At 48.2% G+C, this 57671-nt stretch carries 48 protein-coding genes and 1 pseudogene (2 of these 49 running past the window's edge); 31 read left to right on the forward strand and 18 right to left on the reverse strand.

The window, feature by feature from the left end:
• Positions 1-38, forward strand: the 3' end of a protein-coding gene (locus tag BTA35_RS11290; RefSeq protein ID WP_078319926.1) for a RecQ family ATP-dependent DNA helicase. 1957 nt of this gene lie to the left of the window's left edge; 38 of the gene's 1995 nt are visible here — the last part of the coding sequence; the start codon falls outside the window, past its left edge; it ends in the stop codon at positions 36-38.
• On the opposite strand, the gene hrpB is transcribed toward BTA35_RS11290, so the two are convergent.
• Entirely contained in the window at positions 35-2761 is a 2727-nt protein-coding gene (hrpB, locus tag BTA35_RS11295; protein ID WP_078319927.1) for an ATP-dependent helicase HrpB, read from the reverse strand. The two genes, BTA35_RS11290 and hrpB, sit on opposite strands and share 4 nt — an antisense overlap.
• Here hrpB and BTA35_RS17920 point away from each other — a divergent pair.
• From BTA35_RS17920 to BTA35_RS11335, 10 genes are all read left to right on the forward strand, one after another.
• The gene (locus BTA35_RS17920; protein WP_160055150.1) at positions 2760-2897 is read left to right on the forward strand and encodes a hypothetical protein; all 138 of its coding nucleotides are present in this window, start codon (positions 2760-2762) and stop codon (positions 2895-2897) included. The genes hrpB and BTA35_RS17920 overlap by 2 nt on opposite strands.
• A 106-nt stretch (positions 2898-3003) precedes the next feature.
• Positions 3004-3195, forward strand: coding sequence for a hypothetical protein (locus BTA35_RS11300; RefSeq protein ID WP_078319928.1), 192 nt, complete (start codon positions 3004-3006; stop codon positions 3193-3195).
• A gap of 6 nt (positions 3196-3201) precedes the next feature.
• Positions 3202-3837: a hypothetical protein gene (locus tag BTA35_RS11305; RefSeq protein ID WP_078319929.1), complete on the forward strand. Its 636-nt coding sequence runs from the start codon at positions 3202-3204 to the stop codon at positions 3835-3837.
• A 408-nt stretch (positions 3838-4245) separates the two neighbouring features.
• Complete coding sequence (locus tag BTA35_RS17925; protein WP_160055147.1) at positions 4246-4413, forward strand: hypothetical protein; 168 nt, start codon at positions 4246-4248, stop codon at positions 4411-4413.
• An 11-nt stretch (positions 4414-4424) separates the two neighbouring features.
• The gene (locus tag BTA35_RS11310) at positions 4425-4934 is read left to right on the forward strand and encodes a hypothetical protein (RefSeq protein WP_078319930.1); all 510 of its coding nucleotides are present in this window, start codon (positions 4425-4427) and stop codon (positions 4932-4934) included.
• 18 nt (positions 4935-4952) lie between these two features.
• A complete protein-coding gene (locus tag BTA35_RS11315) occupies positions 4953-5207 on the forward strand; it encodes a DUF2442 domain-containing protein (protein ID WP_078319931.1) in 255 nt (84 codons plus the stop codon).
• Between the two features lie 313 nt (positions 5208-5520).
• On the forward strand, positions 5521-6228 hold the full coding sequence (locus tag BTA35_RS11320; RefSeq protein WP_078319932.1) for a phospholipase D family protein: 708 nt from the start codon (positions 5521-5523) through the stop codon (positions 6226-6228).
• 20 nt (positions 6229-6248) lie between these two features.
• Positions 6249-6842, forward strand: coding sequence for a hypothetical protein (locus BTA35_RS11325; RefSeq protein WP_078319933.1), 594 nt, complete (start codon positions 6249-6251; stop codon positions 6840-6842).
• Positions 6829-7905 carry a DUF262 domain-containing protein gene (locus BTA35_RS11330; protein WP_078319934.1) on the forward strand — a complete coding sequence of 359 codons (1077 nt, stop codon included), beginning with the start codon at positions 6829-6831 and terminating at the stop codon, positions 7903-7905. The genes BTA35_RS11325 and BTA35_RS11330 overlap by 14 nt, the downstream gene beginning before the upstream one ends.
• A gap of 213 nt (positions 7906-8118) precedes the next feature.
• Complete coding sequence (locus BTA35_RS11335) at positions 8119-9060, forward strand: class I SAM-dependent methyltransferase (protein WP_078319935.1); 942 nt, start codon at positions 8119-8121, stop codon at positions 9058-9060.
• Positions 9061-9148: 88 nt separating this feature from the next.
• Here the strand turns inward: BTA35_RS11335 and BTA35_RS11340 are convergent, their stop codons facing one another.
• The gene (locus BTA35_RS11340) at positions 9149-10450 is read right to left on the reverse strand and encodes an alpha/beta fold hydrolase (RefSeq protein WP_078319936.1); all 1302 of its coding nucleotides are present in this window, start codon (positions 10448-10450) and stop codon (positions 9149-9151) included.
• A 268-nt stretch (positions 10451-10718) separates the two neighbouring features.
• Here BTA35_RS11340 and BTA35_RS11345 point away from each other — a divergent pair, with 268 nt between their 5' ends.
• Positions 10719-12167: a coniferyl aldehyde dehydrogenase gene (locus tag BTA35_RS11345; protein ID WP_078319937.1), complete on the forward strand. Its 1449-nt coding sequence runs from the start codon at positions 10719-10721 to the stop codon at positions 12165-12167.
• Positions 12168-12264: 97 nt separating this feature from the next.
• Here the strand turns inward: BTA35_RS11345 and BTA35_RS11350 are convergent, their stop codons facing one another.
• Entirely contained in the window at positions 12265-13164 is a 900-nt protein-coding gene (locus BTA35_RS11350) for a LysR family transcriptional regulator (protein WP_078319938.1), read from the reverse strand.
• 170 nt (positions 13165-13334) lie between these two features.
• On the opposite strand from BTA35_RS11350, the gene hutH reads away from it, so the two are divergent.
• From hutH to BTA35_RS11375, 5 genes are all read left to right on the forward strand, one after another.
• Positions 13335-14846, forward strand: a complete 1512-nt coding sequence (gene hutH, locus BTA35_RS11355) for a histidine ammonia-lyase (RefSeq protein ID WP_078319939.1) — start codon at positions 13335-13337, stop codon at positions 14844-14846.
• A gap of 28 nt (positions 14847-14874) precedes the next feature.
• The gene (gene hutU / locus BTA35_RS11360; RefSeq protein WP_078319940.1) at positions 14875-16887 is read left to right on the forward strand and encodes a urocanate hydratase; all 2013 of its coding nucleotides are present in this window, start codon (positions 14875-14877) and stop codon (positions 16885-16887) included.
• Positions 16888-17009: 122 nt separating this feature from the next.
• On the forward strand, positions 17010-18299 hold the full coding sequence (gene hutI / locus BTA35_RS11365) for an imidazolonepropionase (protein WP_238377571.1): 1290 nt from the start codon (positions 17010-17012) through the stop codon (positions 18297-18299).
• Positions 18296-19297, forward strand: a complete 1002-nt coding sequence (hutG, locus tag BTA35_RS11370) for a formimidoylglutamase (RefSeq protein ID WP_078319941.1) — start codon at positions 18296-18298, stop codon at positions 19295-19297. The genes hutI and hutG overlap by 4 nt, the downstream gene beginning before the upstream one ends.
• Before the next feature lie 329 nt (positions 19298-19626).
• Positions 19627-21672: a transglycosylase SLT domain-containing protein gene (locus tag BTA35_RS11375; protein ID WP_078319942.1), complete on the forward strand. Its 2046-nt coding sequence runs from the start codon at positions 19627-19629 to the stop codon at positions 21670-21672.
• A 167-nt stretch (positions 21673-21839) separates the two neighbouring features.
• On the opposite strand, the gene BTA35_RS11380 is transcribed toward BTA35_RS11375, so the two are convergent.
• Complete coding sequence (locus BTA35_RS11380) at positions 21840-22124, reverse strand: ArsR/SmtB family transcription factor (RefSeq protein ID WP_078319943.1); 285 nt, start codon at positions 22122-22124, stop codon at positions 21840-21842.
• A gap of 447 nt (positions 22125-22571) precedes the next feature.
• Between BTA35_RS11380 and BTA35_RS11385 the strand changes: the two genes are divergently transcribed.
• The gene (locus BTA35_RS11385) at positions 22572-24503 is read left to right on the forward strand and encodes a propionyl-CoA synthetase (protein ID WP_274378427.1); all 1932 of its coding nucleotides are present in this window, start codon (positions 22572-22574) and stop codon (positions 24501-24503) included.
• A gap of 126 nt (positions 24504-24629) precedes the next feature.
• Complete coding sequence (gorA, locus tag BTA35_RS11390) at positions 24630-25991, forward strand: glutathione-disulfide reductase (protein WP_078319945.1); 1362 nt, start codon at positions 24630-24632, stop codon at positions 25989-25991.
• A gap of 122 nt (positions 25992-26113) precedes the next feature.
• Here the strand turns inward: gorA and BTA35_RS11395 are convergent, their stop codons facing one another.
• A complete protein-coding gene (locus BTA35_RS11395) occupies positions 26114-26428 on the reverse strand; it encodes an SCP2 sterol-binding domain-containing protein (protein WP_078319946.1) in 315 nt (104 codons plus the stop codon).
• A gap of 179 nt (positions 26429-26607) precedes the next feature.
• On the opposite strand from BTA35_RS11395, the gene sohB reads away from it, so the two are divergent.
• Positions 26608-27672: a protease SohB gene (gene sohB / locus BTA35_RS11400; RefSeq protein WP_078319947.1), complete on the forward strand. Its 1065-nt coding sequence runs from the start codon at positions 26608-26610 to the stop codon at positions 27670-27672.
• Between the two features lie 81 nt (positions 27673-27753).
• Here sohB and BTA35_RS11405 read toward each other — a convergent pair whose 3' ends face one another.
• Both BTA35_RS11405 and BTA35_RS11410 read right to left on the reverse strand, forming a co-directional pair.
• Positions 27754-28137, reverse strand: coding sequence for a rhodanese-like domain-containing protein (locus BTA35_RS11405; protein WP_078319948.1), 384 nt, complete (start codon positions 28135-28137; stop codon positions 27754-27756).
• A gap of 120 nt (positions 28138-28257) precedes the next feature.
• On the reverse strand, positions 28258-29280 hold the full coding sequence (locus BTA35_RS11410; RefSeq protein ID WP_160055144.1) for a ParB/RepB/Spo0J family partition protein: 1023 nt from the start codon (positions 29278-29280) through the stop codon (positions 28258-28260).
• A gap of 144 nt (positions 29281-29424) precedes the next feature.
• Here BTA35_RS11410 and rimO point away from each other — a divergent pair, with 144 nt between their 5' ends.
• Positions 29425-30747, forward strand: a complete 1323-nt coding sequence (gene rimO / locus BTA35_RS11415; protein ID WP_078319950.1) for a 30S ribosomal protein S12 methylthiotransferase RimO — start codon at positions 29425-29427, stop codon at positions 30745-30747.
• Positions 30748-30833: 86 nt separating this feature from the next.
• On the opposite strand, the gene BTA35_RS17930 is transcribed toward rimO, so the two are convergent.
• Together BTA35_RS17930 and rarD are read right to left on the reverse strand one after the other, a co-directional pair.
• Positions 30834-31007, reverse strand: coding sequence for a hypothetical protein (locus BTA35_RS17930; protein ID WP_160055141.1), 174 nt, complete (start codon positions 31005-31007; stop codon positions 30834-30836).
• A gap of 101 nt (positions 31008-31108) precedes the next feature.
• Positions 31109-32011: an EamA family transporter RarD gene (gene rarD, locus BTA35_RS11420; protein ID WP_078319951.1), complete on the reverse strand. Its 903-nt coding sequence runs from the start codon at positions 32009-32011 to the stop codon at positions 31109-31111.
• Positions 32012-32308: 297 nt separating this feature from the next.
• Here rarD and BTA35_RS11425 point away from each other — a divergent pair, with 297 nt between their 5' ends.
• The 3 genes from BTA35_RS11425 (at position 32309) to BTA35_RS18720 (ending at position 35213) form a co-directional block, all read left to right on the forward strand.
• The gene (locus tag BTA35_RS11425) at positions 32309-33052 is read left to right on the forward strand and encodes a DUF599 domain-containing protein (RefSeq protein WP_238377572.1); all 744 of its coding nucleotides are present in this window, start codon (positions 32309-32311) and stop codon (positions 33050-33052) included.
• 298 nt (positions 33053-33350) lie between these two features.
• Complete coding sequence (locus BTA35_RS11430) at positions 33351-33878, forward strand: PAS domain-containing protein (protein ID WP_078319952.1); 528 nt, start codon at positions 33351-33353, stop codon at positions 33876-33878.
• A gap of 18 nt (positions 33879-33896) precedes the next feature.
• The gene (locus BTA35_RS18720; RefSeq protein ID WP_078319953.1) at positions 33897-35213 is read left to right on the forward strand and encodes a methyl-accepting chemotaxis protein; all 1317 of its coding nucleotides are present in this window, start codon (positions 33897-33899) and stop codon (positions 35211-35213) included.
• 5 nt (positions 35214-35218) lie between these two features.
• Here the strand turns inward: BTA35_RS18720 and BTA35_RS11440 are convergent, their stop codons facing one another.
• Together BTA35_RS11440 and BTA35_RS11445 are read right to left on the reverse strand one after the other, a co-directional pair.
• Positions 35219-36709: a sensor domain-containing diguanylate cyclase gene (locus BTA35_RS11440; RefSeq protein ID WP_078319954.1), complete on the reverse strand. Its 1491-nt coding sequence runs from the start codon at positions 36707-36709 to the stop codon at positions 35219-35221.
• A gap of 153 nt (positions 36710-36862) precedes the next feature.
• Positions 36863-37792 carry a histone deacetylase family protein gene (locus BTA35_RS11445; protein WP_078319955.1) on the reverse strand — a complete coding sequence of 310 codons (930 nt, stop codon included), beginning with the start codon at positions 37790-37792 and terminating at the stop codon, positions 36863-36865.
• Positions 37793-37899: 107 nt separating this feature from the next.
• Between BTA35_RS11445 and BTA35_RS11450 the strand changes: the two genes are divergently transcribed.
• On the forward strand, positions 37900-40662 hold the full coding sequence (locus BTA35_RS11450; protein ID WP_078319956.1) for a bifunctional acetate--CoA ligase family protein/GNAT family N-acetyltransferase: 2763 nt from the start codon (positions 37900-37902) through the stop codon (positions 40660-40662).
• Between the two features lie 84 nt (positions 40663-40746).
• Here BTA35_RS11450 and pdxH read toward each other — a convergent pair whose 3' ends face one another.
• Both pdxH and BTA35_RS11460 read right to left on the reverse strand, forming a co-directional pair.
• The gene (pdxH, locus tag BTA35_RS11455) at positions 40747-41391 is read right to left on the reverse strand and encodes a pyridoxamine 5'-phosphate oxidase (RefSeq protein WP_078319957.1); all 645 of its coding nucleotides are present in this window, start codon (positions 41389-41391) and stop codon (positions 40747-40749) included.
• A 108-nt stretch (positions 41392-41499) separates the two neighbouring features.
• Complete coding sequence (locus tag BTA35_RS11460; protein WP_078319958.1) at positions 41500-42105, reverse strand: MarC family protein; 606 nt, start codon at positions 42103-42105, stop codon at positions 41500-41502.
• Between the two features lie 303 nt (positions 42106-42408).
• Here BTA35_RS11460 and BTA35_RS11465 point away from each other — a divergent pair, with 303 nt between their 5' ends.
• Positions 42409-43182 (forward strand): motility protein A, encoded by a 774-nt coding sequence (locus tag BTA35_RS11465; protein WP_078319959.1) that lies wholly within the window; start codon positions 42409-42411, stop codon positions 43180-43182.
• A gap of 41 nt (positions 43183-43223) precedes the next feature.
• Complete coding sequence (locus BTA35_RS11470) at positions 43224-44027, forward strand: flagellar motor protein MotB (RefSeq protein WP_078319960.1); 804 nt, start codon at positions 43224-43226, stop codon at positions 44025-44027.
• Between the two features lie 116 nt (positions 44028-44143).
• Here the strand turns inward: BTA35_RS11470 and BTA35_RS11475 are convergent, their stop codons facing one another.
• The 4 genes and pseudogenes from BTA35_RS11475 to metH form a co-directional block, all read right to left on the reverse strand.
• Positions 44144-44632: a DUF934 domain-containing protein gene (locus BTA35_RS11475; protein WP_078319961.1), complete on the reverse strand. Its 489-nt coding sequence runs from the start codon at positions 44630-44632 to the stop codon at positions 44144-44146.
• Complete coding sequence (locus BTA35_RS11480) at positions 44625-46271, reverse strand: nitrite/sulfite reductase (protein ID WP_078319962.1); 1647 nt, start codon at positions 46269-46271, stop codon at positions 44625-44627. Before BTA35_RS11480 ends, BTA35_RS11475 begins: the two co-directional genes overlap by 8 nt.
• A 298-nt stretch (positions 46272-46569) precedes the next feature.
• A complete protein-coding gene (locus tag BTA35_RS11485) occupies positions 46570-47907 on the reverse strand; it encodes an MATE family efflux transporter (RefSeq protein ID WP_238377573.1) in 1338 nt (445 codons plus the stop codon).
• Between the two features lie 21 nt (positions 47908-47928).
• A pseudogene (gene metH / locus BTA35_RS11490) lies at positions 47929-51628 on the reverse strand (methionine synthase).
• A 476-nt stretch (positions 51629-52104) separates the two neighbouring features.
• Between metH and nfuA the strand changes: the two are divergent.
• From nfuA to BTA35_RS11510, 4 genes are all read left to right on the forward strand, one after another.
• Complete coding sequence (nfuA, locus tag BTA35_RS11495; protein WP_078319963.1) at positions 52105-52695, forward strand: Fe-S biogenesis protein NfuA; 591 nt, start codon at positions 52105-52107, stop codon at positions 52693-52695.
• A 168-nt stretch (positions 52696-52863) separates the two neighbouring features.
• A complete protein-coding gene (locus tag BTA35_RS11500) occupies positions 52864-53823 on the forward strand; it encodes a TAXI family TRAP transporter solute-binding subunit (protein ID WP_078319964.1) in 960 nt (319 codons plus the stop codon).
• Positions 53824-54273: 450 nt separating this feature from the next.
• Positions 54274-55245, forward strand: coding sequence for a porin (locus tag BTA35_RS11505; RefSeq protein ID WP_078319965.1), 972 nt, complete (start codon positions 54274-54276; stop codon positions 55243-55245).
• Between the two features lie 518 nt (positions 55246-55763).
• On the forward strand, positions 55764-57110 hold the full coding sequence (locus BTA35_RS11510; RefSeq protein WP_238377574.1) for an OmpP1/FadL family transporter: 1347 nt from the start codon (positions 55764-55766) through the stop codon (positions 57108-57110).
• Positions 57111-57167: 57 nt separating this feature from the next.
• Here the strand turns inward: BTA35_RS11510 and BTA35_RS11515 are convergent, their stop codons facing one another.
• Positions 57168-57671, reverse strand: the 3' end of a protein-coding gene (locus BTA35_RS11515) for a DNA-binding protein (protein WP_160055138.1). It continues 552 nt past the right edge of the window; the window shows 504 of its 1056 coding nt (coding positions 553-1056); its start codon lies beyond the right edge, outside the window — the gene reads right to left on this strand; it ends in the stop codon at positions 57168-57170.

Consider the following 57671-nt stretch of genomic DNA (forward strand, 5'->3'; position numbering starts at 1 on the left):
GGTATCGGGATATTGAAATGCTGGTTAACAACTATTAGGTCAAGGCCCGTTTGGTTTTATGGGTGGCCTCTGCTGTTAACGGGTCTTCCGGCCAGGGATGCTTAGGGTATCGGCCTCGCATCTCTTTACGTACTTCCGGATACACCTCCCGCCAGAAGGTAGCCAGGTTCGAGGTCACCGCCAATGGCCGACCTGCCGGTGAGAGGAGGTGTATGCTCACCGGTACACCTGCGATCGCCGGGACATTTTCGGTACCGAACATCTCCTGTAGTTTGGTGCTTACGGTGGGTGGGTTCTGGTTGTAATCAATCGTTACCCAACGGCCAGAGGCGACTTGCAGTGCGGGCGGCACCAGCGTGTCCAGCGCCTGCTGTTGTGGCCAGCTGAGCAGGCTTTTCAGCATGTCACTGACCGACAGCTGCTGCCACTGGCGCTGATGATTGACGCCGCTCAGAAACGGCACCAGCCAATCTTCTGCAGAATCCAACAGCCCCTGATCGGACAGGTCCGGCCAGGGTTCATCCTTCTGATCCGTACCGTTCAAGCGCAGAAACTCAATGCGCTGGCGCAGTCGGATATCCGCTTCCTGCCAGGGCAGGGCATCGATGCCTTGCTGCTGAAGACGCAGAATACCCGCCTGATTCAGGGCGGCCTGATCCGGTTTATCACCCAGTTTCTCATCCAGCACCAGCTGACCCAGGCGGGTTTGTACGCTGTTAATCAGCCGATCCCCCTGCCAGTGACAAAACGGCTGCTGCACGATCTGATCGGATAAGTGAGTAGTTACTGTTTTTTTATCCAGTATTAGCCATAGAGTTAGGGTTTCCCGGCTGTCCTGACTGAAAGAGCGGGCGTGCAGGGCGATCACAAACTCCGGTTGCTGATGGCTGTTCAGCAGCGCCTGACGGCCATTGCTCAGTTTGTAGATTCCGGCATCACCTTTGCCTTGTGCAGGGCTATTAGTGGCGTTTTGCTTTAAACCCACCTGTTTTTTACCCACCCTATCCGGATAAGCATGACACAGTCCTTCAATCATCAGATCGGTAAAGTCGGCGTTCTGCAGCTGGGCTATCAGGCTGGCGGCGGGCTTCCGGGCGGTGCTTAACAGGGGGAGTAAGTCTTCACTGTTTTTATATACAGTATTTGTGCTTGTGTCAGAACGTGGATGCTGGGTGACCAGCTGCTGGCTCTCTTTCAACAGACGAGCCGCCCCCTGTTCGATCCGTTTACACAGGGCTTTATTGGCCGGATCGCGGGACTGGATCAGCTGCTCGCAGGCGGCTAGCAGCTCGTTCTCCGGCAGGTGTGCGCCCTCCTGCAGCAGGCTGAAGATAAAGGCACTGGCCGCCAGCTGATCGGCGTTAAGGTTGTTGGCGCTCTGATTCGCCGCTTTTAACAGGCTGAGCCAGCCGCGCCCCAAGTGTGCAGACAGCACCAGTTCACGGGAGGCTTGACCGAATTCCGTCAGCTGCAGACTGCCGCCACCCTGAGCCGCTTCCACCAGTTTCAGCTGTTGCAGGCGGGTCAGGGCGCTTTGCCAGCGCGCCTTGGGTGGCGGTGTTACCCAATCAAACTCCTGGGGATCATCCGACCCCCACTGAATCAGCTGCAGAGCCAGCTCCGACAGATCCTGCCGGTTGATCTCAGGTTCTGGCTGGGCAGACAGCGCCCCCTGCTGATCTTCACTCCAGCAGCGGAACGCCGTACCCTCCTGAGTACGACCGGCACGACCGGCCCGCTGTTTGGCTTCGGCACGGGTGACAGATCGGGTGTGCAGACGCACCACACCGGCTTCTTTATCAAAACGCGCCTCACGGGCAAGGCCGGAATCGATGACTAAGGTGATGCCGTCGATGGTGAGACTGGTTTCAGCGATGGCGGTGGCGAGAATACAGCGGCGCATACCCTTTTGCGCCGGAGCGATGGCCGCCTGCTGTTCCGCCAGTTTCTGCTGGCCGTGCAGCTGGCGCAGATCAATACCGGCTTGCTGACAGGGGGCAGAGAGGGCTTCGGTCACCCGGTTGATCTCGCCGACACCGGGCAGAAAGCAGAGGATATCGCCGGCGTGTTCTCTGTCCCCAGAACCGATGATCTCCAGGCAAGTATCAATCGCCGATTGCACCCGCTCGGAGACCGGCACGCTGGTGCGGTTATAGCGGTATTCCAGCGGAAAGGTGCGACCCTCACAGAAGAGAATCGGCACCTGTAAAGCGGCTTCCAGCGCCTCCTGAGCCAGGGTAGCCGACATCACCAGCAGCCCCGCCGGATTATCATCCCGATAGAGCAGGTTCATCTGACGGCACAGCGCCAGAATCAGATCGCTGTCTACGGTGCGCTCGTGAAACTCATCCAGAATCACCAGGCTTACGCCCTCTAAGGTGGGATCGTGCTGCAACATCCGCAGCAGCACACCGGAGGTCACCAGCTCCAGACGGGTGTTGCGGCTCACCTTATGGTCGCCCTTCACCCGATAACCGATGCGGTCACCCACCGACTCCCCGATCAGCCCCGCCATATAAGAGGCCGCCGCCTGTGCCGCCACCCGACGGGGTGCGGTCATCACGATCTTTCCGTTCTGGAAGTCAGGGTGTTGCATCAGCGCGATAGGCAGGCGGGTGGTCTTACCGGCACCCGGCTCCGCCGACAGCAACGCCAGCTCCTGCGAGTGCAGCTGAGCGACCAGCTCCGGCACCTGCGCCAGAATCGGCAGGTCGGTTTCAGTGGATGACGGATGGTTAACGGATGAAGCAGGGGATCTCATGGGTAAAGCACCGGTAGCAAAGCGTGAAAATCAGGGGGTTAAGGATAACGGGAAAGGTGCTGCCAAAACAGGCATAACCTTTACCCATGCCGATGAAGTCATCTCCCGCCTGAAAAACACTGCTGCCGTGCTGTAAAGCGGGCATCATGAATACCTGATGCGTCGGTTGTGAGCTGATGGAGATGTGTGTGTATAGGGGTTATACTTGTCCCCTGTACACATCACAACATGGGTGAACTTCCATGACTAATCTACGTAAAGCTATGCAAGAGCGCCGCCGCAAGCTGCATCAGGCCCGGATCAAGGGTGAACTTTCTGGTGAGCTTTCAATGCAGGCAATCACAAAGACCCTTAAGGATGCCGGTATTCTGGATCGCAATGGTGACGTGATCCACCGTTTCGCGGATACCGAGCGACAATCTGCGAAGGCCTGATTCCGGATGTACCTTTCACCAGGGATTGTTTTTGGGTTTCACGGATGTGACCAAAAGGTATATGACCGCGTTGTCAAAAACGGCAAGCACCTGACCGCCAGTGAAAATTCTCATGACTGGTTGGGTAGTGGTATCTATTTTTGGGAAGGCAGTTATCAGCGTGCATTGGAATGGGCCAAAGACAGTAAATCAATTAGAAACCCGGCAGTAGTAGGGGCGGTTATTAAGCTGAGTAACTGTGTGGATCTGCTTGATGCAGAATATCTTGCTCAGGCAAAAGATGCGTACCAGCTGTTAAAAGAAGAGTTTGAAGCTCTGGAAAAGCCTCTGCCTCAAAATAAAGCTGTGGTTGATGATATATCGTTTGTCCGGGAGTTGGACTGTCAGGTCATGATGCGTATGCAGCAGATGAATAACGAGCTGATTGCAGAGGCGCTTGAAACAGACGATAAAAAAGCAATTCAAAACCACCCTGACTTTATCGACTCTGTCAGAGGGATGTTCCCGGAAGGCGAGCCGCTGTATGAAAATGCAGGCTTTCGCTCCAAAAATCACATTCAACTTTGTATCGTCAATCCTAATGCGATAATTGGCTACTTCGACCCTAAAAAGCGAAGAAACCCAAATTACAAGGCTGTTTAGACAAAACCGCTCTGTTGGGCTTTCAGACGTCTGACACCCCGCTGTTTCTTTTTCTACCTTGCAAAACAACTGACCTGTCTCAAACACATTTCACTAGTGGTTCAACAACCTGGTGACCGCGGGTATCTAATCATAGTGCAGCTGAGATACCAGCTTCGGCACCTGTGCCAGAATCGGCAGATCGGTTTCAGTGGATGACGGGTGGTTAGCGGATGAAGCAGGGGATGTCATGGGTAAAACACCGGTAGCAAGCGTGAAAAACAGGGGGCTAAGGATAACGGGAAAGGGAGAGGTTGAGTAGTTTCGTCTATTTGAAGCAAGAATTTGGTCTTGCTGAACATGCTGTTCGAGTTATGGTATATTTGTGCAAAGCAACAGGGGTAAGCACTATCTGAACGAGGTGAAGCTATGACTCTGGGAATTATTAGAACAGCTGCTAGAGCGATGAGGCGTAAAAAAAGCCTTGATGCCTATGATTTGCCTGAACATGTTAAGCGTCAGATTGCTCGCCGCCACTTCTCTGCTGAGGAAATTAATGAGAAGTACAAGCAATCCCGAAGGAGTCATGCCGTTTAGGAGGTTTTGTTATGTGGGGGCACAACATCTTTAACGATCTTGTTCAGGGAGATGACGATTTTGTTGGGATGGTGGCTTATTCTGTTTACAAGCAAGAAAAAGTTCGATGGATTCAAAAGCATCATGACGATTCAGGAAGTTACCCCACGCCTGAAGAGATGCAGACCTACTTTTATAACCAGCACTCGCGCCCAGAATCGATTAAGCGTTACAGAGACGAAGCTGAATCTCAGTTAAATACCTTTATCCAGGCAACACTTGCTGAAGAGCTTTTAGTTTACCAGCAGGAGATTCGTGATTCTGAAATCATCAAGAATGTAAAAACTCCTCTGCATAAAAGGCTGATAGAGGGGGTTGTTGCCGGTCTTATTTCAACAGCTCTTGTTGCTCTAATTTCTATGATTATCTGGCTCAACAGTATTATGGAATCGTCACCTCAAAATCCGTCCCTTCCCGAATCTATTAAGCAAAAAATCGAGTCTCAGGCCCAGCAAAGCACCTCATCGTCGTCAGAGAATTGAGTTAGGTTGAAGCAGATCATGCAGCACGTTACATCGGCTAAGTATTTATCCGGCTATAAAATTTGGGTTGCCTTTGATGATGACACCTCCGGTAAGGTTGGTCTGGAATGTGTGCTCAAAGGTTCGGTGTTTGAGCCCCTCAAAGATATCGGCACATTTCAGCAGTTGGCGGTTGATCCTGAGCTGGAAACCGTTGTCTGGCCGAATGGGGTGGACTTAGCACTGGAGTTTCTGAAAGAGCTTCAGTTAAAGCAGAGCCAAGCGGTTCAGTAATCTTCTTTTGCCCTCATTTTATCGAAGTCGGATAGCCTGCTATCAGACTTTTTGTTTGTGTACTCAAGAAGTTGTATTCGATAGACTCCAGTATTAGTGAACTAAGGAACGCAGACCCGGTGTCTGCAAAATAAACGCGGATGCGTTAGGCAAGGATGCGGCCTGATCTGAAGATGGAACTCTCCTCTCAAATTCAAAGCCTCCCTGCACAGCTTTTGGTATCGGAACCAAAGCCTTCTGCATCTGAATCTTGCGTTCTGACTTAACTCTGCATTTATCAACTGATAACTGCCAAGAAAGGGAGCTTCATGTAATGGCCAAGTTTCTTAATACCACCGCCACTAATTATTACCTCGAAGAGCTGATCAAAAATGCCTCCGAGCGCCTGATCCTGATAAGTCCTTTCCTCAAACTGAATGACCGCATCAAAGAGTTATTAGAGGACAAAAACCGGCTGAAAATTGATGTTCGTATTGTTTATGGCAAAAGCGAGCTTCAACCCAACGAAATCAGCTGGCTGAATGATTTGACCTTTATCCGCACCAGCTTCTGCAAGAACCTGCACGCTAAGTGCTACATGAATGAGACCGACTGCATCATCACCAGCCTGAACCTGTATGAGTTCAGTCAGGTGAATAACAACGAGATGGGAATTTACCTGTCCCGTGACGAAGACGTGGAAATGTACCGTGATGCCTATGAAGAGGCGCAGCGGATTATTCGCGTTAGTGATGAAGTACGCATCACCATGCAGAAAGTTGACAAGGAAGGAGACGTTAAAGCCAAGCAAGTAAAAAGCAAAGCGAATAACCCTACCGGAAAACTCACCTCTTCGAAGCTTGCAGCAAAGTTAAAAATGAAAACACCAGAGCTGATTGAGAAACTGGTTGCCGAAGGTTACGTGGAAGAGAAAGAAGGTAAGCAAAACCTGACCCAAAAAGGCTTAAGTGCGGGCGGTGAGGCCAAAACCGGTAAATATGGCGACTTCTTTATTTGGCCACACAGTTTTCTCAATGTTTAGTTTCGATTTTGGTGCAATATATGGAAGAAGATGAAATTAAGAATTTTATTTTTAGTAATAATGAAGTTGAGGTCTATTATAAGTATCTAGTTGGCCAAGATGTATGGTATTTTCAGAAGAATGGAGGCGAGTTCAGTAAGGTTTACGATGAGTTTAAGAAGTTTATATCTGTTGCTTTGGGTATCCCGTTTAATAATATATCTATAGTTGGTAGTGCTAAGACTAGGTATAGTTTTTCGCCAAATAAAAGATTTAAAGAATTTTGTGATGAGTCTGATTTTGATCTTGTTATCGTTTCTTATGATCTGTATAAGGATATATGGGGAGCGTATAGAGATATATCTCAGCAATCATACCTTAGAGGCTATGCAAGCAAATGTTCTAATGTTTTTAATGGGTTTGTTAGTATTAAAGACTCTGATGACACATATGGTAATGCTGTTCTTGAAGGCTGGCAGCGGAAGGTGAGAACATTTAAAGCTGATTTGCAGTTAAAGTTTAAAATAAGTCATGATATAAATTATAGGATATACTCTGATTGGGTTTCTGTTCAAGATTACCATATTAGAGGTATCTCTAAGTTAAGGGATGATATAAGTAATGAAGTTAATTGACTCAATTGATATTCAGCCTCAAACAGTGAAATGGCTTTCCGATCTGCACAATAAAGGGCTTTTGGTCGTAGATGATTCCTTTCAAAGGAATTATGTTTGGACTAAGAAAAACCAAGTTCAGCTTATTGAGTCAATTCTGATGGGTTATCCTATTCCTGAAATATACCTTTGGAATACTGGGACTGATGAAAATTCAGGTGATACATGTTATTCCATAGTTGATGGGCAGCAGAGAACAGGAGCGATTTTTCAATATATTTCTAATACATTCAAACTTACAGATTCATCGCTAAACGCCTCCAACTCATGTTATCAACGAGTGAAAAACCGCTATTTTAAGGATTTGGGTACTGATGATAAGAAAGCGCTTTGGGCCTATGTCTTTTCAGTTCGAATTATCAGGAATAGCGTACTAAGAGATGATATTGTTACGATGTTTTTGAGGCTTAATAGTAATAATATGACACTGAATCCTCAGGAGCTTAGGAACGCCGAATTCGACGGGGAGTTCATGAAGGTGGTTTCATCGTTGTCCGAGCTCGATTTTTGGTCGAAAAATGGTATTTTTGGGGTGTCGGATAGACGGCGTATGAGGGATATTTCTTTTGTTAGCACTTTGCTCGTTTTTATGAAGCAAGGGATTCAGGCTGATATTAGAAATGATAATATAAATAAAATTTATGATCTTTATAATGATGAATATCCCGATAAAGAAACTGATATTGAACGGTTTGAAGGCGTTTTGCGGCAAGTTGATGTTGTAATAGAAGGGAAGAGAGATAGAACTTTGATATTGAAGAGGCAGGTTCACTTTTATAGTTTGTTTACTGCTGTTTATGAGTCTCTTATTGATGATGAATGCTTGTCTAGTGAAGCGTTGGTTAATTATAGGGATTTTATTGATAATTATGATAATGATGGTCTTCTTAAAGAATATTTTCCAGATTGTGCAGATCAAATTGTTACCTATAAATCCTTAGCGAAGGAAGGAACGCGCGATAAGGGAAATAGACTTGGTAGGCATGAGGCGATCAAACAAATTCTAAAATCTAAGCGGCATTAGATTGCAACAATACTAAACAGCGCCTTTTGGCGCTGTTTTTAGTTTCAATCTAGCAAAGCGTCTTAACTTCGTGCGCCCTCCAAAGAGCCATTCCACCACCTCACTGCCGAGGTCGGCAATCCCCACCTATCCGGCGTTCCCCACCATAAATTTAGCCTCCCGCTGATATTCCTGTAAAATACCGCGCCTTGCTTTAACAGCCCTGAAGGTACTATGGAAACTCACGCGCTCGTTACTTTAGAAAATATCCTGCACGCTGCTTTGTCAGCTCCTCCCACCGAAGTTCGTCGTTTATTTCACGGGCGGGGTCGCTGTTACGAGGGGCTGGAACAGCTAACCGTTGACTGGTTGCAGGGACAGGTGTTGGTGTGTCTGTTTAAGGAGCCTTCCGAGGCGTTTCTGGCAGAACTGCAGGCGCTGCTGACCCGCTGGACAGAAAGCGATCTCTGGCAGAGCAGTGGTGCAACGTCACTGCTGTTGCAGCACAGAGCACGGGAAGGTGTGCCTATGGAGCTGCTGTGGGGCACGCATAACGAACAGCAGGATGTGACAGAAAGCGGCCTTAAATACAGGCTGGATCTGGGGGGTAAGCAGAACAACGGTCTGTTTTTTGATATGCGTCTGGGGCGTGACTGGGTGCGGGCGCAGGCCGGTCAAAAACGGGTGTTAAATCTGTTTTCGTACACCTGTGGTTTCTCTGTGGCTGCCATAGCCGGTGGTGCGGATCATGTGGTGAATCTTGATATGGCCAAAGCCGCGTTAAACCGGGGGCGGGAAAACCACCGTTTAAACGGCCATGATCTGAAAAAGGTCACCTTTATGGGGCACGATCTGTTTAAGTCCTGGGGTAAGGTGCGTAAGTATGGCCCTTATGATCTGGTGATTATTGATCCGCCCAGCTTTCAGAAGGGGAGTTTTGCCCTGACGAAGGATTACCGGAAGATTCTGCGACGTTTGCCGGAGCTGCTTACCGAATCCGGTCAGGTGCTGGCCTGTGTTAATGATCCGACGGTTACCTCTCAGTTTCTGATTGAGGGGATGGCGGAAGAGTCCCCGGAGGTGACTTTTGATTACCGGCTGGATAATCCGCCGGAGTTTCCGGATATTGACCCTGAAGGCGGCTTGAAAGCCCTGGTGTTCAGCCGACAAGCCTAGGCGTTATATCGTCCCCCTGAATAGACATCTGGCTGGGTTCAGCTGACTATTCAGGGACACAGCTGATGTGTGGCTTGGGGGGATAGGGTCACAGGCTTCGGGACAGAACTCTCTGGGCCAGTGGTTCCACCACCTTGGAGCCGTGGGCGCGAATAGCATCATGCTGCCATTCCGGATGCAGCCATACATTGGCACCGTTAATCGCGGCGGCGGTTTTCAGGGATTCATCTTTGTCTACGTAATAATCCTGCTCGTAGACGATACACTCCACCGGTACGGTGTTCTTTGCCAGTTGCTCAAGATCGTAGAGTTTCGGCCAGTCATCTTTCGCAGCCAATAAATCGGCCACAGCTTTAAAGCCCTGTAGCTGGCCGTAATCCTCCAGCATATCCGGGCGCACGGTTTCTCCATAAAAGCTCACCCCACGTTGGGCTTTACCGGTCGGGGATTCCGATTCATTCAGGAGGCGAGCCGGATCGAAACCTCCGTGGCGCTCCATTGCCCCTGCTGCTGCCCAGTTGCTGGCGGTTTGCTCACAATAGATCGCTTCGTGCAGCAGCACATAAAGGGGATTGGTCTCGTAACTGGCCTGCTGACGGATCTGCTCGATAAAGCCATAACGTAGCTGAGACTCACCGGAATCTGCTACAAAGGGGTTATCCAGCAGAGCGTGGACCTTGGAGAAACCCGAGGTAGTGCCCAGCAACATACCCAGATCTAGGAAGCGGCGGGCGGTCATCACACCATCCCGACCCAGCGGATAAGGGGAGGCCTCCAACAGCTCAACAATACGTTTTACCTTGGCAATATCTTCCGGATAGGTGCGGTAATACGCCTGACTGCGCTCAAACACGGTGTTCACCAGCAGACCATAGGTGGCGTAGGCATCGGCCTGCAGCATCGGCGGCAGGCCACCACAGATCATCACACCGGCTAATGCGTCAGGCTGTTCACTCAGGTAGTGGCAACTGATAAAACCACCAAAACTTTGCCCCAGCAGATACCACTGGGCACTGCCAAATTCACGCTCGCGCAGCTGCTCCAGGTCCCGCACGATATTGTCGGCCCGGAATTGACTGATATACGCCAGCTGATCTTCGGGGTTCGGCAGCGACTCACACAGTTCCGGGCCGATACTGTGGCTACGACCTGTACCGCGCTGATCCATCAGCACCACTCGGAAATGATCCAGCATAACGTCCAGCCAGGGGATGCTGTAGGGATCTTTCGGCGCTTCAAAACCGGGGCCACCCTGCAAAAACACACAGACCGGTGCCTCGGCGTGGCGAGTGATTTCACGGGCAAAAAGGTTGATCTGCTGGCCCTCTGGCTGACTGTAATCCAGAGGAACGCTAAGATGAATATCCCGGATGGTAAAAAGATTAGGCATGGAATGTCCTTGCTGTCGGTAGTCTGACGCTTTCGGAAAAAATGCTGATTGACGATTAGTGGGTAGCTTACAACGAAATACGCCTATCGGGAGAGTCGATTGCTGGGGCCACCCGAAATTTTTTAGCAAAAAAGAAGCCCCTGGGCGTTATGCAAGGTTTGTTCATCATCTCTGCCGATAACCCTTTTCGCTTTTACTGGACGGGTCAGGCAGGGAGGGTTTAGTCTCAAGGGGAGCTTGCTTACTTTTTCCGGGAGATTTAACGGTTATGAACGATGTTGCTACTGCTTTGTCCGTGGAATCGCAGAAAGACCATGCTGAGTTATCAGATGCATTGCATCAGCAGCGTATGGCCTTCAGGCAGTCTGGACAGGAGGATTATCATCAGCGTTGTCAGCACCTGAAGAGCCTGAAACGCCTGCTACTTGATAATCAGGCGGATATCATAGCGGCGATTAACCGGGATTACGGCAACCGCTCGTACCACGAAACCCTGATTGCAGAAGTGATTACCGTGGTAAGTGATATCGATCATACCCTGAAACATCTGAAGAAATGGATGCGGGTGCAGCGGCGCGGCATCGATAGGATGCTTTATCCGGGGGCGAAGAATCGTGTTATTCCACAGGCTGTGGGCGTTGTGGGCTTAATTATTCCCTGGAATTTTCCTCTGAATTTGGGGTTTTCAGGCCTGGTAGCCGCTTTTGCGGCCGGAAACCGCGCTATGGTCAAGATGTCGGAGAACTCTGTACATCTCAGTGAGCTACTCATCCGGCTGGCCCCCGATTATTTTTCTGCGGATAAACTCCGGTTTTTCACAGAAACCGGAAACGTCGGTGTGGCGTTTTCCAGGCTGCCGTTTGATCATCTGATGTTTACCGGTTCCGGTCAGACCGGTCGTAAAGTGATGGCTGCTGCAGCTGAGAACCTGACACCGGTAACGTTGGAGTTAGGGGGGAAATCCCCGGCGGTGATTGATCCTGAATACCCGCTGGCAAAGGCGGTCGAGCGCCTGATGTTTGTGAAGCAGTTTAATGCTGGCCAGATCTGCACCACGGTGGATTATGTTTTTGTCCATGAGGGTCAGCTAAACGCTTTTGTCGCTGAAGTGAAGCGCTGGGTCGGTCAGCATTGCCCGGATATTCACAGCACAGATTACACTTCAGTGATTGATGACCGGGCTTTTCAGCGTTTGCTGGATACCCTAGCGGATGCCCGTGATAAGGGGGCAGAAGTGGTTAACCTGAACGGACAAGAGCCGGATTCTGCCAGCCGTAAGTTGCCATTGACATTGATACTGTCCGCCACTGACGAGATGATCATCAGTCAGCGGGAAACCTTCGGCCCGATTCTGATGGTGAAGACCTATACCGATCCACAGGATGTGATCGATTATGTGAATGACAGAGATCGACCGCTGGCACTGTATCCTTTCAGTAATAACAAGCAGCTGGTGGATCGCTATATCGGTAATATTCTGTCTGGTGGTGTTTCTGTGAATGATGCCTTGTTCCATGTGGGGCAGCATGATCTGCCTTTCGGGGGGATTGGCGGCAGTGGTATGGGGCACTATCACGGTTATGAAGGCTTTCTGACCTTCTCGAAGCTTCGGCCTGTTTTCTATCAGGCTGCATTTTCACCTATGAAATATCTGATGCCCCCTTACGGAAAAACAGCTGACCGTATGCTGGGGCTGATCGCTAAGCTCAAACTTTAGACTCCGCTCCGGGTCAGGGAGTGACTCTACAACGACAGTAAAATACGACTGGTACAGTAAAACCCTGCTGGACATAACTAGGATCAACAGATTCTGACTACGGGTTGCGATGACAGCGTTTTAATTCACTGATCAACTCTTTGATGAGTGGTGTTAAAGCTGCATTCTTCGATGTTATCAGCATCACAGGGATCTCATAATGATACCGCTCTGGCAAAATCGCTTTTAGCTGACTCTTTTCGACCCATTGGTTCGCATAATGCTCTGGCAGATAACCGATAAACCGCCCGGACAGCACCATATGTGCAATGCCCTGATCATGGTAAGCCGTGGCGGTATTCTGATAATTTAACCCGTCATTTCGGGTTTCTTTATCCCTCTGATAATGGCTGGAAACTATTTCAGCCTCCTGAAGCAAGGCTTCACGGGCATCATCATCGCAATCAAACAACGGATGCTCAGAAGAGCAATACAAGTAGTTCACTTCGTCCTGTAACGGGTAGTAGTCCAGCCCCCGAATAGGATGACGGCTCACACCCAACCCCACCATAGAGCGCCCGCTGATAACCGATGTTTCGACTTCTCTTGCTTCACAAACATTGATTTCAAACTGAATGGAATTGCTCTTATCTCTGAGCGCTGCGATCGCTTTTGAGATTCCACAGCGCGGATCGTTAACCAGATTATCAATCGAGGCGATGGTGACACGGCCTGTCAGTTCATTTTTGGAGCTGGCAACGGTCGCGGCAAAGGCTTCGCACTGTCTGAGCAGTTCGAGACTGGCCTGATAGGTGATACGTCCGGGTTCTGTTATCTCAAAACCGCTTCGTCCACGTTTGCATAACGTCAGGCCCAGCCGGATCTCAAGGTCAGACAGATGAGCGCTGATGGTTGAGCGACCGATGTTTAACCTTGATTCCGCTGCCGATAAACCGCCGGATTCAACAATTGCGACAAAGATTCTTAAGAGTTTTAGGTCGACATCATGGATCTGCATATAAGAATTTCTCCGCTGCATTGCAGCTCTCATCTTTTGTTCGGTAACTATTGTTCGATAATTTTAGTTCGGTAAATCCGGAATAACGCCCGGATATTCTTTATCTATAAAACTTAAGTTGCAAGATATAGTTCTCCCAGAAGCGAGATTTTCACCGGAGAACTATAAAAATGACGTTTAAATACGGGATAGATACCCTCACTGTTGAATGGGTCAACGGCATCGCCAATGGCTCTGTGGAAACGGAGCTTTGTCAGGAAGCAAAAGACAAAATCAACACCAGCCGGAAAAATGTTGAGCACATGGCCAGCTCAGATTCTGCGGTATACGGCATCAATACCGGTTTTGGCCCTCTGTGTGATACCCAGATCTCTCCTGCTGAGACCAATCTGCTACAAAAAAACCTGCTGATCACCCATGCGGTTGGCGTAGGTAATCCTATCAACAAGTCCATCTCTAAGCTGATGCTGATTACCAAAATCCACGCGCTAAGCCAGGGATTTTCGGGTATCCGTCTTGAAGTTGTTGAGAGAATGCTCAAATTTTTAGAGCTGGATCTGATTCCTGTCGTACCAGAGCAGGGTTCAGTGGGTGCTTCAGGGGATTTAGCACCTCTTTCACATCTGTTTTTACCGTTAATCGGTGAAGGTGAGTTCTGGCAGGGTTCAGAAACGGTGCCGGCGATCTCTTTGTTAAAAGCGCATAACTTAGCGCCTATGGAGCTTGAGGCTAAAGAAGGGCTGGCGCTGATTAACGGCACTCAATTTATCCTGTCTCACGCCATTACTGCACTGGTTAAAATGCGCTACCTGCTGGATTTAGCGGACTTAGCTGGTGCCATGAGCATTGAAGGTATGCAGGGAAGTTCTTCACCGTTCAGAGCAGAACTGCACCAGACCCGGCCATTTCCGGGCTGCGTGGAAGTGGCCGCCAGAATGCGGGGCTTTTTTGACGGTTCGCAGAATATGGCATCGCACACCAACTGTGATCGTGTGCAGGACCCGTACTCACTGCGCTGTATTCCTCAGGTGCATGGTGCATCCCGAAACGCCTATAAACACCTGAAAGAGTTAGCTGAGATCGAAATGAACTCAGTGACGGATAACCCTATTGTGATCAGTCAGGAAGAAGCTATTTCCGGTGGTAGCTTCCACGGTCAACCTTTGGCGATGGCATTGGATTATGTGTCTATCGCGGCGGCTGAGCTGGGTAATATTGCCGATCGTCGTTGCTATTTACTGCTTGAAGGCATGCACGGTCTGCCAAGAATGCTAACCGAATCCGGTGGCTTAAACTCCGGCCTGATGATTCCTCAATATGCCACCGCAGCTTTGGTCACTGAAAACAAATCACTGTGTTTCCCACCATCAGCGGATAGCGTACCAACCTCAATGGGGCAGGAAGATCATGTCTCTATGGGCAGTATTTCGGGTCGTAAACTCAATCAGATCCTCGGAAATCTGGATAAGATTCTGGCCATTGAACTGATGTATGCCGCCCAGGCGATCGATTTCAGACGCCCGAATACCTGCTCAGAGAAAATCGAGCAGAACCATCAGATTATCCGTCGCAAAGTCGCCAAACTAGAAGAAGACAGACTGCTAAAACCTGACATTGACGCCATGATCGAGCTGGTTCAGACGCAGGCGCTCTGTGTCGATTCGCCAGTAAAACACGCTTAAACCGGGAAAACATAAGGAGACGCTGACAATGAATGATATCCATCTTTTTCAACAAACGATTATGCAAGGCATTCCTGCGAGTTTACCCGCTGCAAAGCCGTACCCGGAGAACGCCAACCGGGCTCCGAAACGAAAAGATATTTTAAGTACGGAAGAAAAACAGCTGGCGGTGCGCAATGCGCTGCGTTACTTCCCGAAAGAGTGGCATGCAGAACTGGCGCCTGAGTTCACGAAAGAGCTGAACGACTATGGCCGGATCTATATGTACCGCTTTAAGCCTGAGCACTCATTGAAAGCGCGCTCAATCGAGGATTATCCAGCTAAGTGCCAGCAGGCCGCTGCGATCATGCTGATGATAGACAACAACTTAGATCCGGCGGTGGCTCAGCATCCGGAAGAACTGATCACCTATGGCGGTAATGGCGCGGTATTCCAGAACTGGGCTCAGTATCTTCTGACCATGAAGTATCTGAGTGAGATGGAGTCGGATCAGACGCTGCACATGTATTCCGGTCACCCGATGGGTCTTTTCCCTTCTTCTGAAGAGGCTCCAAGGGTCGTTGTGACGAACGGTATGATGATCCCGAACTACTCCAAACCGGATGATTGGGAAAAATTCAATGCTCTGGGTGTGACCCAATACGGCCAGATGACCGCCGGATCCTTTATGTACATAGGTCCGCAGGGGATCGTTCACGGTACAACCATTACGGTGATGAATGCCTTCCGTAAAGTACTGAATAAAGGAGAAAGCCCAAAAGGTAAGATCTTCTTAACCGCAGGTCTGGGCGGTATGAGTGGTGCTCAGCCTAAAGCAGGTAACATTGCTGACTGTATTACAGTCTGCGCTGAAGTGAATCCTAAAGCGGCCATCAAACGCCATGAGCAGGGCTGGGTAGACGAACTGGTCGATAATATGCCGGATCTGGTTGCCCGTGTTCGCAAAGCACAGGACAACGAAGAAGTTGTCTCCATCGCCTTTATCGGTAATGTGGTCGATGTCTGGGAAAGCTTCCTGGCTGAGGATATTTTCATTCATTTAGGTTCTGACCAGACCTCACTGCATAATCCCTGGTCCGGTGGTTACTACCCGGCAGATATTAGCTACGAAGAATCAAACCGTTTGATTCGTGAAGAGCCGGAAGTCTTTAAAGAAAAAGTACAGGCCACACTGAAACGTCACGCCGATGCGATCAATAAGCATACGGCTAAGGGCACCTATTTCTTCGATTACGGTAATGCCTTCCTGCTTGAAGCATCGCGTGCAGGTGGTGATGTGATGGCTGAAAACGGTATCGACTTCAAATATCCCTCTTATGTTCAGGATATTCTGGGGCCGATGTGTTTTGACTATGGTTTTGGTCCCTTCCGCTGGGTTTGTACTTCAGGGAATCCTGATGATTTGGATAAAACCGATGCGATTGCGGCGAAGGTACTGGAACGCATCATGCGCGATTCTCCGGAGGAGATTCAGCAGCAGATGCAGGACAACATCACCTGGATCAAGGACGCGAAACAGAACAAACTCGTGGTTGGCTCACAGGCGCGTATCCTTTATGCCGATGCACAGGGCCGGGCAGAAATTGCCAAAGCCTTTAATGATGCCATCAACGCCGGTGAGATTGGACCTGTGGTATTAGGCCGTGATCATCACGATGTCAGCGGCACGGACTCCCCTTACCGTGAAACGTCAAATATCTATGATGGCAGCCGTTTTACTGCGGATATGGCGATTCATAACGTGATTGGTGATGGCTTCCGGGGTGCAACCTGGGTATCGATTCACAATGGCGGCGGTGTCGGTTGGGGTGAAGTGATCAATGGCGGTTTTGGTATGTTGCTGGATGGTTCTGAGGCCTGTGAGCGTCGACTGAAAAATATGCTGTTCTTTGATGTAAACAACGGCATCGCACGACGCAGTTGGGCCAGAAATACAGAAGCTGATTTCGCCATTAAGCGTGAAATGGAGCGCACGCCTAAGCTGAAAGTCACTCTGGCCAATCAGGTTGATGATGGCTTACTGGACGGTTTGGGTTTCTAAACTTTTGATAGTCATTATCAGAATGCCATCCATTTTTCGGATGGCATTCAAACCCTGTCTCACCTGTAAGTAAAAGCACCCGAGCCCGGGTCGCCATAAAGTGATAAGAAAGAGAGTGTCTTATGACAATTAGAGATACCGTGATGAATCAGAGCAATACTGGTGCTCATCGCTGTGACCTTTTAATACACAACGTGTCTTTAGCGACAATGGATTACGAAACGCCAGACCCGGTATCTCACTATGGCCGGTTAGAAGATGGTGTGTTGGCTGTCACGGCTGGGCGAATCAGCTGGGTCGGGGCGGCAGCAGATGCTCCCGAGTTTGACGCGATTGAACGGATAGATGGACAGAAAGGTTGGCTGACACCGGGGCTGATCGATTGCCATACGCATCTGGTTTATGGCGGCAGTCGTGCCCGTGAATTTGAGTGGCGTTTACAGGGTGTGTCTTATGAAGAGATTGCCCGTAAAGGCGGCGGCATTGTCAGTACCGTGATCGCCACCAGAGCGGCTTCTGATGAAGATTTATTTGCTTCAGGTTTAAAGCGTTTACAACGTCTGATGGCTGAAGGAGTGACAACGGTTGAGATCAAATCAGGCTATGGCCTTGATACTGACACTGAGCTGAGAATGCTGAGGGTGGCGGGTCAGCTGGCAGAACATACCGGGCTGACGATCAAACGAACCTTTCTGGGGGCCCATGCGGTTCCTGCCGAGTACAAACATGACCCGGATACCTATCTGGATATTGTGATCAATGGCATGTTGCCCTTAGTAGCCGAGCAGAAACTGGCCGATGCGGTGGATGTGTTCTGTGAAGGTATTGGTTTCTCTCCCGAGCAGACCCGACGCTTATTCGAAGCGGCGGTAAAACACGACTTGCCGGTAAAAGGCCATGTTGAACAGCTGAGTGATCTCAAAGGGGCGGTACTGGCGGCAGAGTTTAATGCCTTGTCTGTCGATCATCTGGAATATCTCGCGGAAGAAGATTTACCGGTTTTAAAGCAGGCCGGAACCGTTGCTGTGATGCTGCCAGGCGCCTTTTATTGCCTGAAAGAGACGCAACTGCCACCGATAAAAGCGCTGTTTGAACACAATATTCCGGTGGCGGTCTCAACGGACCTGAATCCGGGAACATCGCCTGTGGCATCTCTGCTGCTCGCAATGAATCAGAGCTGTGTGTTATTTGGCATGACACCGGAGCAGGCACTGGCGGGCACCACCTGTCATGGCGCAAAGGCATTGGGGTTAGAAAACAGCAAAGGTGTACTTAAAGTGGGTTATGACGCGGATCTGGTGTTGTGGCCAATCGAGCACCCCAGTGAACTCAGCTACGGCATTAATATGCATCGTCCAGAAAAAATCTGGCTGGCGGGGCAAGACGCGAAAAGAAACGGAGTGAATCCATGACCGATAACCCCGCAGATATGACGGTATGGGCTGGTCGGGTTGATAGTGAAGAGACTGGTGTCAGCACGCGCTGGCATCAGGAGATCAGCCCATTACCCGCGGACGGTGTTGAGTCGGGTAGCATTGCCATTCTGGGTTTTGCCTGTGATGAAGGCGTGCGCAGGAATAAAGGGCGTCAGGGAGCCAAAGAAGGCCCGGCTGCCATTCGTCGGGCATTGTCCAATGCCGCCTGGCACCTGCCGGTTAAAGCCTGGGATGCGGGTGATATCCGTTGTGATGATGCGTCAATGGAGGTCGCGCAAAATCAGCTGGCGGATAAAATCACCTTCCTGCTGGATAATGGCCTTAAACCTGTTGTACTGGGTGGTGGTCATGAGATCGCCTTGGGCAGTTATCAGGGCGTGGCACAGCATATTTACGCTAAAGAGAAGAGTGCCCGTATTGGTATTGTCAATCTGGATGCGCATCTGGATCTGCGCAATCCGGATATTCAGCCCAGTTCAGGCACGCCGTTTCGCCAGATTGCTCAATGGTGTCATGCCAAGAGCAAAGCATTTCATTACTACTGCATCGGCGTTAACGAAACGGCTAATACTCAGGCGTTGTTTGAATTTGCCCGCGAGCAGGGAGTTAAATGGCGTCTGGATCGTGATTGTAAAGCCACGGATCTGGAAGCGATTCGTCAGGACATGAAGGACTATCTGGCAGAGCTGGATTACCTCTATCTGACGATCTGTCTGGATGCCTTCAGTGTGGCCGTAGCTCCGGGTGTCAGCGCGCCGTCCGTTATGGGGCTGGATGCGGTGACCGGATGTGAAATCATCCGCCTGATCCTGCAAGACGCCGCTGCAGCACATGTCCCGGTGGTGCTGACGGATATCGCTGAGTGCAACCCATTGTTGGATGACGATGACCGCACCGCCAGACTGGCTGCGAGGCTGGTGGCGGAGATTAGTCAGGAGCTTACCCAGGAGTTACCCCAGGAGCTGGCCAGGTAACCGTATAGAAGCAGCCTTATGGCTGTTTCAGGTTTATTTTTAGTGTGTTGTGTCCTCCGGCCACGCTTTTTTGTAGACTCTTTTAAAGCTAAAGCTAAAGCTAAAGCTAAAGCTAAAGCTGAATTTGAGCTATTGTTATATTTATCCTGCATAATTATTGAGCCTGATGTGTTTCAATAGCTTTATTCGGTTTAAAACAATAACTTCTGAACGCCCGTTATTGCGTTTGATGTGTCATTTCCGATGCTTATTCAGTTCATCGGGAAATTATCAGGGTAACGGCTGATCCTGTACTCAGGTCAGGTTTCAGAAGGTTTAAGGAGACACCCATGCAGCAACTCTGGCCAGATGCTTTAACGCAGGCCCATGAACCGAACTTTATGTCCCGTGCCCGTCGCATTGGGCAGCGGTATTTATTGGGCGCTTTTACCGCCTTATTGATGACTGCTCAACCGTCATTTGCGGCTTTGCAGAACAATGAACAACTAGCGGAACAGCGTCAGCTTTTTGAGCAGCTTTATGATCAGGTCGGCAAAGGGCGGTTATCTCAGGCCCGTAAGAACCTCAGTGCACTGGATGACTATCCGCTGAAACCTTATCTGGAAGCTCGGATGATCTCCCGGCAGCTGGAATCATTGAACGCCCGTGAGGTTAACCGCTTTGTTGAGCAGAATATGGATCTACCGGTAACTGAGACGTTACAGCAAAAGTGGTTGAATACACTGGCAGCGCGTAATGACTGGGCAGGATACCGCCAGTCATATCAGCTATTCCCGCCGAGGGGAAGTCACTACAAGTGCCTGATGCTCAAGGCTGAGATGAAGCAAGGTTCTCTTGCCAAGCATCTTGATAAGGTGACTGAGCTTTGGATACAGGGCAGATCACAGCCTAAAAGCTGTGACGCTGTTTTTGCCTTCTGGCAACGCCAGGGCGGCCTGACGTCATCGGTTGCTGAAACCCGTTTCTGGAATGCGGTTAAGGAGCGTAACTTTTCTCTCGCACGCTATGCTGAGAAAAAAATCAGTCAATCCGCAGGCAGAAAAAAAACGGCCCTTTTATGGCAGGTGCGCAGCCATCCTGAACGCTGGTTGACACGGAAGTCGTTCTCTTCTTCTGATCACACCCATCGTATTATTGTGGATTATGCGGTACGACGGCTGGCCCAGAAAGATATGCGCCTGGCGGCCCGCCGCTGGCTTTCCCTGCGGGATCATTTGAACTTTACTCCAGAACAGAAGGCGAAGCTTAATCATTATCTGGGGATTCGTTTGGCTTTGCGTTTCTATGATGATGCGCCTGAGTTAGTGGCTAAGATCGACCCTGACTTTCAGGATGCAGAGATCACGGAGTGGCGCATTCGTTTGGCCTTGAGTCAACAGGACTGGCCGCAGGTTCAGCTACTAATTGATAAATTACCGGAAGAGCAGCAGTTGACCAGTCGCTGGCAGTATTGGCAGGCAGTGGCAGAGCAGAATATAACCGGTCAGTCCCAGAATGAACGCTTTTCCAGAATTGCTGTAGATCGTAGCTATTATGGCTTTTTGGCTTCGGAGCAGCTTGGACAACCCTTCACCCTGAATTATGAACCGGCATCTTTTTCTGCCAGTTTGCAGCAAAATCTTCTGTTATTGCCTTCAGTCCGGCGCATGTATGAACTCATTCAGTTGGAGCAGTTTAACTATGCTCGCCAGGAGTGGAACCTACTGTTTCCAACCTTAAATGCAGAACAAAAGTATGCGCTTTCCCATTTGGCGGGCAGTTGGGAGTGGCACTCACAAGCCATTGCCGGTGCAGCCCAGGTGCGTAAATGGAATGATCTGCAGCTGCGTTTCCCGCTGGAATACGCTGAACTGTATCAGCAATCAACCCGTCAGCGGAATATTCCCCTGAACTGGGCTCTGTCTATTACCCGCCAGGAAAGTGCTTTTAATCCTCTTGCCCGCTCTGGCGTTGGTGCTATGGGACTGATGCAGCTGATGCCTAAAACAGCCCGGCAGACGGCTAAAAAGATTCGTCAGAATCTGTCAGCGATAAAAGAGCTTTATAATCCGGCAACCAATATTGCATTGGGAACAGCCTATTTAGCACAGATGCTGGATAGGTTCGATGGCAGCCGGATTTATGCGACTGCAGCGTATAATGCAGGCCCTTACCGGGTTAAGGGATGGTTAAAGAAACGGGGGCACTTGCCGCTTGATATCTGGGTGGAGGTTATACCCTATAAAGAAACCCGAACCTATGTTCAGCGTGTACTGGAGTATGGTGTGGTGTACGACATGATGGCTAATCGGCCAACCCGCCTGTTGGACGATAGTGAGCGTCAGCTGCTGGCTCTGAATTTTTTAAATGATGACGGTGCTGTGGTAGCGGACTAATTGACGTGACCAGAGGGCTGTAAATTAAGGTATGTAACAAAGAGGTTGGCTACCTTCTGTCAGCACGGCGTGACTAGCCCGTTCTTGCGTAATGGTTATTGAAACGAAGAAGTGTTCAAGAAGGATGGCCCTGTGTTGTGTGCAGGGCCATTTTTTTTGGGAAGCTACTATGACGTGGGGCAATACATCTGATGCAGAGTTCGGATAACTGTACTCGCGCGATCACCGTTAAGCGAATAGTAGATAGTTTGAGATTCACGACGGGTTTTGACCAGCTCGTCGCGGCGTAGAACTGCCAGGTGCTGTGAAAGTGCAGACTGACTCAGGTCTAATGATTCGTTAAGCTCACTGACGGATAACTCTTTGCCATCCAGGTAGCACAAAATCATTAGACGGTTTTCGTTGGCCAGTGCTTTTAACAGTGCGGTAGCTTCCTTGGCATTATCACGCATTGCCACTAGATCAACGTTTTCTTGGACTGATTCCTCGAAAATTGCCATCGTTTATAACTCGCTAGAACTAATTTAGTTGTAATTAATATTAGTATATTTTACGGAGATCAACAAAAAAACAGTTTCATTACCGTAATAAGAATGATTATAAAGGGAGTTACATCAGCATGAAAGCAAACTGATAATTATATATTCGATTGTCAACACTACGCGGTGTGGCCTTTAGTATTAGAAGTGGCTTATGGTTTCTTTGTCGACAGTTAACAAAATTCACGAATGGTGCCTACAGCCATCAGCCTATATTTTATAGGCTTCTCAGCGGGATGCACCTTTTGTCTTAGTTTCAAGAGGGACTTTATCCATTAAAGTTGTCGACGATTTAAAGGAGTTTTGTCGACAATTGCCAAATCCCTCAAATGTCGATGACTAAGCTCATACAACTCACCTATAACAACTAAAAAGAGGTCTTGCCACATGACCTATCAGGCACAATACGAAAAATCGATACAACAACCTGAACTGTTCTGGGCGGAAAAAGCCGCCGATATCCCTTGGTACACCAAACCAAGCCAAATTCTTGGTAAAGATGAGTTTGGCACGGACCGCTGGTTCATTGATGGTGAACTCAATACTTGCTATGCGGCCGTTGACTACCATGTTGAGAATGGCCGTGGTGATCAGATTGCGGTTTATTATGATTCACCCGTGACCGGTGTTAAAAAATCGATCACCTATAAAGAGCTGCAGACTGAGATTGCAACGTTTGCAGGTGGCCTTGCAGCCAAGGGCGTTGGCAAAGGTGATCGGGTGATTATCTATATGCCAATGGTTTCGGAAGCATTGGTCGCGATGCTGGCGTGTGCTCGCCTGGGCGCTGTCCATTCTGTTGTATTTGGTGGCTTTGCACCCCACGAGCTGGCCGTTCGTATTGATGACGCTAAACCTAAGGCGATTATTTCAGCCTCATGCGGTATCGAGATCCAAAAGGTTATTCCTTATAAGGCGATGCTGGATAAGGCTATTGAACTGGCTGAGCATAAACCTGATTTCTGTGTATTGCTGCAGCGCCCGCAGGAAAAAGCAGAGCTGATTGAGGGGCGGGATTACGACTGGCAGTCTCTGGTTGCCGGCGCGGAGCCCGTGGACTGTGTTTCGGTTAAGGCTACGGATCCTCTCTATATTCTGTACACCTCGGGCACAACGGGTAAGCCAAAAGGGGTTGTTCGTGATAATGGTGGTCATGCTGTTGCACTGAAATACAGTATGAAAGCGATTTACGATATGAACCCTGGTGAAGTCTTTATGGCTGCGTCCGATGTGGGCTGGGTTGTGGGTCACTCCTATATTGTTTATGCACCGCTACTGGCAGGCTGCACTACGGTTGTTTACGAGGGTAAACCGGTTCGCACGCCGGATTGTGGTGCTTTCTGGCGATTGATTGAAGAGTATAAGATTAAGGCCTTCTTCACAGCTCCGACGGCTTTTCGTGCGGTTAAGAAAGAAGACCCGGACGGGCTACTGCTGAAAAACTACGATATCTCATCGATGAAAAATCTTTTCCTGGCCGGGGAGCGTCTCGACCCGCCTACGTTCCACTGGTTGCAGGAGTTGGTTGGTGTGCCTGTGGTTGACCACTGGTGGCAGACAGAAACCGGTTGGGCCATCGCGTCCAACCAGATGGGTATTGAGCCTCGCCCTGCTAAAGCCGGGTCGGCTACTGTGCCAACCCCTGGCTTTGATGTTCAGATTCTGGACAACAAAGGCAACCAGATGCCCGCAGGAGAGCAGGGTAGTGTCTGTATTAAACTACCCATGCCGCCGGGTTGCTTAGCAACGGTTTATGGCGATCCTCAGCGTTTCCAGAGTTCTTACCTGAGCACTTTTGATGGCTATTATCTGACCGGTGATGGCGGTTATATTGATGAGGACGGTTATGTCTTTATCATGGGGCGTACGGATGATGTGATCAATGTTGCAGGTCACCGTCTTTCAACAGGCGAGATGGAAGAAATTATTGCCTCCCATGATGGTGTTGCTGAATGTACTGTGATTGGTATCAATGATGAGCTTAAAGGCCAGTTACCGGTCGGCCTGGTGATCACTAAAGATGGTTATGAGGGTGACGATGCAACATTAGAAGCGGAGCTGGCAGCCCTGGTGCGCAAGGAAATTGGTGCTATTGCCTGCTACAAGCAGACTATCGTTGTTGACCGGTTGCCTAAGACGCGTTCCGGTAAGATTCTGCGAGGCATTTTGCGCTCTATTGCCGATGGTAAGAGCTATCAGGTACCTTCAACGATTGATGACCCGGCAAGTCTGCCGGAGATTGAATCTGTCATGGCAGATCACAATATTGGCGTTGCAGGGAAAGCTGTCTGACTTCCCTACGCCTGCGTTGATGTTTAATCAGAAAAGCCGATCTTAGTGATCGGTTTTTCTGTTTCTGGAGGTAGAGGAGTGCTGTGATACACTTGCTACAAATCCAAACAATTAGGGATAGTTAATATGAGTCAGTTTGATTTCGATCTTTTTGTGATCGGTGCCGGTTCCGGTGGTGTACGTGCCGCGCGAACCGCAGCTGCTTTAGGCAAGAAGGTAGCGGTAGCAGAAGGCCGTTTTCTGGGGGGCACCTGTGTCAATATCGGTTGTGTTCCTAAAAAACTGTTTTCCTATGGCTCTCATTTTCATGAAGAGTTCGCCCAGGCTGCAGGTTTTGGCTGGAGTGTCAGCCACTCAGATTTTGATTGGCCAACACTACGTGATAACAAAACGAAAGAGATTGAACGTCTTAATGGTGTCTATCATAACCTGTTGGTGAATTCAGGTGTTCGTCTGATTGAAGGTTACGCCCATTTTGAAAGTGCCCATGAGGTTAGTGTTAACGGCACAACGTATTCAGCAGAAAAGATCTTAATTGCCACTGGCAGCGAGCCGTTTATGCCTGAGTTCCCCGGCAATGAATATGCGGTTAGTTCTGATGCCGTCTTCTATCTGGACGAGTTCCCTAAACGGGCGCTGGTACTGGGCGGTGGCTACATTGCGGTTGAGTTTGCAGGGATTTTCCACGGACTTGGTGCTGAAAGCCATCTGGTCTACCGGGGAGATCAGCCTCTGAAAGGTTTTGATGAAGAGGTTCGCCAGTTTGCATCGGAAGAGATGCAGAAGAAAGGGGTTCAGTTCCACCTGAATACCAATATTGCGTCTGTTGAGAAGCAGGCATCCGGCTTATTGGTTACCCTGACCGACGGCGAGACGCTTGAGGTCGATCTTGTGCTCTGTGCCACGGGTCGGGTGCCTAAGACAGAAGGCCTGGAGCTGGATGCAGCTGGTATTAAACAAGGGAAAGGTGGCAAGGTTTTAGTGAACGATGAATTTCAGACCTCGGCACCTTCTGTCTTTGCATTAGGGGATGTTATCAATCGTATGCAGTTAACGCCTGTGGCACTGGCTGAAGCGATGGTGTTTGTGAATAATCAGTTTCAGCCGGATCTTCCGGCGAAACAGATGGATTATACGAATATCCCAACTGCAGTGTTCTGTCACCCGAATATTGCTACGGTAGGTATGTCGGAAGAGGAAGCGCGGGAGGCGTTTGACAGGATTGAGGTCTACAGTGCAGGTTTCCGGCCCATGAAGCATACCTTATCCGGCTCAGATGAGCGTCACCTGATGAAACTGGTCGTGGATGCGGATTCCCGTAAGGTTGTCGGGGCCCATATGGTGGGTACAGATGCCGGTGAAGTGATGCAGGGTATTGCGGTGGCGATTAAGGCTGGTGCAACTAAAGAGATATTTGACAGTACTGTAGGGATTCACCCAACGGGTGCGGAAGAGTTCGTGACCATGCGGACCGTTAGCCGAAACTAATTCCGGCGTTGTATCGAAACCATCCCGACGAAAAAGGCTCCCTCCGCTATGTATTATAAAGCGGAGGGAGCCTTTTCAGATTAGCACCCGTGTAGGGTTAATCCGTATGCTGGCTTCAGCGATCAGATCGCGAACAGCGAGTTGAGCTTTGTTGCCAGCATCATATTACCCTGAGCCTTGATTTTGCCGGTCATGAAAGCAGTCATACCGTTAACACTGCCACTGAGAACACCCTTCAGTGTCTCCTGGTCCATGATTAGGGTTACCGATGGATCATCGTGTTCGCCGGTGCCAACATTACACTCACCGTCTTTTATTTCGATGAAATACTCACCACCATCTTTAATATCAAACTGAAATACTTCATCCATACCCTGAGCGGCCTCAGGCTTAAAACCTTGCTTCAGATTCTCGATCACTTTGCCAATATCGGTCATAGCGCTTACCTTTTATGATTTCTTATCGTTTTGGTCGGCTTGCGACCATCTGTAAGAAGAGCATATTTCAAACGTGTGTTTGAATCAACCCTGTTAACCGGAATATTGGCAGGAAAGAATACACAGTCAGAAACGCATCCTGTATGCTTGCCGGCGTATTAAAAGAGGTGGGGTAATCCGTGTACGAATTTTTTTCCGAGTATGGTTTGTTCTTCGCTAAGACAGTGACATTAGCGATTATTTTTATCGGTTCTATTCTCCTTGTGGTTGTTGCCGCTGCTCAGGGTAAGCGGAAACCGGGGGAGGGTGAATTTGAGATTGAGCACCTGAACGAGAAGCTTTCTGAAACAACAAAAGCGGTTAAAGAAGCTGTTTATGACAAACACGCTTTTGAACACGAGCTGAAAGCTGAAAAAAAGGCGGAGAAAGCGAGAAAAAAAGCAGCTAAGACCAAGAAAGATGAGCCGGAATCTGAAGATGCCCGCAAGCGGGTTTTTGTTCTGGATTTTGACGGTGATATCCGGGCTTCTGACGTTGACTCATTACGGGAAACGATCAGTGCCGTACTGACCATTGCACGACCGGAGATTGATGAGGTTGTTGTCAAGCTGGAAAGCGGCGGTGGTATGGTTCACAGCTACGGTTTTGCGGCCTCACAACTGAAGCGCATCACCAATAAGAATATTGATCTGACGGTTTGTGTTGATGCCGTGGCGGCCAGCGGTGGCTATATGATGGCCTGCACAGCGAAAAAGATTTTGGCTGCACCGTTTTCTATTATTGGATCTATTGGCGTTGTTGCGCAAATTCCTAATTTTAATAAATTGCTGAAAAAGCATGATATCGATTATGAAGTCCTGACTGCCGGTGAATATAAGCGCACCATGACAGTATTTGGTGAAAATACCGAGGAAGGACGGCAGAAGTTTGTTCAGGACCTTGAAGAAACTCACGTCTTATTCAAAGACTTTATCCATGAGCAGCGCCCGGGCCTGGATCTCAGTAAAGTTGCGAATGGCGATGTTTGGTATGGTAAGCAGGCTCTGGAACTGGGCTTGGTTGATGGCTTGAAAACCAGTGATGAGTATCTGCTGGAGAGTTGTGACGATGCCGATGTTTATGAGGTAAGTTACGAAATTAAAACCGGACTGGTGGATCGCCTGGGTGAAATGGTCTCCCTTAGTCTGAGTAAAACTGCAGATCGTTTTCTGACCCGTGCGCGCAAAACAGAGATCGAACGTTAAGCGCCAGGGCAGGGCTAGTGGACTAGCATCGCAGCGGCGGTAAAGCATAGCTTACCGCCGCTTTTTGTTTTATAAGCCTGTTTATTCGTTCCATTCGGCCGGATCTTTGGTTTGCTCGAAGCCAGCCTCTGACCACGCGGCAAAACCTCCAAGCATATTCGTAACCCGAGTAAAGCCCATATCCTGCAGTGTTTTGGTGGCTAATGCACCCCGGCCACCCGCTTGGCAATAAACAAGGATCTCCTGATCTTTATCCTGTAGTTTCGGATGGGCATCAACCCTGAACTCCAGAACCCCACGGGGTACATCGATAGCTGAAGGCAGGTGAGCTTGCATAAACTCCTGTGGCTCGCGCACATCCAGCGCCAGCGCACCCTGTTGTAGCTTTTCAGAAGCCTCCTGAATGGAGCACTCATTAATCTCCGCTTTGGCAGCTGTTACAAAATCCTGTGTGGTTAATGCCATGATGACCTCTTGTATTGACGGGTGACAAAATGTTACATCTCAGGCTTTAGCAAAGGCTGAGGTTAAAACTGCCTGCCTAGTATGCCTTTTATTATTAAGACTTGTCTAATTAAAGCGTTGCTAACGTTTTATATCATCCAGAAAAGACAGCCAGAGGTCCTGGAACCCGGTATTAAGATCGGAGTTCTGCAGGTAGCGGCGGAAATGCTGTTCGACTTCAGAAAAACTCATGTCAAGGTTTTCAATGCCTTTTAGGGCGTTGAGTGGGGACATTCTGAGTTGCTGCTGTAGCTGAAGTTGCTGGTTAAGGGGGGTATCCGGCTTAGCGGCCGGTTTTTTCGCGGTTGTGGTAGCTTCCTGCGGCATTCCGGTGTTTTCGAAAGCCTGGTTTTCTACGGTAACGGGTTTCTGTGGACTCGCGGTGACGGAGTCCTGCAACTGCTGCCGCTTTTGCTCAATCCGACTGCGAAGACCGCCTTCAGCGCCAGATTTTGTGACATCCGACATCAGCTGTTGTGCTTCGTCCGGTGCTGTCTGATAGAGCTTTGATAAGCTATTTAAGGTATTGATATCTTTGACTGCATGTTGGTCAGCAAAAACCTGAACAACATCCGGCGTCTTTAGGAGTGAAAGGCGTTTGGATAACCAGCTGGGAGAACGGCCTAAAGCCTGGGCGACCGCCTTTTTATTTCCGGAAACATCAACCAGCCGTTGTAAGGCCCGAGCTTCCTCCAGAGGTGCAATATCTTCTCGTTGATTGTTTTCTATAATCTGTAAAGCCAATACGGTACTGTCAGATTCCGGCCGGATGATAGCGGGAATAGACTCTTTTCCGGCGTAATCATGGGCCCGCCATCGACGCTCACCCATAATGATTCGGTGGTTACCATTAGCATCTTCTGGCTGAACTACAATCGGTTGCAGCAGGCCATTTTCTTCAATGCTTTGCGCAAGGTCCAGCAGAGACTCGTCGTCGAAGCTTTTACGGGGTTGGTCGGGGTCTGGTATAACTTTATCAACGGGAAGGTGAATCAGGGGTTGTTGTTTTAACTGATCCTGTAATGAAGTTCCCCACTCCTGTGATGGCTGTTCTTCACCGGAACTCCGTTTCGAACCTTTTTCATCCAACAGATTAAAAAGCATCTTGACCCTCTGGCTTTTGATTGTTTGCTGTATAGGGCATTTTTTAACGAAAGCCTTTGGATGTAAAGCGCTTACTTTAACTACACCAAAAACCTTCACTGGGGTAGAATGCGCGGGTTTTGTCATCTGTTTTCGAGGTTCTTAATGTCCACAGAAAATCCTAAAGTTGGTTTTGTCAGTCTGGGTTGCCCAAAAGCACTGGTTGACTCTGAGCGTATCCTGACACAGCTGCGTACTGAAGGTTATGAAATCTCTCCATCCTATGAGGGCGCAGGTCTCGTGGTGGTGAACACCTGTGGTTTTATTGATGCTGCGAAAGCAGAGTCACTGGCAGCTATCGGTGAAGCACTGGAAGAAAATGGCAAGGTAATTGTTACCGGTTGCATGGGTGCGGATGGTGATCAGATTCTTGATGCCTATCCTCAGGTGCTGAGTGTTTCCGGGCCGCAGCAATATGAACAAGTTGTTGGAGCTGTTCACGAATATCTGCCACCGAAGAAAGACCACGACCCCTTTGTTGATCTGGTTCCGCCCCAGGGTGTAAAACTGACACCCCGTCATTATTCATATCTGAAGATTTCTGAAGGCTGCAATCATCGCTGTACGTTTTGTATTATTCCGGCGTTACGGGGTGATCTTGACAGTCGTCCTGTGGGTTCGGTGATGGATGAGGCTCAGCGCCTGGTTGATGCAGGTGTTAAGGAGCTACTGGTTGTTTCTCAGGATACCAGTGCCTACGGCGTTGATCAGAAGTATAAGCTGGGCTTCTGGCAGGGGCGGCCAATGAAGACCCGCCTGAAGGAGCTGTGTGAGGCGCTCGGTTCTCTGGGGGTTTGGGTGCGCCTGCACTATGTTTATCCTTATCCGAGTGTGGATGCGGTGATCCCTCTGATGGCGGAAGGCGCCATTGTGCCGTATCTGGATATTCCGCTGCAGCATGCCCATCCTGAGGTGCTTAAGATGATGAAGCGGCCTGCGGCATCAGAGAAAACCATGGAGCGGATCAGGAAATGGCGGGAAATCTGCCCTGAAATAGTTATTCGCAGTACTTTTATTGTTGGCTTTCCTGGCGAGACCGAAGCGCACTTTGAGTATTTGTTGGACTTCCTGCGTGAAGCCCGTCTTGATCGCGTGGGTTGCTTTACTTATTCCCCGGTTGATGGTGCGCCGGCCAATGAGTTGGCAGACCCTGTTCCGGAAGAGGTTAAAGAAGATCGTCTGGCGCGCTTTATGGAGGTTCAGGCAGAGATCAGTGCTGAAAAGCTACAGGAAAAGATCGGGCAGGAGATGGATATTCTGATCGACCATGCGGGCCCTGATGGTGCCATTGGCCGAACTAAGGGAGACGCTCCGGAAATTGATGGTGAAGTGCATCTTCTGGATGTTAGTGGTCTGGAGCCGGGGCAAGTGGTACGGGGTCGTATCATTGAAGCGGATGATCATGATCTGTGGGCTGAGCTGGTCTGAACCTGAGGTCCGGCCTTCCGGTATAAAAAAGGCTTCATCCTTTGCAGGGATGAAGCCTTTTTTTATCTGTCTATTTTCGGTTGGGGCTAAACGGTAGGGCGTTCAACCGCAGCCTGCCACAACACAAAAACCAAAGCCAATGCTGGGGCTATTGCTACAGCAGGCAGGATGACATCAGGAGTAACAGATGCTACCGCCGCGATGATAGCGACACCAGCAGTCATCGCCAGATTAACGAACAGATTTGAAAAGCCGCCCATGGTTTGATCCTCAAAATGTAAGTGTTACTTAATTGCACAATGGTAACACTTTTTTCGTTGATCTCAATATGAGTACTTCCCGGAAATTCGGTTTTACAGCGTCAGGAGTTTACAGGTGTCACTTTATTTTTACGCTGTATATGGTACAAATCGTAGCAAAATGCAATAACGGCAAGCCAGATCAGAGAGAAGGCGATGAGCTGCATCCCCGAAAAAGGCTCTTTGAAGATATAAATTGCCGTAATAAATTGCATGGTTGGGTTAATGTACATAATAAAGCCGATCACAGTCAGAGGAAGCTGTCTTGCTGCTGCCGAGAAAAGCAATAAAGGAACCGCGGTAACAATACCTGAGAGCATCAGATAGGTTCCGGATAAGTCGATAGTAGCGCCTGTTTTGGCAGGTAACGGGTTAAGCCCGGAACTGCCAATAGCGACTAAGAAGAGCAGAGCAGGAATGACCAACCAGCCGGTTTCCAGAAACAAGCCGTTAAGGGTTTCAAAAGGAGCCTGTTTACGTACCAGGCCATAGAGACCAAAGCTGGAAGCCAGCATTAGAGATATCCAGGGCAGGCTGCCGACGCGATAAATTTCAAAGGCAACGGCGATGCAGGCGAGAGCGATGGAGAGGCTTTGTAGAGGCCGAATTTGCTCTTTCAGAATAAAACGGGCAAGAAATACGCTGACCAAGGGGGTGAGGAAATATCCCAGGCTCGATTGAATCACTTGGCCGGTGCTAACTGCATAAACGAAAATCAGCCAATTTGTTGATATCAGTATTGCCGCTAAACCGGACCAAACCATTGCCTTTACTGAAAGTGCAGACTTAAGTGCCTTCATCTTTCCAAGGCCGATGACAAGCAAGAGGCAAAGCAGAAAAGACCAGACGATACGTGCCGAAATCACTTCAAAAGGAGGGGTATGGGAAACTAGGGAGAAAAAAAGCGGAAAACAACCCCATATCAGGTATGCAAGTACACCTGTACCAAGCATTTTTAAATTCATAATGAGTTCCTTGAGTGTATTTATAGGTCTTATGGTCCACTGAGGGTATCTCTTGGATACGTTAGTTTTTTTCAGCAGCAAGATTACGGCGTCTGGGGATGGGTATCGTCAGCGCACAGGAGGTCCATTTTTATAAATGAGGGGGGCAAAAAAGACTGATAAATGAATTAGTTAATCAGCTTGTCTGGCTAAGTGATTTTCACTAAAAAGTGTATTATAAAAGATTATCGGGTTACCTGAACAGGTGAGCCATACGGAATAATTATTCAGATACTGTGGTCTTCTAATGGGGTTTTTGTGCAATTGATACCAAATTATTTTGATCTGTCCGTGCAGGATATGATCGCTTTCGTCTGGTTTGTTTTTTGGTGGACGCTGTATTACTTTTTTTCCAAAAAAGCGATGAATAAAGAGGTGTGTCTGGCAAAAGTGATGCACGCTTATCGGGTTGACTGGATGACCAAATTACTTGACCGTGAGGTAAGAATTGCAGACACGACGATTATGACCCATCTGGAGCGAAACGGCTCTTTTTTTGCGTCCAGTTGTCTCTTGATTCTTGCGGCGCTGTTTACAATGCTGGGGGCTACAGATAAAGCGATGGGAGTGTTATCAGAGCTACCTTTCGCAGCCTCTGACTCAAGAATTGAGTGGGAGCTGAAGGTTTTGCTTCTGATTGTTATTTTTGTCTATGCGTTTTTCACATTTACATGGTCTATGCGGCAGTATAATTTCTGTGCAATTCTGATCGGTTCTGCACCTCATCCGAATGATCAGGATGTTACTCCCCAAGGGCGTAAGGCTTATGCCCGACATGCTGCAGATCTGATTGATCTGGCTGCAAACCAGTTTAACTATGGGTTGAGGTCATATTATTTTGCTCTATCTGTTCTTTGCTGGTTCTGGCACCCCTATATTTTTATGCTGGCGACAATACTGGTTGTTCTGGTGCTTTATCGGCGTGAGTTTCATTCCAAGTCGCTAAAGGCTTTACTGGCGGCACGGGATGCCAGTATCGAATTTAAAGGAATCTTCCGCTAGACGTTAATGATCTGTGTTTTGTGATCCATGTGGCAAAAAAGACAAATAGTGATTTGCCTGTTACTGGTCTTCTGATTGGTGGGTATATGGCTTTTTTGCCTTTTCTGCAGTTGATTTAGCTAGGTATAGTCGGTTTTCTGACAGAAAAATGTAACAAGTTTGCTTTATGGTGTTGTGCTGCCGGTAAGGTATTGTCCCTATATTGATATGGGTCATTCAAAAAATCCCCCCTTGAGCGCATTATTAGCCAAGCCCTCAGTGGGTCTGGCTGTAACAACAACTATAAAGAGGCAGGGACATGCTTGCGAAATCACTTTCTGATTTGACTGAGGTCTTCCTTAACACAGATGATCTTATTATTTCTAAAACAGACCTTAAGGGCCGAATTACCTACGCCAACCGGACATTTATGCGTATTGCCGGCTTTGATGAAGAAGATCTGTTGCATCAACCTCACAATATGATTCGTCACCCCGATATGCCCAAAGGTATTTTTAAATTCCTTTGGCAGGAATTGCGCCAGGGGCATGAGTTCTTTGGTTTTGTTAAGAACTATACTGCTGATCACGGCTTTTACTGGGTGTTTGCTAATATTACACCGGACTTTGATGCGGCCGGTCATGTTCAGGGGTATTTCTCTGTCAGGAGACGTCCGAGTTCAGATGCGATTAAAACCATTGAGCCCATTTATCAGAAAATGATTGATATAGAGCATCGATACAGCAGGGCTAATGCTTGTACCCACTCTCTGGCCTTCCTTGAGCAGCTGTTAGAAAGTCAACAGGTTTCCTATGAGCGCTTTGTTATGCAGTTACAGGCTTCGTAGCAATGGGAGTGGGTTAAGATGGCGCATCTGGTTTTTATTCTCTGTTCGTTGATCCCTTCTCTGTTGTTGGTGATATCACTTATTTGGGGTGATTTTACTGTTGAATTAGGTGCCATGGTTATCTTTTTTTACGCCACGCTCATCTGGTATCTGCGACGGAATAAGCGCAATCGAAAAACATTGGAGTCACTTTCTCAGGTTCTGAATCATGCGGCTTCAGGCGAGCTGCATCATCGGGCAACTCATACCCGGGGTTACGGTGTTGCCGCTGAATTGGCTTGGGCTGTTAATGAGCTGTTGGATGTTGTTGAAACGTATTTCAAGGAAGTTAAACTTTGTTTTGTACGGGTTAACAGGCAGGATTTTTCCCGGGAGGCAAAGTCTACTGGATTACCCGGTGATTTTTCTGAATCACTCAAGTCAATCAATCAGGCCATTCTTGCGATCAAAGAGAACCTGGACTTTACTGAGCAAAACGCACTGACCTCACAGATTCATGATATTAACCTGCAATCTTTGCGTAAGGATTTGCTGCAGAGTGAGTCCGATATTCGTTCTATTCAGAACGATATTACAGATGTTGACTGTATTGCTAAAGAGAACAGTAAGGTTGCTAAAAGCAGTAGTGGCGCTATCAGAAAAATGAGTGAGAACCTGCACCAGTCAACAGAACAGATTAAGCAGCTTCAGAAACAGGCGGAGTCACTTAATAATGTAAGTGATGAAGTGGCTCGCGCCCTTAACCTTATTAGTGATATTGCGGATCAAACAAACCTGCTGGCCCTGAATGCATCTGTGGAAGCGGCAAGGGCCGGGCAGTCTGGTAGGGGGTTTGCTGTTGTTGCTGATGAGGTTAAGAAGCTATCTAATCGAACTAAAGATACAGCGACAGAAGTCTATTCTGCCCTAAGCGCCCTTAACGAACAGGTTGCGGCCATTAGTGATGCCACACAAAGCAGCAATGCTTTGAGTCTGGCAGTAACTGATCAGCTTGATGATTTTCTGCAACTGTTCCATGCCTTAGAAACCAGCTCTGTCCAGACGTCCGAAAAAGTAATTTTTGTTGCCGGGCATGCTGAATCAGCGGTTGAACGCATCGCTCAGGTTATTCTTAAGCAAAATATTTATGCTTGTCTTGAGGAGATTATTACGTCCGGTGATAAAGAGGGACAACCTGTCGACGTGCGGTTGACGGGTATCCAGAGTAAAGCCGGAAAACCTGATGATCCTTGTTTTGAACTCGTCAGGCTAGTCGATATGTACCGGAGAGGAGAGTGCGCTGGAGATCAGCTGATACTAAGCCTGAAGGCGGTGGAGCAAAACTCAGCGTGCTAATAGGGCTATGCCTTAAAAATCAAAGCCCTGTCCCTTCCGCTTTTCTTTGCCTGATACATGGTCTTATCCGCAGCGTCCATTAAGTGCTCCGCAGACGAGAATTCATGTTGACCAGGCGTGAAGGTTGCGATTCCAATGGATGCCGAGATTGGTAGTTTAACACTCTGGGAAACTTGGAGAGGGTTCTTCCGGAGAATGTTTCTGATTTTTGTAGCAATAGCCATGGCGCGATCTGCAGCCATTCCCGGCATAATGATAACGAACTCTTCTCCACCATAACGCCCCACGTAGCAGCCTTTTCCCGAGGCTTTTACCAGTGTTTTAGCAAATTGTTTCAGAGCTATATCGCCAGACTGGTGCCCATATCTGTCATTAACCTGCTTGAAGTGATCAATATCAAGAAACATTACTGATAGTGGACAGCTATTGTCAGATGAATGCCTGAAGGCTCGATCCGAAATAATCTCAATATAGGCACGATTAAAGACATTGGTGAGAATATCTTTTTTAAGCTGTTCTTTGAGTTGTTCTTCACTGGCTTTGGTTTCGGAGGCATCTTTCCGGGCCTTGTCAAGATCGCCTATAAGCTTCATGTTACGGTCAACAAGTATTTGTTTTGCGTCTTCAATAAGGCGGCTGATAGAGAAAGGTGTTTTAACATCAGTTGCAAAAATTTCATTGAGCACGGGAAGCTGGCTTGATACCTCATCTACAATTGCACTGATTTCTTTGGTAGAAAATAGTCGGCATTTATTGTTTTTCTTAATCAGATGGCCCATGGCAAGTGAAGGCTCTTTATGTACCCAAAGCTCGGCGAAGTCACCGGAGAAAATAACGATTTGCTCATCAATATGTGTGTCTTTGTTGATGGCGTTGTGGCTATTTCTCACTAAATTGACATAAAAATCGGGCATACCCCAATTAGCAAGTAGCCAAGCCCCCAGTTTTGCGTGATCGGTAGAAAACTCTTTCTGCTCAAACTTAACCAGCTCTGAGTGCTCCTTCGCACTATGGAAAAGAACCCCGTAGCGCTCTGCTTCAATCTCATTAAAAGCCAGCATGCCAATATCCTGGATCAGGCCTGCAAGGAAGAAACGTTCCGGCTTTACCTGTCCCATTTTAGACGCCAGAACACGCCCCAGAACCCCGGAAACGAGTGCCCGCCGCCAAAAAAGCTGATGATCCATGGTGTTGATCTGCTTGTCGTACATCGCTTTAGCAAAGGAGAAGCTAAGTGCCAGCGTCATCGTCATATCGAGGCCGATACGTGTGATAGCATCTTTGACAGAGTTGATTGTCATGGCACCCATATTGGCTGCCGAATTTGAAAGGGCCACTACCTTGGCGGCTAAGGCTGGGTCTTTTTCAAGAATACTGGCTATCAATGCAGAATCACTGTCATTGCACTTAGCATGCTCAATAACCTGATATGCAACAGCCGGCAAAGAAGGAAGTGACTGACAGTTCTCTAATTTTTCTAGTATAACCGGATCCATCAGGCGCTCCCACCAAGCTTAAACTAATTCACTCTATAGATTAGTAGGAAAAGCCATGAGGGTAAATCAGAATATAAAAAATACACTACCTTTTCCCTTTTGAATCATTATGCTAGTAAGTTGCCAGCCTGAATAGATTTGCCCTGACGCAGATCAGAGACCTTTGAGAGCTTCTATGTGTTTGTGGGTTGCTGAACCCAAAGCGCTAAGGCTATAACCGCCCTCAAGAACTGAAACAATTCTTCCGTCGGAGTATGTTCTTGCGACATCCATAATCATTTTTGTCACCCAGAAAAAATCATCATCTACGAGGTTGATTTCACCGATAGGGTCATCTTTATGGGCGTCAAAGCCTGCTGAGATAAAAATCATTTCCGGGCGGTGTATCTGCAGTGCAGGTAACCAACTTGCTTCAACCAGCTTACGGAATTCCGGGCCATTGCAGCCAGCATTAAGGGGAGTATTAATAATGTTATCCCACTCAGAATCCACAAATCGCCACGGAAAAAACGGATGCTGGAAGCTTGAGCAAACAAGGACATCAGGATCGTTTTTGTAGATGTCCACTGTGCCATTCCCATGGTGGACATCAAAATCGATAACAGCAATTCGCTTGATGCCAAAATTCTGGCGGGCGTGCTCCACACCGATGGCAACATTATTAAGAAAACAAAAACCCATACTTTCAACCCGTTCAGCATGATGACCGGGTGGGCGGACAGCACAAAAAACATTGTCGGCCTGATTTTTAAGCACCTGCTCTGTACCGCGGACAACAGCACCTGCAGCCATGGTGGCAGCATGCATCGTCTGGTGGTTCATAAGAGTGTCGTCATCAATCTGAACTAAAGGTGCATTTTCTTCAGGTTGACTCAGCTCAAGGGATAGCACATGAGCTTTAGGATGCACACGTATAATCTGTTCTTCTGTTGCAGGTCGGGCATTATAATGCTGCAATTCTTGGGCAAGTGCGCTACGTTCAAGTTGCTGATTGATCGATGAAATACGATGCGGACTTTCCGGATGCCATGGCCCCATATCGTGAAGCATGCATTCTGAGTGACTGATGTATGATGTGATCATTTAAACTCTCCCTAATTTTGCCAGTTTAATAAAGCTCGCGTATGGGAGATACTGGCATATAGTCGATAGTGCAACGCAGCATCCAGTACAAGAGCGGAGTGATTTTTGTGGGTACTCGTTTTTTAAAATATTTTTTTGAGCCAAAATCCATAGCTGTATTCGGAGCATCTGAAAAAGAGTTCAGTATGGGAGGCCAGGTTATCCGGAACCTTCAGGATGGACAGTTTCCGGGTAAAATTTTTGCTGTTAATACCAAGGGGTATGACCAGGTTTTTGGGGAGACGTGTTATCCCTGCGCTGAAGCACTGGAGGAGACCCCTGAGCTGGCTGTTATCTGCTCCCCGCCGAATGTTGTTCCCGATCTTGTTGGACGGCTGGGGCATCTCGGGGTTAAAGCCGCACTGGTTCTGACCGGAGGGCTTTCCAGAACAAATAGTGCTCAGGGCCTTGTTGACCCCAGTCATCAGTCACTAAAGGATGATATGTTAGCCGCTGCCCGTGAGTCCAGAATCAGGATTATGGGCCCTGAGTGCCTGGGGGTCTTAGTCCCTGGCAGAAAGCTGAATGCAAGCTATTCATCCGGTAATGTTAAACCCGGAAAAGTTGCATATATTGGCCAGTCCGGAATGCTTGGAAATGCCATGATTGACTGGGCTAATGGTCGGGGTATTGGTTTTTCCCATGTGGTAACGCTAGGGGATAGTGCTGATGTGATGATTGCTGATGTTATCGACTATATCAACCGTTACAGCCATGCTCAGGCCATTCTGCTGCATCTTGAATATATCAGTGATTCCCGCCATCTTATGACGGCAATTCGTGAAGCATCCCGTAACAAGCTGGTGCTGGCAATCAAAAGTGGGCGCATCGTGTCTTCATACGGTGGTCCTGTTCAGAGTACACCGGGTTTGGTGAACCGCGATCAGATATATACTGCAGCCCTTAACCGAGCGGGTGTGGTTCGCGTCAATGATGTGGAAGAACTTTTTGATGCCCTGGAGTCTCTTTCCCGAATTAAGCCCGTTCTGGGGGATCGGTTGGCAATTGTTAGTAATGGTATTGGCCCCAGTATTTTGGCCGCTGATAAATTGCTGCTATCAGGTGGCAAGCTCGTTAAGCTTACAGAAGAAACCCGGTCTAAATTAAATGAGTGTCTCCCGTCAGGCTGGTCTGACGCTAATCCGATTGATATCGGTGGTGATGCGATGCCTGAGCGTTTTGTCAGGGCGTTAGAGGTTTTATCTAATGCTCCTGAGGTTGACGCGGTATTAGCGATCCATGCGCCAACACGCCTTGCCCCAAGCGCTGAAACTGCAAATGCTGTTATCAACAGTCGTGGGAAATTCCGAAAGAGTGTTTTGACTTGCTGGATGGGTATGGAGGAAGCAAGGCCAGCACGGAAAGAGTTTAATCTGGCGGGTGTGCCGACCTATAGCTCGCCTGAACATGCGGTTCAGGCTTTTATGCATATGGTTAACTACCGTCGCAGTCAGGCGTTGTTGCAGGAGGCTCCACCGAGTATTCCCCATGAAACACCTTACGAAGTGCGCAGAAGCGCCCGAAAACTGATATCCAGAGCTCGTAAAGAAGGGCGGATGGCTCTGACGCATCAGGAAAGTACCCAGGTCTTAGCGGCCTATAATATCCCTGTGACGCAAAGCTGGTATGCCAAAGATGAAAATGCAGCAGCGATCATTGCCAGTCAGCAGAATCAGCCTCTCGCTGTGAAAATTGTCCATGAAACCAACTGCAAGCCTTTCGTGTACCGGAAGCATCCCCATAAAGTGTCTGCTGGTCTGATGCAGGATATACAAACGCCGGATGCGATGCGTAGGGCTGTTATCGGCCTCAGAGATAAGGTCAATGAAAAGTTTCCGGACAGTACAATCTATGAGTACTGCATTCAGCCGATGCACCGTGGTAAACATTCGATGTTGTTAAATATGGGGATTACACGGGACCCTGTCTTTGGCCCTGTCATCCTGTTTGGCATTGGAGGCTACAAGGAGAACGTGCTGGCAGACCGGCATGTAGCCTTACCACCATTGAATATGACGCTGGCCAATGAGCTGATCAAACGCTCTCATGCCTACCGGCTCATTAAAGAACACAGTGATAATCCTGCAGAGGATATTGAGTCTATTTCAGAAGTTCTGGTGAAGCTCAGCCAGCTGGCGGCAGATATCCCGGAACTTCAGGGGCTGGAGATCAACCCGTTGATTATCAATCGTGATGAAATGTTGGTGGTTGATGTAAAAATTGATCTTGGAGAGCCCAGTTACCACGCCATCATGCCTTATCCCGAAGAGTTGCGGGAAACTGTGACACTTAAAACCGGAAGGGTGGTTGAGGTGAGGCCGATCAGGGGAGAGGATGCAGCCGCATTGTCTCAGTTCCATAGTCAGCTAAGCGAGCAGAGCATCCGATTCCGCTATTTCCACAATAAAGCAGAGCTTAGTAAGCGTGATTTAGCTAACCTGACCATTATTAACTATGACCGGCAGATGGCTTTTATCGCCGAGGAAATTAAAGAGAATGATGAGCGTGAGATTCTTGGTGTTGTCAGGGTCTGGACTGATCCCGATAATATCCGCACTGAATTTTCAGTCCTGATTCGGGATGATCTTCAGGGGGAAGGTTTGGGAGCTTTACTGATGCATAAAATGATTAAGTACTCCCGAAGTGTTGGTACATTGGAAATGATCGGAAAAATCCTGGTTGAAAATCATCCGATGCGTGGCCTGATGAAATACCTTGGCTTCCAGTGCCAGTATAATGTTGATGAGCAAGTGATTGATGCTGTTATGCCGCTGAATGAGCCCCAGAGTGAATGGCAGCGACACCGGCTGGAAAACAACAGCGGACTATAGTCATCGCATTTTTGGGAAGCTCTTGAACAACCAAAAGAGGTAGCCGCTGTATTGCTACCTCTTTTTGCGTTTACATCTCGTTATCTAGGGTGATAACCGTTCTATATTCCATTTGCCCCCGCCAATAACATAGCGGAAGCGGTCGTGCAGCCTGCTGGGCTGTCCCTGCCAAAACTCAAAAAGGTCGGGAACGATACGATAGCCACCCCAGTGAGGTGGACGTGGGATAGGTTCATCACCGGCGAACTGTTCACTAAATTGGTCGCACCGCTGTGATAGCCAGTCCCTGTCTGGAATCACCGCGCTTTGCTTGGATACCCAGGCACCGATCTGACTTTCCCTTGGGCGGCTATGAAAATAGTCTTCAGATTGCTTTGGAGAAACTCGCTCAACCACCCCGTCAATACGAACCTGACGTTGCTTTTCACCCCACCAGAAAACAACTGACGCAAAAGGGTTGCCAGCAAGGTGCATTCCTTTTTCACTTTGGTAGTTGGTGTAAAAGGTCAGGCCGCGGGAGTCCAGGCCTTTAAGTAAAACAATTCTGGAGGCAGGACGGTTTTCCGGTGAAATGGTGGACAATGTCATAGCATTTGGGTCAAAGGGCTCGCTTTCCACGGCCTGATCAAACCACTGCCTGAATTGATCGAAAGGGTTTTCAGCCAAGGCTGTTTCAGTCAGAGCCTCCTGATCGAAAACCCGGCGCAGAGAGGAAATGTCCTGATTCATAAGGTAAATATCTCTTTGTCTCAAGGTGTGCTGTTCATCATAAACCCAGTTCGCACACCCGCCAACCAGAAGCAGAGCCGAAGGCTAAAAAATACTTAAAATACTGACCTAAAGCTGTAAAAAGTTTTTTATTCCCGAGAAAACAATCTGGGCTGCCATGGCACTGAGGATCAGACCTGTCATCTTACTGAGAATATTTAAACCCGTTTTACCCAGAATGCGCTCAATTTGACTGGATAAGTAGAGTAGGCCACCGAGGGAGAGAAGCGCTACCATAAGTGCGCTAACGCCAATCAGCGTTTCTGTGGTGGTTTTGAGTTCTGCACCATAGACTAAAGTTGCGCCGATAGTGGCAGGGCCAACAATGGTTGGTATAGCCAGAGGAACGACAGATATATCGTCACTATTTTGCTCTGGCACCCCGGTTGCGTGGTTGCGAACACCATCTTTAACAAGACTGACAGCTGAAAGAAACAGAAGGCAGCCGGCACCAATACGAAATGAGTCAAGCGTTATCCCAAGAACCTGAAATAAAGTTGTGCCAAAAAAGAACAGAGTCAGGCAAATCACAGCTGCCGACAGAATTGCACGGTTAATGGTGGTTCTTTTTTCCTGTTGACTGTTGCCTCTGGTTAAAGACAGGAACATAGAGACCACGAAAAAAGGTGCAAAGAGAAAGAAAAATTGAATGAAGGTAGAAATAAACAGAGCCATGCGGTAAACAGCCTTATTGAAAGTGGTTGCGACTGGGATTGTGCTTTAGGTTATTATAAATCCACTTTCCGGATCTTGTTGGATAGTTTTGATTTTTACTTCGGAAATCAGGTATAAAATTTGTAAACAAAGGGACGTGCAGTGCTTTTTAGCAATAATTGTCACTGGGCGGTAAAGTATTTTTTTACGTTGCCGATATGGCATAAGCTACTGAAAAGTCAGTTGTATGGGCTACTAATCAAACATTCACTGAGTTATGCTTTTGTTTAACTTTGTTGAAATGTCACAAATAAGGTTGGGTCAATGGATTTCGCCACGCTTCTTGGGCTAGTTACAGGTGTTGCATTTGTTGGTTTGGGTATTGCTCAGGGCGACGACCCCAGCATCTTTATCAACATCCCTGGTATTTTTATTGTAGTGGGTGGCACTATCTCGGTCACTTTAGTTAAGTACCGAATTGCCAGTTTCTTTTCCGGCCTCAAAGAAGGCTTCTCAGTTGCTTTTCTGGAAAGTAACGATAATCCGCGAGAGATTATTCAGCTTGCCAATCATCTGGCAAAAATCGCCCGTCGAAATGGTCTTTTAGGCTTGGAAGATGAGCCTATTGAGAACCCTTTCTTCGCGAAGGGCATTCAGCTTTGTGTGGATGGACATCCCCCTGAATTTATTCAGAAAGTTCTCATGAATGAGATGAGTATGTCTATTGACCGTAAGCAGTTGGGTGAAAAGATTTTCCGTAATATGGCAAGTTCTGCTCCGGCTTTCGGCATGATAGGTACGCTGGTTGGTTTGGTTCAGATGCTAAACAACCTGGATGACCCTTCTAAGCTGGGTCCGGGTATGGCTGTTGCGCTTTTAACGACCTTGTATGGTTCTCTGATTGCTCAGTTGGTTATGATGCCTCTGGCTGACAAACTGGCTCTTAAAGGTGCCGAGCTTGAGTCCAACATGTCTCTGATTACTGAGTCAGTACTGGGGATTCAGGAAGGGCTTAACCCAACAGTTATGGACGAGCTTCTGGAAACTTATCTGCCTGAATATCTGCGTTCTGGCATGTCAATGTCTGAAGAAATTTAGAACAGGGTATCCGCAGCGAGACGCGAGGGATATTTGAGGTGATGCATATCAATACTAAAAAGCGCAGGAAGGCAAAGAACGAAGAAGTCCCTGAATGGATGGTGACTTTTGCCGATATGATGACGCTTCTGCTGACCTTTTTTGTTTTGATTCTGTCGTTTTCTACGACAGATGTTGAACGTTATAAGAGCATTGCAGAGGCTATGCAGAGCTCCTTTGGGCTTCAGGAGCTTAACCCGCTCAGTATCATTCCAGCTGATAATCCGCCAAAGAATGAGAATATTATTGAGCCGCTTAAGCCCCAGCCTTCAACTGAGGCTGAAGATGCTGATATAGAGAATCAGCTGGAAAGCATCGGAAACCGGCTGGAAACGAATTTTACTGATGAGATTGAGAAAGGTGTCATCATTGTTGAGCGCGATGAGGATCACATTATTATTCGTTTCCCGGATGAGTCTGCGTTTACATCCGGCAGTGACTATCTGGAGCCTGCAGTTGTCCCTGTTCTTCAGAAAGTTGGGCAGCTGATCTCTGAGTACGACATGTTCACTATTGTGGGCGGGCATACTGATGATCAGCCGATCAATACAGACCGCTTCCGCTCAAATTGGGATCTCTCAGCTGCCCGTGCAGTATCTGTTGCCCATGAGTTAACATGGCTGACGGATCTTGAAGAGGAATTTCTCTATGTGGTAGGTAATGCGGATGCACGTCCTCTGGTTCCTAATACCAGTCAGGAAAACCGTATCAAAAACCGCCGTGTTGAGATTTTGCTTATTGAGCGTCCCGATAATACTGAGCGTGATGTTTACCAAGGTATTCAGCAGAGCCCACTTTTAAGGTAAGCCGTTTGTCTGCTGCTGGGTTAAACTAAAAAAGGTGCCGGAAAGGGCACCTTTTTTATGGCCTGTTGAAGGGCCAAAAAAAACCTCGCCGAAGCGAGGTTTTTAAAGTAGCCGGTTTAATTCCAGCGCTCTGCAAACAGAGGCTGAGGTTTATCCAATGCTGCCTGGTAGGCGCCAGAGAAAGGCTTAAGGCCCTGTAGTGCCTCTTCAATAGATTTATCTTCCCGAACAGCAAAGCTGTTAAAACCACAACGGGTCATATAGAAGAGCTGATCCTGTAGCACATCGCCTATGGCACGCAGTTCGCCATTATAGTTAAACCGCTCGCGTAGCTGTCGGGCCAACGTGTACCCACGGCCATCGGTGAAAGCGGGGAAGTCGATCGCAATGACAGGTAGCCCTGTCAGCTTTTCAGCCTGCTCATCAAAGACAGTATCATTAGGAATCCAGACGGCTACAGCTTCGAATGCTCCGGCATCAAAATCACCTGACAGCCACAGCGGATAAGGAAGCAGAACCTTGCCAGAAACCGGTAGTTCTGCCTCAGGATCGACTTTAACCCAGTTATCCTCAACGATGGCCTGATTCAGAATAATCTTAGGCATAAACACGCTCCTTAAATTTCGCTTGACCAAGACGATGATAAGCCTCTACAAAGGACTCGCCCTCGATGCGGTTCTCGACGTAAACCCCCATGATAGCCTCAATGGCATCCGGGATTCGGTCCTGTTTCACTGCAGGGCCAAGGATCTTGCCAATGTTAGCATCGCTGCCTGATCGACCACCCAGAGAAACCTGGTAGAACTCTTCACCTTTACGGTCAACACCCAAAAGGCCAATATTACCAATATGGTGGTGGCCACAGGCATTCATACAACCAGAAAAATTGAATTCGATGTCGCCAAGATCATAGAGATGATCAAGGTCCTCAAATCGGCGCTGGATCGCTTCGGCAACGGGAATAGATTTCGCATTTGCCAGGGCGCAAAAATCACCACCCGGGCAGCAGATCATGTCAGTGAGCTTGCCAATATTAGGTGTTGCAAGATTGTTTTCTTCCAGAACTTGCCACAATTCAAACAGGTCTGATTTCTTTACATCAGAAAGAATCAGATTCTGATGATGACTGACGCGGAGCTCACCAAAGCTGTACTTGTCCGCGAGGTCAGCCACCAGGTCCATCTGGCTATCGGTTACATCACCGGGAGCGATACCTGTTTTCTTCAGGGAGACGGTAACGGCAATATAGCCGTCTTTCTTGTGGGCTTGCGTATTATTGGTGACAAAGCGTGAGAAGGCTTTATTATTGCCACGTTGTTGTTCAAAGGAACCTTCGTCCGGTGCGTTCTCATAGGCCGGGTCGATAAAGAAACTGGCGGCTTTAGCTATGGCATTTTCTGTTAGGGTCGATGGGCCATCAACCAGGTGTGCCCACTCAGATTCAACCTTTTCCGCGAACCCTTCCACACCCAACGCTTTAACCAGAATTTTGATACGGGCTTTGTATTTGTTATCACGGCGGCCAAACTGGTTGTAAACGCGAAGTACGGCTTCTAAATACGTCAGCAAGTGCTTAGCGGGCAGGTTTTTACGCACCAGATTGCCAATCATTGGAGTTCGGCCCAAGCCACCACCAACGTAAACATCAAAAGCAAGGGAGCCATCTGCGTTCTCTACCAGCTGCAGACCAACATCATGGACTTTGATGGCGGCACGGTCTTCCTCTGTGCCACTGATTGCAATTTTGAATTTACGGGGCAGAAAAGCGAACTCAGGATGAAAGGTCGACCACTGACGTACAATTTCACACCATGGACGAGGATCTGTGATCTCATCCTGGGCTATACCGGCAAATTGGTCTGTGGTGGTGTTACGGATACAGTTACCACTGGTCTGGATCGCATGCATTTCAACTTTAGCCAGTTCTTGCAGAATATCCGGACAGTTTTCCAGTGCAGGCCAGTTGAACTGTACATTTTGGCGGGTTGTAAAGTGCGCGTAACCTTTGTCATAGGTGCGGGCTATGTACGCCAGTTTACGGAGCTGATTTGAGTTCAGCATGCCATACGGAATTGCCACGCGCAGCATAGGCGCATGACGTTGCACGTAGATGCCGTTTTGCAGGCGCAGAGGCAGGTACTCAGCCTCTTCCAGTTTGCCATCAAGATAACGCTGGGTCTGATCCCGGAACTGAACCACCCGCTCATCAACTAATTTTTGATCGTAATCGTCGTACTTATACATTTAATTTCCTACGACAGGGTTTCTGTATCAAATGTGCCAAAAGTCACGGTAAAGCGGAGTGCTTTTTTAATGAAAAACAGACACTACCCGCATGATTTGCTGCACAATAGCAGTCTTCTCTTATTCTTAAAATGAATTTATATCTATATCTTTATTTCTTTATAGAATATTAATGGCAAGGCTGTGAGATGGCAATATAAGCCTTCAGCCGCCGATAAATAGTGATGTACCATCATATTTAGCCCCTCAGAACCCGGAAGGAGGAGGGGGCGCAGAGCAGCTTAGCCAAAGTACGTAATCAACGCAGTGACCAGGCTTTTACTTTCCAGAGCCAAATAAAGCCAGCCGCATTAAGGCACCGGTAAACCAGCTGTACCCACCAGATCGCCATAAGGCCAAAACCCAGGTAGATTCCGAAAACAAAGGCAAGGGGAAGGAAGACACCCCACTGCAAGGTAACAGAAACCTGCATCACTGTTTTGCTGGCTCCTGCGCCGAGCATCGCTTGGGTCAGCACGATGGCTGAGGCGTCAATAACCATCATGATCGCTGTGAGCCGCAGTAATTCAGTGCCTAAAGCAACAGCTTGAGGCTCTATTAGGAACAGCCCGATAATCTGTTGAGCAAAAAGATTAAGGGGGAGCGCGATGATCATTAAAAGTAAGACTGCCACTTTTGCGACATCAAAACCCCAGTATTGAGCAGCTTGCTCATCGGCTTGTCCTAAAGACCGGCCCACAAGGCTGGTGGCAGCCATGCCGAGTCCTACTGCCGGAAGAATCATCAGTAGAGAGAGGTTCACCAGAACATGGCCCACTGCGATAGACAGGGGGTTGATCTGACCAATGATCCAGAACAAAACCAGATAACCAGAGGCAAAGAGCGTTTGCTGCAGGGAGTTGGGTAGGGTGCGATTAATCAGTTTACGCAGTATCTGTCTGTCTAAAGGGCTCTTGCGTAAGACGCCAAGACCCAGTTGTTGCAGGGTGTAGATGATCCAGATAATTGTGCCAATAAAGAGGGAGATGCAGGTGCCCAGGCCTGCACCTTCAACCCCCATGGCTGGCAGACCAAATTTGCCGTAAATCAAGACATAGCTGATGGCAATGTTACTCAAATGAATAAGTACGATTGTCTGGAAATAGACTTTTGAATGGTGGCGACCATTCCAGTAGCCCCGGAAAACGAGGTTGAGGGCAACAGCGACTAAACCTATTACACGCCAATCAAGGTACGGTTCAGCCAGTTCAACGACGGCACCATCATAGTTGATGTAAGACAGTACCAGCCCCGTTGATGGATAAAAAATAAGAATAAGTGGGCCGCACAGGATTATGGCTAGGATCAGCCCTGCTTTGAGGGTTTTGTTCTGAGATACAGTACATTTAGCGCCGTAATAATAGGCGGTTGTTGACTGCACCGCAGAAGAGATGCCGAGGATCAGTGCCGTGATAACAAAAGCCGTATAACCAGCGACTCCCGCGGCAGCCAGTGCGGTACTACCCAACGCCCCAACCATGGCAGAGTCCACCAGATTAATCAGGCTTTGGGATAACATGCCGCCGATCAATGGCAACGCAAGTTTTAAAATCTCACGCTGCCGTTGAAAGGCGGGGAAGGACAGTAAAGAACGCAAAGAAACGTCTTAATACTAAAATTAAGACGGATCGTAAGACAGAACCGGCATCAGCCAGCGTTCCATCTCCTCTGTGGTTTTCCCCTTGCGCTCTGCGATCTGCTCCACCTGGTCCAGATCAATTTTGCCGGTACCGAAGTATTTTGCGTCCGGATGGGCAAAATACCAGCCGCTAACGGCTGCCGCTGGGGTCATAGCGAAGCTTTCTGTCAGTTCGAGCCCACTATGTTTTGTCGCGTCCAGCAGGTTAAACAGCGTCTCTTTTTCGGTATGGTCAGGACATGCCGGGTAGCCGGGGGCCGGGCGAATCCCCTGATATTGCTCCTTAATCAGTGCATCATTATCAAGGTTTTCATCTTGAGCATAGCCCCAGAACTCTTTGCGCACCCGTTCGTGCAGGTGTTCTGCAAAGGCTTCTGCAAGACGGTCAGCCAGTGCTTTCACCATAATGGAGTTGTAGTCATCGCCCGCTGCTTCATACTCATTTGCCAGTTCTTCTGCACCAATACCGGCATTAACAGCAAAGCCGCCAATATAGTCCTCAAGGCCAGTTTCTTTAGGTGCAATATAGTCTGCAAGGCTCAGGTTTGGCTTTCCTTCAGGTTTTGGTGTTTGCTGACGTATGTGCTGCAGCAAGGCTTTAACATCACTGCGGTTTTCATCGGCATAGACTTCAATCTGATCGGCCTGAGTCGTGTTTGCCGGCCAGAAGCCGATCACTCCACGGGCCTTGATCAGTTTCTCATCGATGATTTTTTTCAGCATGACTTTCGCATCATCAAACAGGCTTGTTGCGGCTTCACCAACCACATCATCGGTTAGAATCTGTGGATATTTACCGGCAAGATCCCAGGACATAAAGAAAGGCGTCCAGTCGATGCGCTGAGCTATCGTTGCCAAGTCATAGTCATCAAAAGCTTTTATGCCGGTAAAGGCTGGCTTCACCGGACTGAAGCTGTTCCAATCCAGTGCCAGCTTGTTATCGCAGGCTTTTTCATAACTTATACGGTCAGCTTTAGCACGCCGGTTGGCATTCCGGATACGGGTTTCTTCATACTCTTTACGCCGGCCTGCGACAAACTCATCCCGCAGTTCATCACTTAGCAGATTACTGGCAACACCAACGGCACGGGAGGCATCGGTGACATAGATGACCGGGCCTCGTTTGTATTGTGGCTCAATTTTAACTGCAGTATGGGCCTTAGAGGTAGTAGCACCTCCGATCAGTAGTGGTATATCAAAACCCTGGCGCTCCATCTCTTTGGCGATATGCACCATTTCATCAAGGGATGGAGTAATCAGGCCGGACAGACCGATAATGTCGGCATTGTGTTCTTTGGCGGCCTGCAGAATTTTCTCTGCAGGTACCATCACACCCAGGTCCACTACCTCATAGTTGTTGCACTGAAGTACAACACCGACAATGTTCTTGCCAATATCATGTACGTCGCCCTTCACCGTGGCCATAATGATTTTGCCTTTGGCTTCCACTTCACCGGACTTTTCAGCCTCAATGAATGGGATAAGATGGGCTACCGCCTGCTTCATAACACGGGCGGATTTTACCACCTGGGGCAGGAACATTTTACCGGCACCAAACAGGTCGCCGACCACATTCATCCCGTCCATTAGCGGCCCTTCAATCACCTGAATAGGGCGATCTGCTTCAATACGGGCTGCTTCGGTGTCTTCAAGGATAAAGTTGGTAATACCTTTTACCAGAGCATGCTCGATTCGCTTAGTAACTGGCCAGGAGCGCCATTCGAGATCCTCTTTCTTTTCCTCTACGCCGTTACCACGGTATTTTTCAGCAACGTCAAGTAGGCGGTCTGTGCTGTCATCTCTGCGGTTCAGAATGACATCTTCGACTAAATCACGCAGCTCCGTTGGCAGATCGTCGTAAACCGCCAGTTGGCTGGCGTTTACGATGCCCATGGTCATGCCTTCTTTAATGGCGTGATAGAGGAAAACAGAATGGATCGCTTCCCGTACAGGGTTATTACCCCGGAAAGAGAAGGACACATTAGAAACACCACCGGAAATCATGGCATGGGGGAGGTTCTGTTTGATCCAGCGGGTAGCATCGATAAAGTCTACTGCATAGTTGTTATGCTCTTCGATCCCCGTCGCCACGGCAAAGATATTGGGGTCAAAGATAATATCCTCTGCCGGAAAGCCGATCTCATTCACCAGTACATCGTAAGAACGCTTACAGATCTCGCGCTTGCGCTCAAACGTGTCAGCCTGACCATCTTCATCAAAAGCCATCACGATGATCGCGGCACCGTAACGCATGCAGAGTTTAGCGTGGTGACGAAACGCCTCTTCACCTTCCTTCAGGGAGATGGAGTTCACCACTGGCTTGCCTTGTACGCATTTCAGGCCGGCTTCAATAATCTCCCATTTGGAGGAATCGATCATGATCGGCACTTTTGCAATTTCAGGCTCAGCAGCCACCAGGTTGAGAAATGTGACCATGGCAGTTTGGGATTCCAACATCCCTTCATCCATGTTGATATCAATCACTTGGGCGCCATTCTCGACCTGCTCCTGTGCGACCTCCAGGGCGGTGTCGTAGTCCTCTTCCACAATCAGGCGCTTAAATCGGGCTGAACCTGTTACGTTTGTGCGTTCACCAACATTCACAAACAGGCTGTCAGAACCGATATTAAATGGTTCAAGGCCACTCAGGCGGCAAGCCTTTGGGATATCGGGTATTTGACGGGGGGGGGTACTTGGCAACTGCTTCTGCAATAGCTTTGATGTGTTCCGGTGCAGTACCACAACAGCCACCAATAATGTTAAGAAAACCACTGGCGGCAAACTCTTCTACAATAACCGCCATCTCTTTGCCCGTTTGGTCATACTCACCAAATTCATTGGGCAGGCCTGCATTAGGGTGGGCTGAAACGTGGCTTTGAGCTTTATTCGACAACTCTTCCAAATAAGGGCGTAGCTCTGTGGCTCCAAGGGCACAGTTTAAACCGACAGATATAGGTTTAGCATGTCGGATTGAGTTCCAGAAAGCCTCTGTTGTCTGACCGGAAAGTGTGCGGCCTGACGCATCGGTAATGGTACCTGAGATCATAATCGGCAGCTCAAAGCCAACCTCATCAAATACATCCTGAACAGCGAAAATAGCGGCTTTGGCATTGAGCGTGTCAAAGATGGTTTCGATCAGAATCAGATCGGCCCCACCTTCGATCAAGGCACGGGTAGCTTCACGGTAATTAACGGCTAGAGTGTCGAAGTCAACATTACGGAAACCAGGGTCATTGACATCAGGTGAGAGAGACGCAGTACGGCTGGTGGGGCCCAGAACACCGGCAACAAAGCGCGGCTTCTCAGGTGTTTCTGTCGTTTTCTCATCCGCGGCGGCCCGTGCGATTTTGGCGGCTTCAAGGTTTAGCTCATAGGTCAGCTCTTCCATACCGTAGTCAGACTGGGAAAGGCGGGTTGAGTTAAACGTATTGGTTTCCAGAATATCAGCACCAGCGTTCAGGTAATCCAGGTGCAGACGCTTAATAAGATCACCCTGGGTCAGAACCAGCAGATCGTTATTGCCCTGAACATCAGATGGCCAGTCCTTGAAGCGTTCGGCCCGGAAGTCAGCTTCAGTGAGTTTCTCCCCCTGAATCATGGTACCCATACCACCGTCCAGAATCAGGATGCGCTCTTTAAGGGCGGATTTTAAGGTTTGAATACGTGTTGCAAGACTCATTTCTTAGGGTACTCCGAACGGGTGAAAACCGATGTGCCGATATTCAGCAGGTCATTATTCAGCGAACAATGTAGATTTTATAAAAGTGGCTACATATTTTTTTGTACAGATTAACATCGCTGGTCGCTGAACTTTTCTCAATGACGTAAGATTGCGGCATTCTATCAAATAAAAAGCTATTTTAAGAGATCACTGTCAGATCAGGCACTTATAACGCTTATCCACTTAGTTATAAGTATAATTGCTGATCAGGGCCATTAGCGGCGCAGGTGACAAAAATCGCAGTGAGACATTACCAAAGTCAGTCACTTCTGACCCTGAAAAAAATTGGCTCTGTCTTGCAGAATACTCATAATGGCCCGAACAGGTCATGGGTAAGGGTTAAAGACCGATAAAAATAGTAGGGTATTTCCAATGCGTTGATTTTACCTTAAAATAGCTCTCAATCATTCATTGTTGAATTTAGGTGACGCTTGATGTCTGCCATTATTGAAATTACTGAAAGTGCCCAGAGCTATCTGGGCGATCTGTTAAGCAAGCAGGATGCGGATGGTATTGGTGTTCGGGTATTTGTGACACAACCTGGGACGCCTTATGCGGAAACATGCCTTGCATATTGCCGTCCTGGAGAAGAAGAGGAAGAAGATCTGCGTCAGGATGGTGCTGTATTTCCTGTTTATATCGATAAAACCAGCGCTGCTTATCTGGAAGAGGCTGTGGTTGACTATAACCCGGACCGCATGGGTGGACAGCTGACGATTAAAGCTCCCAATGCAAAAATGCCCAAAGTGAGTGCTGATAGCCCACTTGCTGAGCAAATTACTTACGTGCTGTATTCTGATATTAACCCTGGCCTGGCAGCTCACGGCGGTGAGATTAAGCTGGTGGAACTAACCGATGATGATATTGCTATTCTTCAGTTCGGTGGTGGGTGTCAGGGATGTTCAGCGGTAGATCTGACATTAAAAGATGGTGTTGAAAAAACCTTGCTTGAGAAGATTCCTCAGCTGAAAGGTATTCGGGACGTAACGGACCATACGGTTACGGATAACGCTTATTTCAAGTAGTTCGTGCTTCTGATCATCAGACACACCGCAAAAGCCAGCGAATGCTGGCTTTTGCGTGCATGCCCTCTTTTTCCTGTGCGGAATCAATAGAGTTAACGTTTATTCTCCCAATTTCTGCCATATCCACCTAAGATTGATGCATCTGTAAAGCTCTATAAAGGCATTTTAATGCGGCGATTTCTTTATAAATGTTTGGCCGGTATCCTGCTCGTTATAACTCCGGTTACTGTCATAGCCGATGAGCCCTCTTTTATCACCGTGGGTACGGGTGATATTACAGGTGTCTACTACCCTGTTGGGGGTGCAATTTGTCGGTTACTGAACAAAGAACTTGATCGTCATGGCATTCGCTGTGTCGTGGAAAGCACCCCAGGCTCTGCTTATAACCTGAAGGCATTGCGTAGAGGAAGCCTGGATCTCGCAATTGTGCAGTCTGATTGGCTGTTTCATGCAACCCGTGGCTCCTCTATTTACACGGCGGCAGGTGCTGATACTGACTTAAGGTCATTGTTAACGCTGCACACGGAAGATTTTACCATTGTCGTTCGCTCGGATAGTGGTATTGATTCTTTAGAGGATTTAAGAGGTAAGCGGGTAAATCTTGGCGACCCGGGATCTGGTCAGCGAAATACAATGGATCTTGTACTGAGTGAACTGGGTTGGTCCTACAGTGACCTGGAGGATGTCGGTGAGTTACAGGCTTCTGAGATGCCTCTTGCTCTTTGCTCAGGTCAAATAGATGCGTTTATCTATTATGTCGGCCACCCGAATACATCCGTAGGGGAGGCGACGACCTTTTGTGATAGCCGCCTGATTCCATTGCCGCAAACGCTTATCAAACGATTTTCTGAAAAATATCCCTTTTATAGGGCAGGGGAAATAAAGGGAGGTCTCTATAGAGGGAATCCTTCTGATATCGATACCTTTCAATTGTCAGCAGTGCTGGTGGCGAATAAAAAGCTACCAAACAATATTGCTTCAGAGTTACTCAGGGTTATTAATGAAAATTTTGAGGAGTTCCGCAATATGCACCCGGCACTCAACGCTCTTAATAAGAGATCAGTGTTTACCAGGGTAGGCCATTTTGCTCCTGTCCACCCTGCAGTAGAACAATACCCAGAGCAGTAGAACTGGGTTAGCAGTCACTAGAAAACCTTATAAAACCAATACTTTAGTCTATTCGTATCCTGATGATGAGCCCCGTTTAAAAGGGGCTTTTTTGTGTCTGAAATATGAATGGCATTATTTTTTTTATTAAATACTGATTATTTGTGACTGATTGGTCGCAATATTAAAACGGCTGTAAGGTAGTTTCATCTGCTATGTTTTTATTACAAAAAAATTAATTGCCAGTGCTTTTATGAACTATTTCTGTGCATGCAACGGCCCTTAGCGGAGTAATTTGGTGCATTTACTCCAGTTGACAGTAATGAGGTTTTTTCAGAGTCTGAGAACCGACGAGAAGCCAAGCCACACTCTCGATAACAAAAATAAATTCCTATTGAGTGAGGCAAAGTTCAGGACAAATTTCGTCTGTTTGCCTCACTAATAACAACAAACCTAAAGGTAAGGAAAAACATGAAACTTCAGCACAAAATTGCAGGTACTATCCTTCTTCCACTGGCAGCCGCTGCGATGTCTACTACTGCTCATGCAGAGTTTTCTTTTGGTGGTTATGTTGCCGCTGAATTTTCTATGGATAGCACATCCGTAGACGGTGGTTCTGATACTAATGATACGAGTGGATCTGCTGTTAAAAGCCGTTTCAACCTTAAGAAGACTAATATTGGCTCATCCAACGCGACCATTTTGTTTGAAGGTGATTACTACGGAAATGGCAACCAGGGCAACCTGCGTATGCGTCATGCCTTAGTTATGGTCGATGGTTGGAAAATTGGTCAGACTTGGTCTTCTGCCGCTAACCTGAATGGTATTCTGCCAACAGTTGATTTTGTTGGCCTGACCGGTACTTCAGTATACGCAAACCGCCACCCCATGATTGCTCGTACTATGGATATGGGCGGTGCTAAACTGAGTTTTGGTGTTGAGGACTGGGGTAAAGGCACTGCTGGTACAGACGGTCCTAACATTCCCGATTTGGCTGCAGGTTTAAGTGCAAATATGGGTGGAGCAAGCCTTTTTGCCGGTGCAGCTTTAGTTAATACTAATGATTCAAAAGGTGAAAATACGACTTATGCCCATCTAACCGCTTCTGCCAAGGTTGCTGTAGCGGATAGCATGAAGCTAGTTGGCTCTGTGACGCATACTGGTGATGATGACACTGGTACTGCGGAATGGACAGCTGTATCTGCCGGTGTGGGCGCTGGTTTAGGCGGTGGGTTAAGTGCTAACGCCATGGCTGAAGTTAAATCTTTCGGTGCATCTGGTTCAGAAGACCAGACGATGGTGTTTGTTAACGCTTTCTACAAAATGCCAAGTGGCTTAGAGTTTGGTGTTGAGTTGCAGAATGTTACTGATTCATACAACAAGACCACAGCAAAGTATGAAGATCGAACCAACTTTAACGTACAAGGCAAGTTTGCTTTCTAAGCAAGCCTTCTCCTAAGCTATATAAGCACAGCCTTCGGGCTGTGCTCTTCGACACCGCAGGCAGGGTATAGGCTTTCCTTCTCTACTCAATCGCACTCCAAGAGTTGTTTCCTTTCCTTACCAACTTTTGGCTGAGTCCTGCCGCGGTGACCCAGTTCTTCCTTTGTGATCTTATTGTATTTCCCTCCCTATCCTACGTTGTTATAAACCTCCTCTGTCATCAACCCCGTGATCATGCAATTAACGGATGTTGTTGCTTACAGATGTTTATTTTAATTTCCACTCATGTGACTAAATGGTCATAATGCTGCGTTTCAAAAAAATGCTATCCTGATGTTTATTAAGCCTTTTTTCAGAGCAGGGTGTTTGAAAAGAATTTTCCAGACAAGGGTTTGGTTTTAAACAGGTTTTTCTTGTTCTGGAGGTTTGACAAAGGCGTCTTTGAATGTGAATCTAGTCAAACGTATGTTTTAAAGCACCGCGTAACAATAAAAACAACATCGTTTGGAAGGCATATTATGATGAAGTTAAAAGCAATACTCCCAACTAAATTATCAATTGCTGTGGCAGCAGCGCTCTTCAGCGGACAGGCGATGTCTGCGGGTTTTGCGCTGAATGATCACAGTGCAACCGCATCCGGTAATGCGTTAGCCGGCGCCGCAGCCAGTCGTTCTGATATCTCATTCAGTTTCTGGAACCCAGCCCTTTTTACTAATGCCAAAGGTATTGAGCTATATGGCTCCGGGGCGTGGGTTATGCCTGAAATGGATGTGACGGTGAATTCAGCATCGGCACCAGCTTCATTTGGTGGTTTGCCCGTTTCTGGTGCAAATCCGTCAGGTGTGGTTGATGATTCCTTGGTTCCATCTATCTATTTTGCGTACCCTTTGAGTGAGAAGACAGTTTTGGGTACATCGCTTAATGTGCCTTTTGGTTTATCCGGTAAGTATGGTACGGATTGGCCCGGGCGTTTTCATTCCGCAAAAACAGGGGTGAAAGACCTTTCGCTCTCGGCAACCCTGGCCCATCAGTTGAATCAAAAGTGGGCGATAGGTGCCAGTGTTCAGGTTCACAGTGGTGAGGTTCAGCTGGACTCGGTTATTCCTGATTCTCCGCTTATGCCAACAGACAAAGAAGGCTATGGTGATCTGGATGCCGATGATGTGACTTACGGTTTTGCACTGGGTGCAATGTTTGAGCCGGTTAAAGGCACGCGTTTAGGTTTAGGTTACCGAAGTGAAGTGGACTTCGACTTTGAAGGGGATGCTAAGTTTACAGATGTAAGTCCGGCGCTTGGTTCTCTGGGGGCTAACCTGGGTATTGATGATGCTGCAATCTCAGACAGTTTGTCTTTCCCTTCCGTGCTGACGTTGAGTGCTGAGCATGAACTGAATGATAAGCTTATGCTGGGTGTTACCGCGATGCGGACAGGCTGGGGTTCGCTGGATGAGATGCGGATCAAATATGAAGAAGGTGCAGACGGTAAGGCTCAGAATGACACTGTGTTGACCTTTGACTTTGAAGATCAATGGTTCTATTCGGCAGGTCTGACTTACCAGATGTCAGAGGCGCTGACCTTGCGTTCAGGCTTGGCAGTTGATAACTCACCGGCCAAAGATGAGTACCGCTCACCAAGAACACCTGATGGTGATCGTAAATGGTTCTCAGTGGGTGCAAGCTATCGCTTAGGTAGTGCCGGAGAAATCACGGCAGCTTACACTCATGTTGCTATTGATGACGTGAGTGTTGTCCGGGATGGTTCGTTTCCAAATGGCTCAACGGAAGATGGAGCAAGGGGCGAGCTGGATGCTGACTACGAGACCAGTGCTGATGTGATCTCTATAGCTTACAATATGTCCTTCTGATTTAGTTTGTTCCGATGCTAAAAAGAGCCGGTTTCCGGCTCTTTTTTTTGCCTGAATTTAACGGTTCTGCTTCTCTTTAACGTGTATGGTCTGTGCTGCTTTGAGCTGCTGGTGCAGTTTACTCATGCTGTTGTCAAATGCCGCCTCTAGCCTTTCAAGCTTTTTATCTGTGTTATCTATGTGGGCGGTGTTTGTTGTTCTGATATGGGTGAGCTCGGTGCTCAGCTTTTGTATTGCTTTTCTACCGGCTGATGCCTCGCTAACTTGCTCTGAAATATACTGTTGCACCTGCTTTAAAGTCAGCATGATTGTTTTGCTGCTTGCTAGGCTTGATTCGCTGAGTTCCTGCTGTTTCTTTTCCTGTAGCTCTAAACGCTGGTCACGCTCTTTGAGCTGCTGTCTCAGATCATCGATTTGCCTGATCCAATATTGCTCTGAATCGGTGCTGCGTTTTCGTTCTTCATTAAGTTGTAACTCAAACTGTGAAAGAGCGTCGCAGAGATCGGAGTGCAATTGCTCATTCTTACTTGTAAGTGTTTCTGTGAGGTGGCTTACTTTTTC

Source organism: Oceanospirillum linum (assembly GCF_001995095.2).
Taxonomy (GTDB): domain Bacteria; phylum Pseudomonadota; class Gammaproteobacteria; order Pseudomonadales; family Halomonadaceae; genus Oceanospirillum; species Oceanospirillum linum.

Bases quoted from the DNA above. Each gene is read 5' to 3' on its own strand.
- BTA35_RS17920 (WP_160055150.1), top strand. From the start codon at position 2,760: ATGGGTAAAGCACCGGTAGCAAAGCGTGAAAATCAGGGGGTTAAGGAT.
- hrpB (WP_078319927.1), bottom strand. From the start codon at position 2,761: ATGAGATCCCCTGCTTCATCCGTTAACCATCCGTCATCCACTGAAACC.
- BTA35_RS11300 (WP_078319928.1), top strand. From the start codon at position 3,004: ATGACTAATCTACGTAAAGCTATGCAAGAGCGCCGCCGCAAGCTGCAT.
- BTA35_RS11305 (WP_078319929.1), top strand. From the start codon at position 3,202: ATGTACCTTTCACCAGGGATTGTTTTTGGGTTTCACGGATGTGACCAA.
- BTA35_RS17925 (WP_160055147.1), top strand. From the start codon at position 4,246: ATGACTCTGGGAATTATTAGAACAGCTGCTAGAGCGATGAGGCGTAAA.
- BTA35_RS11310 (WP_078319930.1), top strand. From the start codon at position 4,425: ATGTGGGGGCACAACATCTTTAACGATCTTGTTCAGGGAGATGACGAT.
- BTA35_RS11315 (WP_078319931.1), top strand. From the start codon at position 4,953: ATGCAGCACGTTACATCGGCTAAGTATTTATCCGGCTATAAAATTTGG.
- BTA35_RS11320 (WP_078319932.1), top strand. From the start codon at position 5,521: ATGGCCAAGTTTCTTAATACCACCGCCACTAATTATTACCTCGAAGAG.
- BTA35_RS11325 (WP_078319933.1), top strand. From the start codon at position 6,249: ATGGAAGAAGATGAAATTAAGAATTTTATTTTTAGTAATAATGAAGTT.
- BTA35_RS11330 (WP_078319934.1), top strand. From the start codon at position 6,829: ATGAAGTTAATTGACTCAATTGATATTCAGCCTCAAACAGTGAAATGG.
- BTA35_RS11335 (WP_078319935.1), top strand. From the start codon at position 8,119: ATGGAAACTCACGCGCTCGTTACTTTAGAAAATATCCTGCACGCTGCT.
- BTA35_RS11340 (WP_078319936.1), bottom strand. From the start codon at position 10,450: ATGCCTAATCTTTTTACCATCCGGGATATTCATCTTAGCGTTCCTCTG.
- BTA35_RS11345 (WP_078319937.1), top strand. From the start codon at position 10,719: ATGAACGATGTTGCTACTGCTTTGTCCGTGGAATCGCAGAAAGACCAT.
- BTA35_RS11350 (WP_078319938.1), bottom strand. From the start codon at position 13,164: ATGCAGATCCATGATGTCGACCTAAAACTCTTAAGAATCTTTGTCGCA.
- hutH (WP_078319939.1), top strand. From the start codon at position 13,335: ATGACGTTTAAATACGGGATAGATACCCTCACTGTTGAATGGGTCAAC.
- hutU (WP_078319940.1), top strand. From the start codon at position 14,875: ATGAATGATATCCATCTTTTTCAACAAACGATTATGCAAGGCATTCCT.
- hutI (WP_238377571.1), top strand. From the start codon at position 17,010: ATGACAATTAGAGATACCGTGATGAATCAGAGCAATACTGGTGCTCAT.
- hutG (WP_078319941.1), top strand. From the start codon at position 18,296: ATGACCGATAACCCCGCAGATATGACGGTATGGGCTGGTCGGGTTGAT.
- BTA35_RS11375 (WP_078319942.1), top strand. From the start codon at position 19,627: ATGCAGCAACTCTGGCCAGATGCTTTAACGCAGGCCCATGAACCGAAC.
- BTA35_RS11380 (WP_078319943.1), bottom strand. From the start codon at position 22,124: ATGCGTGATAATGCCAAGGAAGCTACCGCACTGTTAAAAGCACTGGCC.
- gorA (WP_078319945.1), top strand. From the start codon at position 24,630: ATGAGTCAGTTTGATTTCGATCTTTTTGTGATCGGTGCCGGTTCCGGT.
- BTA35_RS11395 (WP_078319946.1), bottom strand. From the start codon at position 26,428: ATGACCGATATTGGCAAAGTGATCGAGAATCTGAAGCAAGGTTTTAAG.
- BTA35_RS11405 (WP_078319948.1), bottom strand. From the start codon at position 28,137: ATGGCATTAACCACACAGGATTTTGTAACAGCTGCCAAAGCGGAGATT.
- BTA35_RS11410 (WP_160055144.1), bottom strand. From the start codon at position 29,280: ATGCTTTTTAATCTGTTGGATGAAAAAGGTTCGAAACGGAGTTCCGGT.
- rimO (WP_078319950.1), top strand. From the start codon at position 29,425: ATGTCCACAGAAAATCCTAAAGTTGGTTTTGTCAGTCTGGGTTGCCCA.
- BTA35_RS17930 (WP_160055141.1), bottom strand. From the start codon at position 31,007: ATGGGCGGCTTTTCAAATCTGTTCGTTAATCTGGCGATGACTGCTGGT.
- rarD (WP_078319951.1), bottom strand. From the start codon at position 32,011: ATGAATTTAAAAATGCTTGGTACAGGTGTACTTGCATACCTGATATGG.
- BTA35_RS11430 (WP_078319952.1), top strand. From the start codon at position 33,351: ATGCTTGCGAAATCACTTTCTGATTTGACTGAGGTCTTCCTTAACACA.
- BTA35_RS18720 (WP_078319953.1), top strand. From the start codon at position 33,897: ATGGCGCATCTGGTTTTTATTCTCTGTTCGTTGATCCCTTCTCTGTTG.
- BTA35_RS11440 (WP_078319954.1), bottom strand. From the start codon at position 36,709: ATGGATCCGGTTATACTAGAAAAATTAGAGAACTGTCAGTCACTTCCT.
- BTA35_RS11445 (WP_078319955.1), bottom strand. From the start codon at position 37,792: ATGATCACATCATACATCAGTCACTCAGAATGCATGCTTCACGATATG.
- pdxH (WP_078319957.1), bottom strand. From the start codon at position 41,391: ATGAATCAGGACATTTCCTCTCTGCGCCGGGTTTTCGATCAGGAGGCT.
- BTA35_RS11460 (WP_078319958.1), bottom strand. From the start codon at position 42,105: ATGGCTCTGTTTATTTCTACCTTCATTCAATTTTTCTTTCTCTTTGCA.
- BTA35_RS11465 (WP_078319959.1), top strand. From the start codon at position 42,409: ATGGATTTCGCCACGCTTCTTGGGCTAGTTACAGGTGTTGCATTTGTT.
- BTA35_RS11470 (WP_078319960.1), top strand. From the start codon at position 43,224: ATGCATATCAATACTAAAAAGCGCAGGAAGGCAAAGAACGAAGAAGTC.
- BTA35_RS11475 (WP_078319961.1), bottom strand. From the start codon at position 44,632: ATGCCTAAGATTATTCTGAATCAGGCCATCGTTGAGGATAACTGGGTT.
- BTA35_RS11480 (WP_078319962.1), bottom strand. From the start codon at position 46,271: ATGTATAAGTACGACGATTACGATCAAAAATTAGTTGATGAGCGGGTG.
- nfuA (WP_078319963.1), top strand. From the start codon at position 52,105: ATGTCTGCCATTATTGAAATTACTGAAAGTGCCCAGAGCTATCTGGGC.
- BTA35_RS11500 (WP_078319964.1), top strand. From the start codon at position 52,864: ATGCGGCGATTTCTTTATAAATGTTTGGCCGGTATCCTGCTCGTTATA.
- BTA35_RS11505 (WP_078319965.1), top strand. From the start codon at position 54,274: ATGAAACTTCAGCACAAAATTGCAGGTACTATCCTTCTTCCACTGGCA.
- BTA35_RS11510 (WP_238377574.1), top strand. From the start codon at position 55,764: ATGATGAAGTTAAAAGCAATACTCCCAACTAAATTATCAATTGCTGTG.